This is a genomic window from Bacteroidota bacterium, assembly GCA_016713925.1.
Taxonomy (GTDB): domain Bacteria; phylum Bacteroidota; class Bacteroidia; order AKYH767-A; family OLB10; genus JAJTFW01.
This window is the reverse complement of the sequence record JADJOH010000002.1, coordinates 1,268,770-1,326,440: the sequence shown is the minus strand read 5'-3', so window position 1 is coordinate 1,326,440 and position 57,671 is coordinate 1,268,770. Positions and strand designations below refer to the sequence as shown.

Genomic DNA, 57,671 nt, shown 5'->3' with positions numbered 1-57,671 from the left:
GGAATATCGCCTGTCGAATAAATACTATCGTTGTTGGCATCTACAAAAACACGTCCGCTGATGGTAGGTAAATTGGGTAGCGTACTACCCAACGTGATCGTGTCAATTTCCATGCATCCATTGGCATCAGTTACAATTAACGTATAAATTCCTGCTGTAAGTCCGAAAAGGTTGGAGGTTACGGCTCCATTACTCCACAGATAGGTAAAAGGTGGTGTACCTCCGAATACCTGTGCCTGTATGATCCCGTCCGCACAATTCGGACAACTTGGATTTGTAATCCCGTAATTTACCATGACCGGATTCCCGACATTTCCAACAGTAACGTTTATCATTCCCGTACAAAGTACATTGTTTCCATCCGTCACGCTGATGGAATAAGAGCCGGGACAAACATTCGGAATGATTAATGGTGCCCGGAAATACTGCCTGTAGGTTGCCCGTTAAAATTAACCGCATAAGGCGGGACAGCTCCCGAAAAAGTGACCTCCACTACTCCATTGCATTGGCCACAGGTAGCATCCTGAGGGCTGGATATTGTAACAAAACACTGGGCAAAGCTCTGTATTGAACCACAGAAGAAGAGTAATAGCAGTAGCAATTTTTTCATAGGTCAGATTTTAACACATTAAAGATAATTAATTTTTCTAATCCACAAGCAATAAAAAAAGCCGTCCCTTTGAGGAGACGGCTTTTTTATGAAATGATAATAAATTACATTTTTACAATCTTACTTTGTCCGGCAACGCCATTCACCATTGCTTTCACGATATAAGTTCCGCCTGCAAAAGTAGAAGCATCAATGAAAATATGGTTTACGCCTTTGTAAACAGGACTGTTTAGACCGGTTACTTTACGGCCGCTGATATCAAAGATTTCAATAACCGCCATTCCACTGCGCTCACTGTTCACCTTCAGATCAATATTTTGTCCGTTGATGCTGGTGCTGATGCCTAAAGCTGAATTCACTTCGTTAATACCAACAGCACATGCCGGATCCAATGGGCCAAGTACATTAACCGGAATGGATGTTCCTGTTAATATGCATTGGGCATCTAAAACAAGATCATTTAGATAAAGCGGAGGATTACTGGCTGCAATGGCATTACCAAATACTAAAGGTGTCCAGTAATAAATACCGTAGGGTTTAGCAACACTACCATCAATCAGCGTATCATTATGTACAAAAAAACGTGTACTGGTAGCAGGAGCGGGGAAATTAAAAGTATAACTAGCGAATAAACTTGGCTCAAGTTGTGGATTCGCGCTACCACTAATTGAAGCAGTGGTAATCACCCAGCTGACACCGGCATAATCGCCTACTGTTGGGGCAAAAATTCCTGTAGCTGTAAAGTTGACAGTGTCACCTACGCATACTTGTGTTACACTGGCAGTAGTTGTTCCGGCAGAAATACTTGTGTCGGTACATTGAATAGTGGGCACAATAACATATTTGAAGATTCCATCACCGGTTAAGCTAGTAAATCCTCCGGCCCACATATGCGTTGAATCCACAATACCCAATGCCGTACGCTGAGCACCTACTTCGATGTCAGTCCAGTTCAATCCGCCATCATCACTATAAGAAGATCCGATAAATCCGGTTGCAGCACCTGTACTGATCAGTTTTGAAACGGTTCCCGGTACAGATTGCACATCTGAACCAAAGAAGTTACCAACCGGAGTGGCTACTGTCCAGGTGTCTCCACCATCAGCAGTTACACGCATGGTGTTCCCTCCTGTAGTACCATTGTATAAACGGGCTATTCCATTGGTGGATGAATAAAAGCAAATATCAATAGCGCTATTAGTGGGAACGGTAATACCTGTACTGGCAACTGTCCAGTTTAATCCACGATCCACAGAGCGGTATACACGTCCTTTGTTGGTGTCAAACCAAATGGTATCTCCTTGCACTTCATAGTGTCCAACAATACCAAATTCACCGGCTGTAGGAGCAGGAATGTTACCTGTCGGTACGCGGGTCCAGTTGCTTCCCCCGTCAGTAGTGGTATACAATTCATAAAATCCGCCTTCCGGATCTCCCATGGCAAAACCATTGTTGGCATCCCAGAAATGGACAACATTAGGGAAAGATTGGCTAAGATTATTATAAATAACCCCTGCGCCCTGCTGCGTCCATGTTGCACCACCATCGGTAGTTTTATAAATACCACCTGCAACTGCTGTTGAAGTGCTGTATAAAACCGACCATGCTGTATCGGCATTTAATCCGTAAATCATGGCCCAGTCATGTGTTGCAGGTGCACCGGTAATAGTTCCTGCCGCCCAGGTGGTACCTCCGTCAATTGTACGTGAGAAATCCTGGCGGTTTGCAGCACCACCGGAACCATCGTATGAACAGATCCAAACAATATTTGAATCCACTGTGCTGATGTGACGCACTCCGCTTGAAACAGGAGTGAAATTTGTAGCCTGACTTACCAACAAACCTTGTGCGTTGACGTTTGTTAGGTCAATAAGGATAAAGGCAAATAGTAATAGTTTTTTCATCTTGTGTTTTTATGTTTAATGGGTAAAAGTAGGGATTTTTATTTGAATTTGCCGTGCGGATCTCTTGCTTAAACCTTTGTTTTTCAATTAAAAAAGGATAATATCTGGTCTTTAATACCCTACAACTACTGTTTTTCTTCCCAAAAACGGCCATCCTTGTACCTGATTGGAAGAGAACCGGAGAGGTATGACCCGGACCAAAGACTAATTTTTATGGTAGATTCCGTAGCTAAGTGTTGGTAAGGAATTTCCATCCAAACCGTATTCCTTCCTTTCAGATGATAGGGGATTTGCAGTCGAAGTTCTGGCCCGTCAGGAATTAAAATCTGGAGATAGGAACTGTCATGGGTATAAAAAATACTCTTGTCCGCCAATGTGACTTCCAGGGCAAGAGCTGCAGTATAATGGTTTATTTTATCAGATTCAGTGAAGGTGAGTTTTGCGTTTTCTCTCGTAAAAATGCTGTTTTCATACAATGAAATGTACGGCCCCTTCTTTAAATGAAAGTACCGTTGATTTAAGTCTTTAACAGGTTGAATATTCTCTGCCCAAATCACCCATTGATCATCATTCAATATGCCTTTTTGCTCCCTGATGCGGTGGATATGATCCCGCTGCATGGCAATGGTCACACAGGAATCCGGACCATCTAAAGCCGAAATCCAAAGGCTCTCCATGGTGTAACTCCATCCGGTCATCGCAAACGTCGTTTGCTCCATCAATTCTTCTTTTACAATTCCTTTTTGTATGCCCAATTGCCGTGACGCTTGTATGACTGCAGTGATCTGCCGGATGCGTAATGTATAGGGAATGGAGGTGATCCTCAATAAATCAACGTGGAGCAGGAGTATCAAAACAAGTAGAATGTACGCAGCCAGTTTATGAATGAATTGCCGGGTTACCTTCACAATTCCTGCTATGGAGATGGCTACCATGAAAGGCAAGGGAAGCAACATCCGTTCAGAGTAATTGCTGATATCTCCAAAACGATGGGTGGCCAGGATCAAGAGTAAGTAAGCAGCCCATCCGCTGAAAAGCAACAGCCCCGGCTTCCATTTTTTTCGCAGGAATAGAAAAGTGAGTGTGGTGATGAAAAGTATACATAGAATGGAATAATGGGAAGCAATAACAGCAAGTAGTTCCAGTAAATTTGAAAGGTACATGGACTGCAGATATCCGTAATCGTTATACACCACCGGATAAAAGGTTTTACCATGATCGTAACTGTCCAGCAACAGCAATTTTAAACCCGTAAGAGCGACAAGGGAAATCCAAAGCAGAAGGAGTATACTGTGTCTGTCGTTGTTAGAGAACCGGGGTTGCTTTGCTGAAGTAAACATCCACCAGGCGAGGCAAAATGCCAATGGAATAAACAGAAGCGGATGAGAGAAAATGATAAGAGTGGCAAGAGCAAGGAGCAAGGGTGTGCGGAACCGGAAAGGTCGGTGGAGGATGCACATCCATACGGGGAGTAAAGCACCTGCCTGCAGGAGTTCAGTGACCGGACAAAAGAAACTGTACCTGACTGTTAACGATAAGATCAAAAGCAGACTGATAATGCCGCTTCTTGATTTAAACCGATAGGCCAGTAAAAGAAAGAGGAGGTAGTACCAGAGGATATCACCCACACTGTACAGTACAGCAATGGCCATCATGGGTAGTTTCAGCCAGATTCCAATCAACGGTAAAACCTGTGATACCATTCCAATCGGACGCTGGTGGGCCACAAAGAAAAATTCCCTGTCGATGATTTCGAAGAGATAATGCGCCGCATCAAATGCCTGTCGCTCCTTCCAGTAAAATAGAGAGAGAAAAAATAACCCGATGAAAAACAACTGTCCTGTGATTTGCAGTACAATTAAGTCGCGTTGTTTTTCAGGGTGCAGGCGGGTCAATTCGATGGTTTCTTTGTACGAATATAGGGGTATTCTTTGATATTTGTTTGGAAGATTATGTTAATGAATACTGTTCTTTTTAAGACGGCTTGGTTCATAAACACCAACCTCTTTTTCCAGGAGTTCACCCGGAGGAACTCTTGCGTTTTAAGGAGCGACGTAAAAGCTTTTTGTCATAGGTTGACAGCTTCCTTCCCGTTCAGCATCTGTTTCACCCCGTTCAGTCAACTTCAATTGCATCATAGTTGAAAAGGCGGTTCCTTTGATATGAACAAAAAATACAATCCACCTCAACCAACAATGAAAATGATAAAAATATTTACTGCTATTACGTTCACTTGTCTGCTACATTTAAATGGTATGGCACAGACATGGAATCTTCAAAACCAGTTTCAGAATATTGAACCGGGCGACATGCACTTTATTGATGATAATACCGGATTTATCATTGCTGATTCTACGCAGAACGGAACGTTTGTAACTACTGTTTGTATAACTACCCAAAATGGAGGTCAATCCTGGTCACATTTTCCGTTAAACAATGCAAAAGGAAATACATTTAAATGTTATTTTCTCAATGCCAATGAAGGTTTTATTGCCGGTCGTGGTGCAGGAGGGAATTCCGGCATGTTTATGAAAACGACGAATGGAGGAAGCACATGGTCAGCACCGGTGCTCTTTAATGAAAGAGTTAATAACGTTTTCTTCCTGAATGCAAGTACCGGATGGGTAATGGGGAAGAATGGATTATTGCAAAAAACGGTAGATGGCGGAGTAACCTGGTCACCTCAGTCACTTACCAATGAAGATGGTTTCAGTATGCGCTTCTATAATTCAACAACCGGATTGTTTGCCTGTGGAGGCGGTGAACTCTACCTCACCACGGATGGCGGGGTGTCCTGGCAGTCGGTGACTTCCGGTACGGGAGATAATTTAATGTCGATTTCCATTTCCGGTAATGATGCCTGGGTGTGTGGAGAAGGTGGCGCCGTGGTCTATTCTAATACTGCCGGCCAAACGTGGGTAGCTCAAACATCTAATACAACCGTTGATTTTAATGATGTAGCTTTTGTGAGTGCTACTGAAGGCTGGCTGGTGGGGCTGAGCGGAGAAATGAAGTACACTTCCGATGGGGGAACCACATGGGTTTCACAAACCAGTTCCTCTGGTGCTGATATTATGGCGATCGAGATGAGAAATTCCGGACTCGGTTGGTTCCTGGATTCTGATGGTGATCTGTATAAATATAGCTCTCCTGCCGGAATAGAAGATATTAAAAATGCAGTTCCCGTAAATGTTTACCCCAATCCGATAGAAGATGAAATTCATATTTTGAAATCCGATGTGAATTGGTCAAAAGCAGTGCTGATGGATGCCACCGGAAAAGTGCTTTATACTGAAGTGCTGCAAAGGAAAGCAGATCATCATTCTGTCAATATCTCACATCTTCAACTCTCTCCCGGTATCTATTTGCTTCGTTTGGAGAATGACGACCGGACAGGAGTACAAAAGCTTATTAAAAAATAAAAAAAATTATAAAAAATATATTGTATGAAAAAGTCTATGAAATGGTTTGCATTAGTACTGTTGCTGTCTGTGGGATTTGTTTCCTGTAAGAAAGATGATGATTCAGCAACCCCTTCTTCCTCTACCTCGGTTACGCAGGGGAAATGGCGGGTAACATTGTATAACGATAGCGGTAACGATGAAACCAATCATTTTAGCGGCTATGAATTTACCTTCAGTAGTGGAGGATCCGTCACGGCTTCTAAGTCCGGAGCAGCTACCGTTACAGGTACATGGTCCACCGGATTTGATGATAGCCAGAATAAACTCTACCTGACTTTTACAACAAATAATGACTTTATTGAAATCACTGACGACTGGCATATCCTGCAACAAACCTCAGCCAAAATTCAATTGGAAGATGTCAGCGGAGGAAACGGAGGGACCGATTTATTGACCTTTGAAAAAATCTAAGTAATATAAGTATACCACCCGTTGATGAGTATATCTAAGTGAAGCCCTGAACTATGGATACCCGGGAATTAATTTTCCCGGATTCCGGGGATTGAATTTTTTATCGATATAAATCACCTTTTCTTTTATTCGAAAGCGTAGAAAGGTCTCATCAGAAAAGAATTGCCTGAAATGATTCTTATCATAAGTAATTAATAAAATTAAATTGAACTTCCATCACGAAATAGAACATATATCTAGTATGAAAATGCATTTATATTTATCGGGCCTCTTACTCTTTATTTCCACCAACCTGTTTGCCTCTTATTCTGTCGACTGGCTCAAGACCGCGGATGGCAATCAAAAATCGGGGACTATGATTGCCAGAGATAAATCAGATAATCTTTTCGTCACCGGATACAGAACGACGCAAAATATTTATACGAGGAAGTACGATAAGTTTGGTACTTTACAATGGGAAAAAACCGATTCATCCGGCATTCACAGTATTTATCAGAAACCGGGTTGGATCAATTGTGATAAAAACAAGAATGTTTTTGTTGTGGGTTATCAGTATGCCATTAGCTCCGGTTGGGAATACCCCGGTGCACTGGTAGTTTTGAAATATAATACGGCCGGAGCATTACTTTGGAGACGAACTATCAATTTATCTTATGTAGTAGGAAGTTCGACCGGATATTCTTTCAATTTAAAAAGTGAAGTAGATGACAATGGAAATTTATTTATTGGTACCGCCGGAACTACTCCCGCCGGATTTATCCTGATAAAAATAAACCCGGCCGGAATCATACTGTTTAATACCACTTTGAATCTCGGAGGTATACACCAGTTTTCTTCCATGCGTCTCAAAGGGAATAAGGTTGTAGTGATTTCGGAGGACAGGAATATCCCACACGATTTACATTCGTATCCGGGAAATTAAGTATTATCGGCTATTGCTCTACCACCACCTATTTCGACTGGATTACTTTCCAGACGAATAGTAGTGGAACCTTGTTATGGGGAACAAAATACAATGGAACGCTTTCCAATGATGAAATCCCCTATGCGATTGCAGCAAAAGCGAATGGAGAAGTTTTTGTAACAGGAAAAGGTGGTCCCATGTTTACACAAGTGAACGGAAGTTCATATCTGCGCATGGTGACATTGAAGTATGGAAATACGGGTGCGATGCAATGGTTGGATACCTTAAACATTTACAATGGATGGGGCACTTCTTGTACGCTGGCCAGTGATAGCAGTTTATATGTAATGGGGGGCACGAATATGACAGCCATTCACTATCTCGATCATACAGGAACCGGCTCTTGTGGAATTCCATCAGGAATAAGTACAAGCAATGTAACGGATTCCAGCGCCAAATTTAGCTGGTCGCCTGTGCCGGGAGCCTATCTTTATCATTTGCGGTATAAAACTTCATCCGCCGCAGCCTGGACTACACTTTCAACCAATCAAACTTCTAAAACAGTAAAAACGCTTGTAGGGGGAACAGTATATAATTATGCAGTGGAAGCTGTTTGCAATAGCGGTCCTTCAGGCTATAGTACTACTATGACATTTTCTACCATCGGTACAGGATACTGTGCTACCGGAGGGTTGGGTACCGCACAAGAGTTTCTGAATCTCGTTTGGATTGGTGGAATTGTGAATCAAACATTAAGTAATAATGGATATGCCGATTTTACCAATTTAAGTACACCACTTCAGCAGGGAGCAACAATCAATGGATATCTTTCCGGAGCATCCACGCCTTGGGGTCTTCTCGAGAATTATAGTATTTGGATCGACTACAATCATGATTTTGATTTTACAGATGCAGGGGAGCAGGTGGTGAGTTTTTCATCGGATTTGGGTGGGTATATTGGTGTGAATTTCACGGTCCCCACGAATGCAGTTCTTGGCACAACACGCATGCGGGTTTCTATGAACTATGGAATCCCTGCCGGACCTTGTGGAATGTACACCGGTGGAGAAACGGAAGATTATACAGTGATTATTTCAACACCTCTTGTGGGTGCTCAGCCTTTCCGGAATGGAAACAATAGCGCTGCTGCTTCAATGTCCATTTATCCTAATCCCTCTTCAGAGGAAATACATTTCGCTACTGATGTAGCAATTGAAGGATTAGCCTGCATTCGTGTGTATGCTGCGTTAGGTAATCAAGTACTGGAAAAATTTACTGAAAGTGGATCGTTATATATTGGCGATCTGCCGGAAGGTTACTATATGGTCACACTTACACAATTGGATAAAGTGTACACATCGAAATTTGTTGTTAAAAGGTAATGCTGTAAATTTTCTATGAAGGATATTCTAATCCTATTCGTTGTGGTGTACTAATACGCTCAAAATAATAGGCATTTAATAAGGTAACAGCTGCCGTTTCTAATCAACCACACTGAGCCTTAAAAAAAAGATGTATACACTATCCGAGTAAATTAACCACTGCTCGGCGTCGCGAGTCTCGATCGGGCGCTCGCCCCTGCCGCAGACAGTTACGGTTTAATTAGCAGTATTTTTTTATTAAAAACTAATAGTATTTATGGTCGAAAAACTCCTCCCTGATGGTGATTACTTCTACGTGTTTTCAATAGCCGCCTCAAAAGCAAGGTGTTGTTCATTTGATGAAGTACAACTATTTGTTTGAAGTTTCTTTTCCGGATTGCCTATCGATGAATATTCAGGATACCCTTTACCTTTTCTGTCCCTACTTGTAGCAGATAGAAATAGAGGCCTTCAGGTAGTTCATTCCCTCCATCCGATTTCCCATCAAAGCAAATAGATGGTTGATTACTCTGAAAAACTTCACTGCCCCAGCGATTGAGAACGGTTAAAGAGTAACAACTACTGTATTGATCTGAGATATTTAAATTAAAACATTCATTTATACCATCTCCGTTAGGAGTAATGATATTGGGTATAGTATCGGGAATAAGTGTAGTCTCGCCGATGGTAATTTGTGTTGATAGCGTGTCCACACAATTACCATTATATGCAGTGAGTAGCAGGGTATACGTACCGGGCTGTGTGTATACATGCTCCACCGTATTTCCAATTCCTGAAATCCCATCACTACCTGTCCAGATTTCCTGCGTGACATTAGCAGTAGTGGATACAGCTTGCATTAAAACTCCTGAGCAACCGGATTGTAAGGTATAATTGAATGCAGCAACGGGAGTCGTATTGAATTGAATGATCACAGTATCGTGACTTATACAACCATTGACATCTGTTACCTCTAAACTATAAATTCCCGTCTGATTTACCGTTATGTTTTGATTATTATCGAAGGGAATTCCATCTCCACTCCAGGAATAATTTAATCCTCCCACCGGGCCAAAGAGAACAATGGAGTCGTTTGCACATAAAGTAGTATCCGGCCCCAATGAAAAGGCTTGTGGAGAGGGGATATTCAAAGCAATGTTTTGTATTAATGTATCACAGATCCCGGCATTGCAAACAATTTGTTGAATCAGATAATTGCCATCGTTCGTAAAGCAAAAGCTATTCGAAGTATCTGAAGAAACATACAGTCCGTTCACCAGCCAGATCATGGTATCTATATTTCCTGTAGCGGTACTGTTGACAAGAATACAGGCGGAATCACAATTGCCCAACGTGGTGAAGTTGAAACCGGCAATCGGACCGGTTGTTGGAGAAGTGCATAAATCGAATTTCCACTTTACGCCAGCCATATCCCAATCCGGTGTTTGTGAAGTAGGACTAAATGCAGTGGGCAAAGTAGGAAATCCTCCCGCAAAACTTTCTTCGGTGCAGACGCCTAAGTAGAGTGTAGCTTCTTCATCAAATTTAGAGGAACCGGCATCCGTATGTTCCCGGACAGCGCCTCCGAGATGTGATCCGTAAACCATCGCTGCAAAATCCGGTGCAAAAACCATTATGTGGAAATCCTGAGTCCCGTTATGAAGTGCCTGTTGTGCATTTGCAGTGACCGGAAATGCTGTAGGAGTCCCCAATACACTGGATGTAAATCCGGCGCAGTAAATCTGATTGCAAGGGTCGATATGAAATGCGATGGGTTGTACGTTTACCGTGTTGCTCCCATCTCCGTAAGAAGTACACAACAGTAAATTACTCAGTGAGGGATTAAATTTCAACACATAGTTTCCACTGTTCTGGTTGCTAAAAACGCCCGGCGAAACGGGTAATGTTCCTTCACTGTTTCCAAAAACATAAATATTATTCGAGCTGTCCACATCGGTTTTATACCCTTTGTCTTTTCCGTTGTTGTACCCGAAATAGGTGGAAGCGAGGAGTGAAGTTCCTGTTGAGTTGATTTTACTAATGAAGGAATCAAATTGAAATGAAAGTCCTCCACCGTACGTGGGCTGATAAGCACCTACGCTCACCGGGAAGTTGGAACTGTTGGTACCACCTGTAAGCACATAGTCTCCGTTTTTATCAATGCAGAATCCGTAGCAGGCTTCTTCGCCGGAACCACCTAAGTAGGTAGAGAAAATCATTCCGGTGAGTGCCGCATCCATCTTAAACAACACTGCATCTATACTTCCTCCATTCGTTGTCTGATAAGCACCGGTAGTCACCGGAAAATTTGTTGACTCTGATAAGGATCCTACAACAATATTTCCCTGGGCATCGAGATAAATTTCACCTTTATCCAGATCACCAAAGGAATGTACGTCCATAGAGAGATTCAGACTTCTACCCTCATCTTCGGTCCCGCCAACATAGGTGGAAGCAAGCAATTGTGAGCCGTCAGTGGAGAGCTTTGAAATAACCAGGTCGTTTAATCCGTTTGGACTGGTATCAAACGCTCCTGTTGTTACCGGATAGTTGTTGAAGGAATGACCAAATACAAATAATTCATCATTGTTGTTTGTGGCAAGATTTAAAACCACATCTTGCGAACTTCCACCAATATAGGTAGACCATAGTTGGTTACTGGCAGTACTGTCAAATTTTGTGATGCCCATATCGATAGCTCCTCCATACGTGAGATCATAGGCCCCCAGCGTATACGGCCAACCGGTGTCAAAAAGCAGGGCACCGATAATTAAATTTCCCTGATGATCATACGTTGCGGAGCTGCCATACGTGGTGCCGGAAGAACCACTGTAAGTAGAAGCTTGCAAGAGAGGATCAATGATTAAAGAATCAAAAGTGGAAAGGGGCGTATTCGCCGAATAGGAAATCAATTCGTTCGTGAGTGAATAGTTAATTTCTAAAGGCACTTTTTCTCCTGCACGGATGATGTACGACAATGGGATACTTTCCGTTATTTCTGAAAACGAAGTTTTGATATGAAGTTTCCTGTTGGCGATTTCATATCCTGAACTTCCCTCAATCATCATTTTTATATTTTTTATATCAGCGCCGGGCTTCAGGATAAAATCGTATTTGAGTTGATTGTTTTCACTCTTGATAACGAGATCCGTTGATGGATAAAAGTTATGCAAGGTGATGGTTTCGTATCCGGCAGCATGCCCCATCCATTTTTCAGGATCAGTGCCTTGGATAAAATTGTAATACTGCTGTTTTTTTCCTTCGGCAGTTACAGCCGTTGTACTGCTATTTTTAAATCTATAGCGAAAAGCATGCGCGGCTAATTTATCAGGGGTATTTGCAATGGTACCGGCGTCATGTTGATGATGTACTTTTTCTCCGTCGTATATATTGAAGACAAGGCCATCAGCAGTGATGAAAACTGAACCATTTGCTAAAAAGGCTTTATAGAGCGCTTCCCGGGGCCACTGACCCTTGTTCTCTATAAACACCAACTTCCCTGATCCGGAAGCAGTGGCTTTATGGATGATCAGCATTAACAGAAAGAGAAGGAAGAGAAAGGTTGATCTTTTCATTTGTTTAAAGCATAGAGATTAATAAACCATGATTTTTCCGGTGTATTCAATGGTATTGTCCGAATATCTTAACAGATACAATCCGGACGGTAGTTCGCCGCCCGAATACGTATCGTGGTTTGAATTTATTTTTGAAGAATGTGCGAGATGGCCCTGAGCATCATAAATGAATAATTCCCCTTTGTCAACCGCTTTCCCGTCTACCAATAGTTGAAAACGCCCGTGGTTCGGATTAGGATAAATGCGCAGGGCATGCTGTTCCTTTTTTTCCGGAAGACTACTTATCCCGGGCATGGCATATTTAATGGTAATGTAGTCATTGTTCCCGGCTGCTGAGGAAGCGGAGCCGGTAACATAGATATAACGGAGTGCATCCACATATACATCAGTGAAGATATCATCGCCGAAATAGGAGCCTGCATATTCGTCAGCATAAATCAGGTTACCGGTAATATCGTACACCAGGAGTACTGCATTTTTCCCGGAGCCTATTGTAGAAATGTACCCTGTGATATAGATGTTTCCATCTGCATCAGTTGTCATCGCTGTAGGAACAGCACCGGTCGAATCTCCGGCGTATTGCATCATCCATAATACAGTACCGGAGTCAATGACCATGGTCGTGATGACATCTCTCGATAAGCCGTTGATGAGCTCTTTTGTCCGGCCACATACCGCTGTGAGATTATTGGGCAATGAAGAAATGGCTATAGCGGAATCGTTCCCATTGGCATTGCCGTTATAGTTAACCGTCCATAAGCGTGTACCATATTGATTTTGTTTAAAAGCGACCATGCTGGTTGTAGTGCCGGTGTCAGCAGCTCCACATACCCATGTGTTGTAGTTGTTGTCACATTTTATGTCAATGGGAAAATCCTCGCTCTGACTGCTCTGACAATTATAATTGCTGATCCATTGTTGTGCTCCTGAAGAATCATAGTGCAAGGTTTGCATATCGTAAGTGGCACTTCCAAAAAAGTTAAAGGAACCGGTGAGGGAGAAACAATGGCCATTGTCGGTAACAGCAAGACCTTGCGCATAGTCATCTCCGCTGGCACTGGAGTAATCAACCGACCAGATATCATTTCCGGCACTGTCACATTTCAGGGTGTATAGATCGTACAGATTTCCTGAAAGTGAAGTGATCATGGCAACAGTATAAATGTTTCCGGCGGCATCGGTTTCCACTTGTCTTGCATAATCATAACTGGAATTAAACCAATACGGCTCCTTACTTTTTGCCCAAACACGTCCTGCACTGTTGAATTTCATAATGCAAAAATCGCCGTCATTGAAAGCCACGTCTCCTGTTACAATAACATTCCCGAAAGGGTCCAGGCAAAGGTCGATCCCTTCATTCATTGCTGTAACAATAACGCCTTTGTAATTGTCTGTCCAAACCATGTTACCCGCAGCATCGTATTTTACAGTTGTGATGGATCCGGTGGTGCTGTTCTGAAAACTCTGCCCGGTAACATATACATCACCGTTAGACGTGACCACGATGGCATTGGCATGATCCAAACCGGTCAGTGTTCCATTGTGGCTGTTTTCCCATAAACGTGTTAGTGATCCCTGCGCCGGAGATGGGGTACGGCAAAACAGGAGGAAGGATAAGAAGAGTATAAATTTACTTTTCATATTTGTTTATTATTTTTTAGAGTAAATCTTTAAAGATTTTAGTAAGATTAATCTTGTGCCGGACCTGATGACATTAATGCTCATGTTTGAATCGAGAGCTCGAAGTAGAAGCAAACAACATCCGGAAGGAATTATATCCGGATGAAAGGAGTGAATACGTGTGTAACGTACTTTAAACAGGTGATCTGATATTTTGCAGATAACTAATTGCTACCAGTTCCTGCGATTTGCAAGATCAAATAAAGGGAACCGGAAGTTGAAAGAAGAATGAAAAGTGCTGAATGGTAAAAAAGACCTGTTGATCGGGAATTATAAGACTATTTTCCAGCGACAACCACCACGATTTCACCTTTAACCGGCTTTGGTCATAAAGTGTTCTTTGATCTCTTTGAGTGTTCCCCGTCTCGTCTCTTCAAACATCTTTGATACTTCCCGCGATACAGACGCCTGTCTCTCTTCTCCAAAATGCAGCATACACTCCTCTAATAGTTTTAAGAGCCGGAAGGGAGATTCGTAAAAAATGATCGTACGCTCTTCTTCTTTCAACGCCAGCAAGCGCGTTTGTCTTCCCTTTTTTTGTGGTAAGAATCCTTCAAATACAAAGCGGTCGCAGGGAAGTCCACTCATGACCAGAGCCGGAACAAAAGCTGTAGCACCCGGTAAACAGCGTACTTCAATTTCTTCTTTGATGCATTCTCTGACCAGTAAAAAGCCGGGATCACTTATACCCGGTGTTCCGGCATCGCTGATCATGGCAATTTCCTGCCCTTCTTTCAGCATCCGGATAATTTCCTTAGTAGATTGATGTTCATTATGTTGATGATGTGAAAGCACCCGCTTTTCTATCCCGAAATGATGAAGTAATACCTTGCTGGTTCGGGTGTCTTCTGCAAGAATAACATCTGCCGCTTTCAATATCTCCAGACCCCGCAGAGTGATGTCCTGGAGATGGCCAATTGGAGTAGGGACGAGTGTCAGCATAGGGGGAATAGCACTGTTGTTTACAGGTCAAAGTTGAATATAAATTTTGATTTGCAGGTTGCTCTTCCAGATTTTTAAAGCTGCGTAATTGTTGATCAGTTGTAGTATAGATTTTTTTACCGCAGCTGTGTTAGAATTAAATGCCAATTCCTGTTTTTTTACTTGCAAAACCTGTTTGTGTTCCTTATTTTTGTTTGTATACTATCCTTGAACCGGAATAACCCTCCTTTACTTTTTCTCCGGACCTGGAATAGACTCAGTTAACCGATATTATCATCTTTATTCACCCCTCTGTATGAAACAAATCTACATAGCTATCCTTGTTCTGTTCTCCTCCGTTACTTCAGCGCAGCAGAACTATCCGTTGTATCTTCAAAGCGGAGTTACTACACCCGAATCAAATCTGAATACATTTCAGAATGCTCCTGAACCTACAGATGTATTTAACGGGTATTATTGTCGCTTTTTGCAGTTTACGGATCTCCCCAATAAGGAGCAACAGGATGCAATTCGTCGGAGTGGTCTCGTCCTGATGGATTATGTGCCAAAAAATGCATTTATGACGGCTATTCCTAAGGGGTATGATAAGTCGAAGTTGACCGCACTGGGTGTTCGTGCCGTTATCAGGCAAGAGCCTGCGCAGAAGATCAGCCGGACAATTAGCGGTGGATTTCAGGATTGGGCAGTCAATGCTCCGGGAACAGTGGATCTCGATGTGCAGTATTATGCTCATCTCAGCGAAACTTCAGTTCTTAACGCTGCTGCGAAATACGGACGTGTACTCGGACGTCTGGCAGAGAATCATGTCATCAGCATCCGAATTGCCGACAACGCCTTATGGACTTTAGCGGAAGAACCATGGGTCTTCTTTATTAATTCTATCGCTGCCCCTTCTGTTAAAGATGATACCAAGGGCCGAAGTCTGCACTGGTCCAATTCCATCAACACTGATTTCGTTACCGGTCGTCGTTACGATGGTACGGGTGTAACGGTAGCCATAGCCGACGATGGCTTTGTAGGTCCTCATATTGATTTTACAGGTCGTATGACCAACTTCGCTACGGGAACAGGTCAAACGCATGGTGACATGACCAGCGGTATTTGCGTGGGTGCGGGAAATCTTAATCCTGTCATCAGAGGGATGGCTACAGGGGCCTATCTCTATACCTATAATATTGGCGCATATCCTCAGGTTGTCAATGCGGTGGCCAATTACAATAACTATGGCATCGTTATATCCTCCACCTCTTATTCGCAAGGGTGTAATCAATATACTTCCGATACGCAGTTTGGAGATAATCTTCTTTACAATAATCCGCAAATACAGTTTGTTTTTTCCGGTGGGAATAGCGGCAGTACCAATTGTAATTATGGCGCCGGTACCGCCTGGGGAAATATTACAGGTGGATATAAGCAAGGGAAGAATGTGGTTGCCTGCGGGAATCTCGATGAACTGGAAGTACTGGATCCTTCCAGCAGCCGCGGACCTGCTTCCGATGGTCGTATTAAGCCGGATATCTGTGCCAACGGAAGAAATCAGCTGAGTACAAATGAGAACAATACCTATCAGGTGGGTGGAGGAACATCTGCCGCTTCTCCCGGAGTAGCCGGTGTCTTTGCTCAACTCTATCAGGCCTATAAACAACTGACCGGAGCAAGCAATCCACCTGCTGCACTCATAAAGGCCAGCTTACTGAATACTGCTGAAGACATTGGTAATGCCGGTCCGGATTTTATTTATGGCTGGGGTCGTATAAACGCGTTACGTGCGTTGCAAACACTGGAAGGCAATCGTTATCTCACGGATAGTGTCACGCAGGGAAATAATAAAACCCATGTCATCAATGTTCCTGCTGGTACAAGACAAATTCGGGTGATGGTGTATTGGTCAGATATCGGCGGCTCCACCGTTGCAGCTCCGGCATTGGTGAATAATCTGAATATGACACTTACAGATCCTGCTGCAGGAGTTTGGAATCCCTGGAAACTGGATCCGACACCTATCGCAGCGAATCTGAATACACCTGCGATTCGTGGTGTGGACAGTTTAAATAATATGGAGCAAGTCACACTCGATAATCCTGCCGCCGGTGCCTATACGGTAACGGTGAACGGTTATGCATTACCGTCAACCGGTCAAAGGTATTACCTGGTATGGGAATTCAGAACGGATGCAGTGACAATGACGTATCCGAATGGCGCGGAAGGATTTGTTCCCGGCGAAACAGAAGTGTTGAGATGGGATGGTCAGCGGAATCTGGGCACCTATGCTTTGGATTATACTGTTGACAATGGGGTAAATTGGATTCCTATCTCTGCATCAGTAGCACAAACCGTTCAACAGTTTAGTTGGCTGGTTCCGAATAATGTTTCAGGCGCTGTAAAAGTTCGCGTTACCCGTGGTGCTTTCAGTGATATGAGCGATACTTCATTAGCAATCATTGGCGTTCCTACAGGACTGGCGGTTTCCTGGGCTTGTCCCGATTCCCTTCGTCTGACATGGACCGCCGTGAGTGGTGCAGCCGGATATACGATTTATAAGCTCGGAAATAAATACATGGAACCCATTGGCACAACAACGGCTACCAATTTTGTTGTAACTGGCACCAACCCGGCTTTGGGATACTGGTTCAGTGTTTGTGCAAATACTCCTGCAGGAAATAAAGGACGAAGAGCTTACGCTATTTATAAAGCCCCGGGAACAAGCAATTGTCCCCTTCCATTTGATGTGAAACTAACGTCGGTGGCTAGCCCCGCAAGTGGTAATTTATCGGGTTGTCAGAATCTTTCCGCTATTCCGGTCACTGTTTTGCTGGAAAATGCAGGACAGAATGTGCTGACGAATATCCCTGTGAATTATCGTTTGAATGGTGGTGCGGTCGTATCTCAAACCTATGCCGGACCACTGAATCCCGGAGCTACCTATCTGTTTACTTTTTCTACGAATGTCAATTATTCCGCAGGGGGAAGTTATGCGTTACAAGCATACACCTCTTATGCGGGTGATCTGAATAAGTTCAATGACACGCTGGTCGTTAATTCCACGGTGTTTAGTGTGTATACAATGCCCGTGACAGAAGATTTTCAGGCAGCTTCCTTCCCACCAACGGCGTGGAGTATTCAAAGCGTGGGAGGAACTTATACCTGGCAGCAAGCTACAGGTATTCCCGGTGCTACCGGAACCACAACCACCTGTGCATTTATAGATAACTATAGTTATAACAATCCCGCTGCAGAAGATAAACTCGTTACCTATTCAGTTTCATTAGCAGGAGCAACTTCTGCCCGTATGACCTTCGACGTAGCTTATGCCCGTTACAGTACTGCTTATTCCGATTCCCTTCGTGTAGATGTTTCTGCAGATTGTGGTAGCACCTGGTTACCCACCGGGTATTTTAAAGGCGGATTATCTCTGGCAACGGTCGGAACGCAAACCGCATACTTTACGCCTGCTTCTGCTGCTCAGTGGAGAAAGGATACAGTAGATCTCACCACATGGGCCGGCTCGAATGTCATTTTGAGATTTGTAAACATCAACCGTTACGGGAATAGTTTGTATCTGGACAATGTCAATTTCACGGGAGCAACCGGCAACGCCACTTTAAATTTAAATGTACTCTTTGAAGGATTTCACAACGGTAGTGGAGGGATGACACCGGTATTGCTAAACACCGGTGCAGGATCCAATCCTTCCGAAACCGACTCCGTTATCGTGAAATTACGTACTGCAGTAGCGCCTTTTACTGCCGTTGCAACGGATACAACAGTAGTAAGCACAAGCGGACAGGCTACCTGCACATTCCCTCCAGCTGTGATAGGGAATAATTACTACATCGCGGTTTATCACCGGAACAGTGTGGAAACATGGAGTGCTGTTCCACAACCATTTCTCGCAACAACCGCATATAACTTTACTACGTCAGCATCACAAGCCTTTGGCGCTAATATGAAGCAATTGTTACCGGGAGTATTTGCCATCTACAGCGGAGACCTGTCTCCTCAGGATAATGTGATAGACATCACGGATCAGGGTGCTATTGATAATGATCTTTTTAACTTTATTGCCGGATATGTAGTGACAGACCTCAACGGAGATGGCGTAGTTGATATCGTTGATCAATCCATAATGAACAATAATATCTTTGGATTTATTTCCTCTGTTCACCCGTAAATCTTTCAAATTGGGCAAGGGAAAAACGATCCCGAAAGAGATGATAATGGTATTAAAATGGCTGTCTTTTGATGGCCATTTTAATACCGGTTTTTCCCCCTGCTGTTATTTTCTCTCCCCCGGTTTTTAAAATGGGTGAGCGGAATAGAAAAGCAACTCTTAGTCGTCCGTTTTCATTGCTCTGATTTGTAGCTTTTTACTAAAGAATAGGACTTTTCTATTAATTCTTCCCACTTAATTGCCTTTTAAGGTATATATATCACGTGTTTATGCCTATTTTCGTTTTCCGTCAGTGAACGATAAGAGAGTGAATTCAGCTTCAATTTCTGTACTTTAATGAATGGATAACTTAAATAGTGTATGTCACTCCGCTACGCTGCCGGGTTAACGAAAGAAATAAAAACACCATAAACATAAACCCATTAATGATTAAAATGAAAAAGTTGTACGTTTGGATCTTCGCCGCACTGGTACTGTTTTCCACTGCCGCATCCGCTCAACAGGACACCCGCATCTATTTACAGAGCGGCACCATTACTACAGAATCGAATCTGGAAGCATTCATAGCGTCACCCACACCGGCGGATGTATTTGGAGGTTACTATTATCGTTTTCTTCAGTTTAACACTGTTCCGGGAAAGGAACAACTGGACGCTATGCGCAATAGCGGTCTGGTAGTAATGGATTATATTCCGAAAAATACTTTTATGACGGCTATCCCTGTCCGTTATGACAGAACACGATTGGCAGCATTCGGTGTCAGAGCTGTTATTAAACAGGAGCAGAACCATAAGATCAGCCGGAATATCATCGGTGGTTTTCAGGACTGGGCGATAAAGGAAAAGGGTACCGTTGATCTGAATGTATAGTATCAGGGCAGTGTTTCATTGCCTGCTGCACTTGCTGCAATAGCAAAGCATGGAACTGTACTTGGTCATAATGCACAAAACAGAATCATCACCATTCGCGCCGGAGAGTTTTCATTGATGGCGTTGGCTGCAGAACCCTGGGTGTTCTTTATCAATACCATCGCTGCCCCATCTGTAAAGGATGATACTAAGGGTCGTAGTTTGCATCGCTCCAATGTAATCAATAGCGATTACGCCACCGGTCGTCACTATGACGGAGCAGGGGTTACGGTAGCTATTGCTGACGATGGCTTTGTAGGACCTCATATTGACTTCACAGGTCGCATTACCAATTTTGCAACAGGTTCCGGTTCAACGCATGGTGATATGACCAGTGGCATCTGTGCCGGTGCCGGCAACCTGAATCCTACCATTCGTGGTATGGCCAGCGGTGCTGATCTTTATACCTTCGATATCGGTTCGTACCCTCAGGTGGTAGATGCTGTGGCTAACTTTAACAATTACGGAATTGTGATCGCTTCCACCTCTTATTCACAGGGATGCAATGAATACACTTCCGACACTCAATTTGGCGATCAGTTGCTCTATGATAATCCACAGTTGCAATTTGTATTTTCAGGTGGTAATAATGGTAGTGGCAATTGCGGTTACGGTGCAGGTGGTAGTTGGGGTAATATTACGGGTGGCTACAAGCAAGGAAAGAATGTAGTAGCTTGTGGAAACCTCGATGCCCTTGAAGTACTGGATCCAAGCAGTAGCCGCGGTCCCGCATCGGATGGTCGTATCAAACCGGATATCTGTGCAAATGGTCGTGATCAAATGAGTACGGATGAAAATAATACCTATCAGGTAGGTGGAGGAACATCTGCAGCATCACCCGGTATAGCAGGTATTTTTGGTCAGCTGTATCAGGCCTACAAAGAATTGTTTTCTGCTTCTAATCCTCCCGCTGCACTGATTAAAGCTTCCATGCTGAATACTGCAGAAGATATCGGCAATCCGGGCCCTGATTTTATTTATGGCTGGGGTCGTGTGAATGCATTAAGAGCTTTGCGTACGCTGGAAGATAGCCGTTTCATTACCGATAGTATCGGACAAGGCGGAAATAATACGCATTCCATCACTGTTCCGGCAGGTACAGCAGAAGTACGTGTAATGGTGTATTGGTCAGATGTGGGTGGATCACCTGCTTCTGCCCCTTCTCTTGTGAATAACCTGAATATGACCGTTACAGATCCATCAAGTGCAGTTTGGAATCCATGGATTCTTGACCCAACACCATTAGTAGCCAGTTTGAGTGCTCCTGCGGTACGTGGGGTGGATAGTTTGAACAATATGGAGCAAGTTACCCTGAGCAATCCTGCTGCGGGAACGTATACTGTAACTATTAACGGTAACGCCATACCGTCAATCGGTCAACGGTATTACCTCGTGTGGGAGTTCCGTACAGAGGAAGTAACAATGACTTACCCGAGTGGTGGAGAAGGACTGGTGCCCGGTGAAACAGAAGTGTTGAGATGGGATGGTCAACGTGATCTGGGGAGTTATGCGCTCGATTATACCACCGACAACGGAGCCACCTGGAATGTTATCGCTTCAACAGTACCACAAACATTGCAACAATTCAATTGGGTGGTGCCAAATACCGTTTCCGGAGATGTAAAAGTGAGAGTTAGCCGCAATGGTTTCACCGATGAAAGTGATACGTCTTTAGCCATTATCGGTTTACCTACCGGTATTACTGTTGATTGGGCTTGTCCGGACTCTATTCGTCTCATATGGAACCCGGTGAATGGTGCTGTAGGTTATACGGCGTATCAACTGGGAGCAAAATTTATGGAGCCTGTGGGTACGAGTACCACAAACAGCATTGTCATTAGCGGCACCAATCCAAACCTTGCCTATTGGTTTAGCGTGAGTGCCATTACGCCTGAAGGAAACAATGGTCGCAGAGCCAATGCCATTTATAAAGCACCCGGAACGTTTTCTTGCCCCCTTGCTATCGATGCGCAACTAACGTCATTGGCTAGCCCCGGTAATGGTTCCTTACTGGATTGTCATGATAATTCTACCGTTCCTGTTGGTGTATTGATCGAGAACCGCGGGCAAACACCCGTCTCTAATATCCCTGTGAACTTTTCTCTGAATGGAGGAGCAACGGTTACGGAAACCTTTACCGGAACATTAGCACCTGCGGCTTCACAGCTGTTTACCTTTACGGCAACACTTGATTTATCACTTGCCGGGACCTATACATTGCAAACATGGTTGAGCCTGACAGGAGATATGAATGTGTACAATGATACCGCCAGATCAGTAGTAAATGTCATTGGCGGCACATTGCAATCATTGCCATTTACGGAGGATTTTGAATTGGCATCCCTATGTGCTACTACCAGCAATTGTGAAGTGACGGTTTGTAATATTGGCAATGGATGGATAAATGAACTCAACAACGATCAGGATGATATTGATTTCCGTGTGAGCGAAGGCCCAACGCCTTCCGCAGGCACAGGACCGGATGTAGACCATACCCTCGGGACGGGTGCAGGAAATTATGTTTACCTCGAAGCTTCCGGATGTTATAACAAAAGTTCTAATCTGATATCTCCATGTATTGATCTTACCAACGCTACTACTCCGCAAATGACCTTCTGGTATCATATGTTTGGTGGTGATATAGGTGAATTACACATTGATATTTTTACACAAGGTGGCTGGCTGAATGATGCTATTCCTGCTCTAATTGGAAGCCAGGGAAATCTCTGGGAGCAAGCCGTGGTGAATTTACAACCCTGGGCAGGCGATATCATCAATGTTCGTTTCCGCGCAGAGACCGGTGGCAATTTTGAATCAGATATTGCCCTCGATGATATCAATATTATAGAATCTTCTGCACCTCCAATTCCTGCTTTCGCGGTAAATGCTACAACCGGATGTGCAGGAAAGGTATTTACATTTACTGATCAGAGTCTGAATGCTCCAAGCAGCTGGCTCTGGACATTTACTCCGGCATCTGTATCTTTCGTGAATGGAACAACAGCATCCTCTCAAAACCCTCAGGTTGTTTTCAATGCTATAGGAACGTATGATGTAGAGTTAACTGCTACCAATGGTTTTGGTGGAGGTACCGTGAATCAAACTGCGTTCATCAGCATACTTCAAAGTGCATCAGCTCCGGTGATCGAAGATTTCCAAAGCGGGGTTTTCCCTCCTGTTGCCTGGAGTATTGACGATGCCGGTGGAGCAATTACATGGGCAGAAGCAGTGGGTGTAACAGGTGCGGATGGCAATCCTACTTCATGCCCCTTTGTTGATAATTTCGATTATAATAATGTAGGCGCTGAAGACGGACTTACCACATTTGAAGTATCGCTTGCGAACGCTACTACTGCGGTGATGACTTTTGATGTGGCCTATGCTCAATATAGTGCTGCCTACTCAGACACTTTGCGTGTGGATATCTCCACAGATTGCGGAGCTACCTGGTCACCATCCGGTTATCTGAAGGGGGGACTTGACCTGGCTACTATAGGAGCAAGTACGGCAGAATTTTCTCCCGCGAATGCAACCGACTGGAGAAAGGATACTGTTGACATGAGTAACTGGATCGGATCTTCTGTACTGGTGAAATTTGTGAATATTAATCGCTATGGAAATAACCTCTACCTCGACAATGTAAATATTGATGCGGTAGTAGGCTTGGAACAACCCGATAAACTGGGAAATGTTGCCGTATATCCGAATCCTTCTGCAGGACTCTTTAACCTTGAATTACGCGGTGTGGAAGCGAGAAATGTTTCCTATATGCTGACTGATATCGAAGGTCGTGTGTTGATAAATCAGGTGGTGAATGCCGGCAATAATTTCCGTGGATTGATCGATTTGCGTCAATCCCCTCAAGGTGTTTATCTCCTTCGTCTGGTGACAGAATCCGGTAGCCGTACCATTAAACTCGTTCGCCTCTAAGCCCGGGAGAACAACTCACCCTTATTTTTATAAAACCACCCGTGCACATCTGTACGGGTGGTTTTTTTATTGCACTATCCGTTGTTGTATTCGTTCCGGATGGATGGAACCCGGAAACACCAACAGCTACACTTGATTTTTCGTAACTTTGTCACATGGATTCAGTGCGGCAACAGAAATATGCAAAACTCATTCAAAAAGAATTGGGGGAGTTGTTTCAAAGAGAAGGGCGAGGATGGTATGGTCCTCATTTTGTGACGGTGACAGGTGTCAAAATCACTCCGGATCTGGGACTTGCCCGCGTTCACCTGAGCGTTTTTAAGGCACCTAAGCCTCTGGAAATCCTCAAGAGCCTGAAGAAACATAAAACCGAAGTCCGACTCGAACTCGGTCGCCGTATCGGGAAACAAGCCCGAATTATCCCTGAACTCGAATTTTTTATCGATGATAGCCTTGACTATGCAGAGAAGATGGAGGCCATTTTTAAAAACCTGCATATCCCTCCCCCGGAAACGGAGCCGGAAGAGTAATCAGCTAGATCTCTTCTAAATTCTGACTTTCAGGTACATATAAAGGTTTTTCAGTTAACGGAGAATGCCATATATCCGCGTCTGCCCCCTTTTTATTACTTTCGCCCCCTATGCAATACGACCCTATTAAGCGAAGTCTGGGCAATGTTTTTAATAAATCTCCCTTCCTGCGTAAGCTCTTCTACCGTCTCCTTGATTTGCTGCTGCTTCGGGCATGGCATGTACATAAGGAATTGAAGGGATGGATGCGCAATGCTCCTGCCAACCCTCAAATTCTGGATGCAGGCGCGGGATATGGTCAGTATTCCTTCTGGATGAATCGTCGCATGCGGCAGGCAGATATCCTTGCGGTGGATGTGAAGGAAGAACAAGTGGAGGATTGTAACCGGTTCTTTACAGCGATTGGTTCAGGAAAAAAAGTGAATTTTATTGTAGGAGATCTGACGAAGTTCGTACAGCCGGACCGTTATGACCTTGCTATTTCTGTGGATGTGATGGAACATATACTGGAAGATGTGGAGGTGTTTAAAAATATTCATGCTTCATTGAAAAAAGGTGGGATGCTGTTGATTTCTACTCCCAGCGATCAGGGAGGTTCCGATGTGCACGATGATAGTGGTAGTTCATTTATTGAAGAACATGTGCGGGATGGCTACAACATTGTAGAAATTCAGGATAAACTCCGCCTCGCCGGCTTTGATAAAATTGAAGCCAGATACAATTACGGTTCCCCCGGAAAAATCTCCTGGAGGCTGTCGATGAAATATCCTATTCTAATGCTTGGTGCTTCAAAAGTGTTTTTTATCATTCTCCCTTTCTATTATCTGATCGCCTATCCGATCGCTTATGTGCTGAACTGGATGGATGTTTCAACACATCACCCTACCGGCACCGGACTCGTTGTGAAAGCCTGGAAATAATTCACATGAACCTGGCCTGGAAGATTGCCCGGCGATATCTTTTCGCAAAAAAATCACATCACCTGATCAATATTATCAGCTGGGTAAGTGTCCTCGGAGTGGCTGTAGGCACCTTTGGCCTTGTGGTCGTCCTCTCGGTTTTTAATGGTTTCGGTAACCTGGTGATGTCACTCTATAATTCCTTCGATCCGGATATTAAAATTACTCCGGCCTATGGAAAAACTTTTCCGGTTTCGGATAGCCTTCTCCGTGAGTTACACCAACGTCCTGAAATTGCCGGCATGACCTTCGTCCTGGAAGATAATGCTTTGTTAAAATATATGGATCGCCAGTATGTAGTAACGGTAAAGGGGGTGAGCGAATCCTTTTTACAGACCAGCGAAATCAGCAGTAAGTTGCTGGATGGCGAAGCCGTGCTCGAGAGTGGTGATCGTGATTTTATGATCGCAGGCGCTCAAATTGCCTACGCGCTCGGAGCTCGTCCCAATGATCCGTTACACAGTGTGCAGGTATTTATGCCACAGAAAGGAATTGATCCCGGACTCGCCTCCATAGATCCTTCTTCCGCCTTCGCACAACGGTCTATTTTAATCAGTGGTGTATTTGGTGTGCAACAGGATTTTGATGCTAAGTATGTGTTGGTCCCTCTGCGTTTTATTCAGGAGATGACAGGAGATTCAACCGGGCTCTCGGCAATGGAAATTAAATTGAAAGAAGGCGTGGATGCAGAGGAAGCCAGAGAAAATCTGGAAACGTTTTTTGGAAAATCTTTTGTGGTGAAAGACAGGCTCATGCAACACGACTTCCTGTATAAGATTATTAAGTCGGAGAAAGTAGCGGTCTATATCATTCTTGGATTTATTCTGCTCATCGCCGCCTTTAATCTTTTTGGCACATTGACAATGCTCATACTCGATAAGCGCGATGACCTGCAAACGCTGTTTTATATGGGTGCAGATTTGAAAATGGCACGACAGATATTTCTCCTCGAAGGTTTGCTGATTTCGGTGGGAGGAGCAATGGTGGGGATGATAGCCGGTGGAATAATCTGCGCCATTCAACAATATTTTGGTGTGATTAAGATTGGTGGAGGAGAAGGCTTTGTGGTGGAAGCGTATCCTGTGGCGATGCAGGCCGGAGACTTTGCCCTCGTCATGCTCATCGTATTTTCCATCGGCTTTGCTGCCGCCTTCTATACTTCGGGAGTTATTGTTACCCGGTTGTCAGATGTAAGACTTAAAAATAAATGAAATTCTATTTATTACGTAGTATCTAATGGCCGGCTGGAAACCCTTTGCTGCCTTGATTGCTATTTGTTTCCTCTGGGGAACGACGTATCTGGCTATTAAAATCGGAATGGATGATCATTTCCCGCCATTTTTATTTTCAGGGTTACGCTTCGTGATATCAGGTATCATCATCCTCCTGTTCTATTTGCCACGAAAAGAAAAAATGCTTCCTTCAAAGCAGGATTTCAAACGAATGTTGATCAGCGGTATTTTTATTTTCATGGGAGGGAATCTGCTATTGGTGCTGGCAGAACAATCTGTTCCAAGTGGTTTGGCAGCATTGGTGAATACAGCTTTTCCCCTGTGGATTGTCATTATCACCCGCCTCTGGAATCCCGGCGAGAAAACACCCCGAATGGTACTGGCCGGAATATTAATCGGATTATTAGGACAATGGTTGATTTTCTATGATCATATCTTCCTGCTCGGAAATACGGTTTATACCGGCGGCTTGCTCTTGTTGATTTGGGGTGTGATCAATGGTGCGCTTGGTAGCGTGCACATGAAAAAGTACCCGATTCATTCCAATCCTGTCCTTACCGGCGGATGGCAAATGCTGATCTGTGGAAGCATTACCACCGTTATAGGAATTTATTTGGAAGAATGGCCGCAGTTGCCCGGGGAAATGAGCGGCTGGTGGTCGATGATGTATTTGATCGTAGCGGGATCTGTTCTTGGCTACAGTCTTTTCGTATATGCCCTCCGTTATCTTCCGGCCCAACAGGTTTCCGTGTATGCATACGTCAATCCCATCGTAGCAGTTTTCCTAGGATGGCTCCTTCTACAGGAAACGATCAACGAAAAATCGATCCTCGCCATGGGCATCACCATCACCGGGGTGTTTCTTGTCAATAGAGGTATGCAGAGGTCGTAGTGACAGGTCGTGACCTGTCATCTGTCCCATCGATATGACAGGTCGCGACCTGTCATCACACACGTATCACGTGTCCCATCACACACGTCTCACGTGTCCCATCATCATGACAGGTCACGACCTGTCACTACGATTCCAAACTTCTTTTCGCTTCCCAAAAATATTTCATCGGTACAAGGAGCATTCCGAAGCATTCGCCTTCCTCTTTACCGAGATGTTTGTGGTGTACTTTATGTGCCTTCCGCAGCGCACGCATGTAGATATTGTTTGTTCTGCGAAAAAGACGAAATCGCTGATGAATAAAAATATCGTGAACGAGAAAATAGGCGAGACCATATGCCGCTATGCCAATGCCAATAAATAATCGCACATCAAAGCCATTCATTACACCCAGAAACATCAGGATGGCACTTGGAATAGCAAAAATCAAAAAGAACGCATCATTTTTTTCAAAGAATCCGGGCTCCGGCTGATGATGGTCTTTGTGCAGCACCCATAATAATCCATGCATAACATATTTATGCGTGAACCAGGCAACAAACTCCATGATGAAGAAGGTGGCTACCAAAGCGAGAATATTTACCATCGATGTCATTCTAATTTATTTTATTAATTATTTTATTAAGTACAGGAGTGAGTAGTAATTCCGATAGAACAAATGTAGGAAGGATTTGTTTAATTTAAGACCCCGAATATTGAATTCCTCCTTTGGTCACCACGCATTTCAGTGGTTTATTAATTAAAATGAATTCGTTAGACCAGGCCTCAGCGGTTTGGGCTAATTGCACCAAAAATTAAAAATCAACTATAGCCGCCAATCGTGAACAAAAGTTCCCATCCTAATAGACGTTGTCATTAATAAAACCGCTTAACTTAGAAAGGTTATTTCCCGAAAAGACCTTTCACAGAATTTAAGAGGTCGTCTGCTTTTCCCCCTCCTAATGATGAAAGAATTCCATCCATATTAAAACTACTGTCGTTGGGATCATTTGTTTTTTTAACGAGGCGCTGCATCACTATTGGTATCATCTGCTGCACCATTTGAGCGGCTTGCGGAGAGGAAACATTGAATTTAGTGACTAATTGTTGTTGAACCACACTGCTGATTTGTCCGACGATCGGATTGTTTTCTCCGGTATTTTTAAACATTCCTGATAACGCATCCGCATTCCCACCTGAAAATTGACCTTTCAGGACTTCAAAAATACCACCGGCTGTTTCAGAGATTGCGGCCTCGTTTTTTTCATTGGGAATGGCTGGATTATTTATGATCGCCTCCCCGGCATGTTCTTTTACGAGTAAAATGAGTTGGTCCAGCATGATTTTATTGGTGCTTTTTTATGTTATTCGGCAAGTTTTTTCTCTACATTTTTCAACCAGTCTGTTCGTTGGTTCTTCCAGCTTTCCATAAAAGCTTCAGGTAATAAATTGCTTTCAAAATATTTCAATTGCTGAACAAATGTATTTTTATCCTTACAGGAAGATAAAATTTTATGCCATTCCGGCGAATTGGCAGTCCACTCCGGTTTAAAGTACTTAGAAGGGAGGTGATTTGCTATCATGCTTAGTAATAAAGTCGATTGTTTAAAAGTGTTTTTGTTTTCACCATTATTCAACCATGAATTATATGCACCTGACCAAGCTGTGGTATAAGATTTAGAAGAAATATTTTGAAGCAGATCATTTAATAATTTTACATAAGTCAACTGGCCTTCTGTGGATAATTCCATTGGAATAGCTTCCCCTTCCACTTGGGCAAAAGAAGGAGTTATACAGGAGATTACTATGGCAACTAAGAGAAGCTGTTTTTTCATATTCAGGTATTTTCTACCTCAATAATACTGATTTTACACTTGTTTAGCAAATATTTCAGCTGTTTTAATAATGATGAATACTTTTTCCGAAATTTGTCGTTATGACTATAAAATTTATAAGAATGCAAAAGATATTGAGTTTCATAGCGATAGTTTCCATGTTTTCCCTTTTCTCCTCCTGTAAAAACAATGCACAAAAGCCTTTTGGGAAAGATCCTGCACTGGAAGGGAAACGCTGGGTGATGACAGCTATGAATGGAGTCGCACTAACATTGCCTGCCGACAGTAAGGCCATTGACCTCGTTTATGATGGTAATAGCAATACATTTGGTGGATATGCAGGTTGCAATCAAATGAACGGAATGTACACCACCGGGGAAGAGAATATGATCCGCCTGCATAAAATGGCAGTAACAGAAATGGCTTGTCCCGATATGACCTTTGAACAAAAATACCTGGAGATGATCGATAAAACCACCAACTACAAGTTAACCCGCAAAAAGCAAGGTAAAGAAACCCTCGAATTTCTCTACCTGTACATCGATAAAACCGAGGTCGCCACCTACAAAGCCGAACCGTTGAAATAGGTCACTTGATTTTTCTTACCACCTTTTTCCATCTTCATTCCAATCAGATCATTCGTTTATTTCGCTTTTCGCAATTCTCGTACCTTTTCGTATCTTGCCTTTCGCTCTCCCCTTTATAAACTTCAGGCGATGCATATACTATTTTTAAATACATTAATATTTTTTAAGGAACGCAGATGACGCTGATTTTTTAGGATTTTCGCGGAATTGATTACGGAAGTTCAAACAACTTTCATATCCTCTCGTACCTGCCTGCCGGCAGGCAGGTTTCCCCTTTCGCAATTTTCGTATTTCGCCTTTCGTAACTTTTCGTATTTCGCTCTCCCTACAAATCCTTTAAAAGGTTATCAACTTCACTCTCCGTACTTCTCAACTTCTCCCTGCAAAGTCGTATCAGTTCTGACGCGCGTTTTACATGTTTTGCCAGTGTATCCACACCCGTTTCGCCGCGTTCAAGTTCTTCGAGGATTTCTTCGAGTTCGGCTTTTGCTTTTTCGTAGCTGAATTTTTCCGCCATGGTTATTTTTTATTTACAATAGATTGAAGTTCTCCCTGCTGAAGAACAGTAGTGATCCTGTCGCCATCCTTTACATCTTCCGGATTACTGATGGCTTTGCCGTTGTATAAAGTATAACTATACCCTCTGCGTAATACTTCTGCCGGATCCAGCAGGCGTACCGTCGCTTCGTTATTTATTAATTCCTGTTCGTTGCTTTGTAAGAAGGAGGTGATACCATTTTTTAAGCGTGATGTTATTTCTTCAAGTGCAGCAGTCTCTAAATGTCGAAAAAGCAGCAATTCCTTTTTCAGGTTTTGGTGAAACTGTTCGACCGTATGTTGTTCGTGAATGAGTCGACCCTGTAGTAAATGTTTTAAGGAAAATGCGGATTGATCCAGTGTTCGTCCTGCCTTCGAAAGATCAAGCCGGACGCTGCTGCTGAGGCGATGCGTCGAAGTAGCGACATATTCCTGCTCGTAGCGAAGTATCTCTTCCGCCATTTCACGTATCTGTTGCCAATAGGACTCAGTTGTTCCTTCGAAAGCAGATTGATGCTCAATGAGGAAATTAGCTACATCGGTGGGCGTCATGCGGTCGGTATGTGCCACTTCATCTACCACGCTTTTATTGGCCTGATGTCCGATACCCGTGATAACAGGCAAGGGAAATCTGGCGATGCCCGCTGCCAGCAGGTAATTATTAAAACATTCCAGACTGGATGCACCGCCACCACCGCGGACAATGACCACCGCATCAAAATCCTTTACCGGCAATTCGGTTTTAATATGACTGAGTTTCGTCAGGATATCTCCCGCAGCCAAATCGCCCTGCAATAAAGAAGTGTATAGGGTAAGATGAAACGTATATCCGTAAACGTTAGTATTTAGCCGTGTTACAAAATCTTCATATCCTTTAGAATCTTCTGCAGAAATAACGGCTATCCGTTGCAGTGATACCGGTAAATCGAGCGATTTATTCCGTTCAAGTAATCCTTCTTTCCGTAATCGTTCTATGGTCTGACGGCGCTCCATCTCCAATTGCCCCAGCGTAAAAGCCGGATCAATATCCTGGACCACCAGACTCATTCCAAACCGTTCGTGGTATTGCACCTCCACTTGCAGCAACACTTGCATCTGTTCCCGCAAAGGAGTGCCGGTAGTCTTCACAAAGCGTGGATGAATCCTGTCATAAGTACCGGCCCAAATGATCCCGCGGAATTCCGCTTTGGGTGTACTCCCCATCTCATCCTTCTCCACCAATTGCAGGTAACAATGTCCCCTGCTGATTTTAAGCCCCACAATCTCCGCCGTCACCCAATACCGCTCCCCGCTAAAATGCATTCTGAAAATCCCGGCTACGATGGCGGAGAGTTCAGAGAGTTTGAGGATATTAGGGGTGGTATTCACTCTGCGAAGATAATATTCCTTCGGGTAATTTCTAATACAAGCCGGTATGATGTCGCCGGAGTGAATGTGAATGAATTTATCTTTTAAGATATAGTGGATTTTTGCATCTTTGTTAATTGAATGTAGTTTATGGAAAATCTTTCGGGGAAAATGCACTTCCCAATAAGATTATTTCTAAGAATACAAGTACATTTAAATGATAAACCATGAAATGGTATCAACAAATATTAATCGGAATTTATAGTCTTGCAGCAATCTATTTCCTCTATCAGGGTATCTTGCATTTGATAGCGTATGTTTTGAATAAATCCAACGGGCAACAGGATTCATTTTTTGAAACAGGCAGGTTGCTCACTGTCGGTGGTGTTCTATCCTTCTTTGCAGTAGGGGCTTATTATTTTGTAAAGAACCCTTCTGAAGGAACAGTTGGTTCATTCCTCCTTTACTTTCCTTTGGTAATACTTTTGGTTTTTGTAATTTGGACGATCATTCTGATGATTTCCTCCGGAGGACGATGGAATTGATCCCTCTTGATTTAGATTCTAAACACTAATTGAAAAGAAAGAAAATATGTTTATCGCAAAAATGTTATTCTATGGAATGTTTGGAATTTGTTGTCTGCTGTCGTTGTATTTTTTCCTGAGTCCGGTTAATAATATATTATACCACCCCTTTGTCAGAACATCAGAAAATGTAATATTTTTAATTGCGGCATTGGTGCTTTCCGGTGGCTTGTATTGGTCTTATCAAATCGTTCAGGGAGCAGAAAAATACTGGAATGGTTTCGGAGTAATGGTGCTGGGATTAATCATTTCTATTTTAATAATTTTAATTGGATTATTGTTTTTCAATGGCCCTCTAAAATGGAATTGAAATGAGTTTTATAATAAAATTACTGTATTATTTTCTACTGTTCATGACAAGCGTGCTTTCAGTCTTCTACTTGTACACAGCTATTTTTAAGCGACATGTAGGCGAAAATCCCTACTTCCTTAAGGAATTTATGGGGGTGGCTTCATTAGCCGTACTATGGTTTTTATATAAAGCCTATCAAATGGGGGAGCTCAATGAAAAATATTATCAGGGATTAGGATGTATATTGAGTTCCTGGTTGTGCTGGGTTGTGGTGATCGGAATTGCATTACTCATACACTACGTGCGCTTCCGGTAACTCATCACCGCCCAGCCATTCAACACTACCGCGAAGATCCCGATGATGCCCAGATGTCTGGCGATATCATTTAATCCACTACCCTTCAGCACCACCATCCGCATCACTTCAATAAAGTAGGTGACCGGATTAAACCAGGTAACTACTTGCGCCCATTTTGGCATGCTGTCGATGGAAGTATACAATCCCCCCATGAGGATAAATATCATCATAAGAAAGAAAGCAATGAGCATAGCTTGTTGTTGTGTTTGTGCAATGGTAGAGATGAGCAAGCCCAGACCCAGCACTGCCAGGAGGAAAACGGAGGCAAACAGATAGATCAATCCTATGTTTCCAACGGGGATAATGCCATAAAAAATCCGGGAGATGATTAATCCCAAAGTGAGTACGATCATGCCCATGACCCAAAAAGGAATCAGCTTGCCGAGGATAAAGTGATGTTTGCGTATAGGCGTAACGTTTATCTGTTCAATCGTACCCACTTCTTTTTCTTTCACGATGTTTAAAGCAGTAAGGAATGCACCGATCATGGTGAGTAATACCACCAGTATGCCCGGCACCATGAAGAGTTTATAATTCATGTGGAGGTTGTACCAGTTTCTGGGCATGACTTCTACACGGGGAATCTCATCGAATTTCGGAAACCGGATCCATTGTGTTCGCACCTCCTGATTGTAATCGCGCAAAATAGTATTCAGATAAGCCGCTCCCAAATTGGCCCGCATCCCGTTGATGGCATTCACCGCAACAAATAGCTTCGCTTCATTTTCCCGTACCAGGGTTCTTTCAAAACCGGCAGGAATTTCCAGAATGATATCGCTTCGATCATGCTCTACATCTTCCAGCGCTGCTTTGTAATTGTCGTGATAGCCACTTAGCAAAAATGAGCCTGAAGAAGTTATTTTTCGAATCATCTCCCTCGAATACGTGGAATGATCCTGATCAATGACAGTAATGTTTACATTTCTGATTTCATAATCGGCCACCTGTGGTAAAATGATAAGTTGTATCACGGGCATTATAAACATCATGCGCAAGATGGCCGGGTTCCGGAAAATCTGCCGGAATTCTTTCTGCAATAAAAACCGAAGGCTGCGCATTTCAGGTAGTGGCTAATCGAATGTTATATTTTTTAATACTCAAAGTCAGATAAGCAATGGTCATCACAAGGAGCACCACCACTTCTTTCCAGATGATGCTGATGCCAACACCTTTTATCATCACCGCTTTGACAATGTAATAGTACCATTTTGCTGGCACCAGGTTCGACATAAACTGCAGCGGTGGAGGCATGTTTTCAATGGGAAACATAAATCCACTTAACATGAGTGTGGGGAGAAATAATCCCATAAGTGAAATGAGCATCGCCGTTTGCTGACTCGCAGTGATGGAGGAGATGAGCATGCCCAGAGATAGACTGGTGACCGTGAAAAGTAAACTCAGCAAGACCAATAGCACGATACTACCGGTTATGGGTAACCCCAAAACAAAAACACTCAACAAGAGAATGCTGGCAATATTGATGGCCGAGAGCAGCAGGTAAGGAGTACTCTTGGCAAGAATCACGAGAACGGGTTGTAACGGGGAAACCAGTAACACTTCCATCGTACCGGTTTCTTTTTCTCTGACTATTGCAATGGATGTCATCAGCGTACATACCAACATCAATACCATAGCCATGACTCCCGGTACAAAATTGTAAGCCCCTTTTAGCTGTGGATTATATAGCATGCGGATTTCAGGAATAATCGTATAGGGCAGTTTTTTTCCTTCATTGATGTCGTTTTGGAAGTCGCCGGTAATAGCCTGAATGTAGTTGGTTAATGTAGTGCCCGTGTTGGGATCAGAAGCATCGGCAATGATTTGTACTTGTACTTTATTCTGATGTTTAATATTCTCGCCAAAGTTTTCCGGAATGACTACCACCAGTTTAATGAGACCTCGCTTGAATGCAGCATCTGCCTGATCAGCGCCACTTAGTTGCTCTTCAATATCAAAATAGCGACTCGCTTCAATACGCTGAATGAGCGATTGGGAAGATGCATCACGACTCAGGTCGACGATGGCGATGCGGGAATTTTTAATTTCATTGGTGAGCGCAAATCCGAAAATGAAAATTTGTACAATAGGCAATCCGAATAAGATGAAGAGCGTTTTCTTATCTCTCCAGATATGAAACCATTCTTTTTTGACGAAGGCAAGGAATTGTTCTTTCATATCAGTCGGCTTGTCGGGTGGCGTTGCGGGCGAGTTGCAGGAAGACATCGTTCATTGTGGGTGCAGTGAACTGTTGCTTAAGCGCAGAAGGTGTTCCCAATGCAGCAATACTTCCATCAACCATAATGGATACCCTATCACAGTATTCTGCTTCATCCATATAATGGGTGGTGACAAAGATGGTTGTTCCCTTTCTTGCAGAAGCATAAATCATCTCCCAGAATTCCCTGCGTGTGAGCGGATCTACACCACCGGTAGGCTCATCCAGAAATACTACTTTGGGCTCATGGATGATGGCAATACTAAACGATAGTTTTTGTTTCCAACCCAACGGCAGCGATTTAACCAGCTTTTTCTTTTCATGCTCCATTTTAAGTTCTTGAAGTAATGAAGCACTTTTGTCCCTGATCTCCTGATTGCTCAATCCATAAATACCGGCATAGAAGGTAATATTTTCCATAACAGTCAGGTCTTCGTACAAAGAAAATTTCTGGCTCATATATCCAATATTTTTCTTGATAGCTTCCGGTTGATGAGACACATCGTAACCTGCAACACTTGCACTGCCGGAGCTGGGCTTACTCAACCCGCAAAGCATGCGCATAGCAGTCGTCTTGCCTGCACCATTCGCTCCGAGAAATCCGAAAATCTCCCCGCGACTTACCGTGAAGCTGATTTGATCTACTGCAGTGAATGCGCCAAACGTCTTCGTGAGCTGCTCAGCGGTGATGGCATATTCCTGATTGTTTCCTTTTTCCAAAGCGTGTTCGATCTTTTTTACCGTTTTAAATTATACTTGCATTTCATAGATAAAGCAATCTTCAATATCCGCGTTCACTCTTTTTATTTCAGTGTTCAGTGGTGCTTGCAAAGCAGTCCGTAATAAATCCTCTGTCATTGTTTCATCTTGCGCAACTACATGATGATATTCGCCGAATGGATATGCATTTTGTATGCCCCGTGTTTCTTTTAACAAGTGAAGCAGGCTATACATGTCCTCTCCCTTTACAGCATATAGCGGTCGGTTGAAATTTTGGATGATATTTTCTGGCGTATCAATTTTTAAAAACCGACCTTCCTGCATTAAGGCTACCCGGTCACAGAGTGAAGCTTCGTCCATATAGGGTGTAGAAACAAGGATGGTGATGCCCTGCTCTTTTAATCGCTTTAACATTTCCCAGAATTCTTTTCGGGATACCGCATCGACACCGGTGGTAGGCTCATCCAGAAAGAGTACGGAGGGTTTATGGATGAGTGCACAACAAAGCGCCAGCTTTTGTTTCATCCCACCAGATAGTTTTCCTGCCGGTCGATCCGCGAAAGGAGCCAGTTGTTCGTAGATATCTTTAATCAGGTGATAATTTTCTTTAACGGTTGTTCGGAAAATAGTCGCGAAAAAATTCAGATTTTCTTCTACGGATAAATCGTGGTAGAGCGAGAACCTGCCGGGCATGTATCCGACGCGTTGCCGGATCTTTTGATAATCTTTAACTACATCGCAGCCATCTACACTTGCCGTTCCTTCATCTGCAAGAAGCAAGGTCACAAGGATCCTGAACAAAGTGGTTTTTCCAGCACCATCCGGACCAATAAAGCCAAATAACTCTCCTTTATCAACAGAGAAAGAGAGAGGCTGGAGGGCTTCCACTACCTCCTTCCCGTTTTTATAGGATTTTCGGATATTCGTTGCTGTTATGGCTTTCATTTTATTTGGCGAATTGTCGTATCATTTTAATCACTGAAACTTTACCTCTCCGTACATTTCAATTTTGATAGTCCCGTCATTTTTTACCTTTATCCTTGTGGCATATACCAGATGCGCCCGCTCTTCCTTGGTTTGAATGGTTTTGGGAGTGAATTCCGCTTTATCGCTGATCCAGGTGATCGTACCTTCCGACTCTTTGTATCCATCGTTTCCGTTGTCAACTAATACTTTTACTTTTTGTCCGATTTTAACCAGGGGTAGTTGATCTCCACTTAAATATGCCCGAAGAGTCAGCGTGGAGATATCCGCAATTTTGTAAAGGGCTTTACCCGGTGCTGTGGTTTCTCCCGCTTCTGCATAGTTCGTTAATACAGTGCCGGTAGTTGGATTCAGGATTCGGGCTTTGTTTAACTGATCCTCCAGTTGGGCTTTTCTTTTTTCCAGCGGCAACTCTTCGCTGAGAATACCACGATTTTGTGTGTTGATGCTGGTCTTTTGTTGCTCGAGTTGTCGTTCGGTGAGCAGTAGTTGTTGCCGTGCTAAGGAAACTTGGGTTTCCAGATCATCCAATTGTTTGATGGTAGCGGCATCTTCTTTTACGAGAAGGGCTATTCTGTTTTTTTCCCGTTCTGCTGCCTGTAATTGCGTACGCTGCACTTCCATTTGCTGCTCGAGTGTCCGGAGATAAGGCTGAATGTCGGATGTTTTCTGTTGCAAAGCTCCGATGCTTGCTTCCACCTGTTCCCTTTGTAATTTTAATGCTGTTGTGTCGATGATGGCCGCTAATTGTCCCTGTTGCAGGAGGCTGCCTTCAGTAGCGTTCATGACCAGAATGCGTCCGGAAGTTTCCGAAGAGACGATGATTTCATCCGCCTCAAAGGTACCTGAAGCATCAAAATCGCCATTGCTGTTGTTGCAGCTGTTCAGCAGAATTCCGGAGAGAAGGAGATAGATATATTTTTTCATGGTTAGAAGAATCAGGGATGTTCAATGTAATCGTTATAATCGAGTTGTACCTGGAGTAATTGTAAGTTATGCAGGAGTTGCATCTGCCTCGCCTGATCTGCTGCATTCACTTCGCGCAGGTAATCAGAGGAAGTGATGACACCATTGTCCAGTTGGGCCTTAGAAGCTTTCATAATCTCTTCGCGTAATGAAATTATTGCTGCATCATCTTTCAACAGCAACCGGTATTTTTGGATATCATTTCGGTATTGCTCAACCGTTATATTGGCGTTGAGAAGATACATCTCCTTCTGCACCTGGATAGAACTGCGTTGGAGGGTGTTTACCTTTCTTTCCGCTCCCAAACTATAGAGGGCACCCAGGTTCCAGTTCAGTCGTGCACCTGCTATGTAGAACCATTCGAAGCTGTTCTGCAACATATTTAGTCCCGGCCGGCCATAACCGCCTTGAGCAAACAAACTCAAACGGGGAAGACTTTTACTTCCTAGTAGTTTCTTTTGTGATTCGGCCAAACTATCTTGTGCCATAAATAGTCCTAATTCCGGTCGCTGAATCGTAAATGAAAGTGGGTTAGTGGTAATTACTTCCGGACGAATAAATTGCACGCGCTCTTCATACGTCTTTCCGGTAAAAAGGGAAAGTGATTTTAAAAGTGCAATTCTGGTACTTTTTAGCTCATTGCGGCGTTGATTATTTTTCAGTTCTTCCGCTTGCAATTGCGCAAGTTGTGAACGAAAGGCGGTTCCATTTCTTACTGCGGCATCCATACGTTTAATGCCTGCCTGCAGATCTGATTCCACGAGATCGGTTTGACGAATTTGCTCATCCATCATCAGTACACCAAGGTAAAATTGTCGCACCCGTTCCCGCATCTTTTGCATCTCTACATTGATCTTTCCCTGTTCCACCTGCGCACTCGCCCGTTGAATCTGCTTTTGGTTGTTGATATTTCCGCCATCGTATAGGATCTGACTTACGTCTGCAACAATTTTATATTGGTCCTTGTCAAGAGGTTTAATCGATACGCCGGGTAGAGGTAGGGTGAATGGCAATGAAGTCACCTCCGACTGATAACTCGCCTGACCATTGATATTTAGTTGCGGGAGGTAGGCTCTGTTCAGCGCGGCGAGACTAAAATGCCGGCTTTCTTCAATAAGATTCCGTTGACTGACCAGTGGATAGTGCGCCATAGCTTCTTGCAAAATAGTTTCCAGTGGAACAGTCTCCTGCGCAGGGAGTCCTGTGGTATACAGGCAAAGGAGAAACAAGAGTTTTTTCATCGTGTTAATTATTTACCGGGATTTCAATAGCGAGTTTTATAAATAGCATTATACTTTGTTTACGTTGAGACATCAGTTCCTGGAATTCACGGTCAGCCATCAACGTTAGACGTTGCAGCATGGGTCGTGAAGCGAAAGGAAAGACAGTCATACTCATCACGTTCATCCATAATTCCCGTGGATTCATGGTGCGGATTTTACCTTCGCGCATTTCATTGGCAATTTGTTGCAGGAAGCGGGCGAAGGGAGGTTCTCCGGGTAGTTTATTCATGAATTTTTCAAAAAACCGTTCGGGATCGCGGTGAATTTCAGTCAGGACAAACAGGGGAAGATCCGGCTTCTCCATCAGCAGGGAAAGATGTGCCTCCACATACTGCTCTGTTTTTTCTAATACGCTGCCTTCACCGGAAAAGATGGAATGCAGTTTAGGAATAAATTCAGCGAAAGCATCATTGAACACCAACTCAAACAAAGACTCTTTGTTCTTATAGTAATAGTGCAACAAGGCTTTATTCATCCCGGCGGCATCGGCAATACTTTGCATCCTTGCTCCATTGAAGCCACCACGAATAAATTCGCTCCTCGCAGCGGCCAGAATTTTATCACGACTTTTAATATCAGGTTCTTTCTTATCCAAGTGGTTTAACCGTTTGGTTAACAAAGGTAGTGTATCGTTGGTAATGGATTTCAGTTTTTGAGCAATATATTTGTAAATAATTGAAATTCAATAATATTAATTTAACCGTTTGGTTAATTATGAATCACTATATGCTCTTATTGGAGAAAATTTTCAATATTATTTTTAAAAATCTCATGAAAGAATTGATGGACTTTCAGGGGAAAAGAAAAGCCCTCTCTAAGTACAGAAGTTGGTGGAATAATAACCAATAAGCCTATTTATAAAAATGAGAACTTAAGATCGGGAATAAAAAAGCCGTTCCACAAAGGAAACGGCCCAACTACTTTTTTAGAGGTAGTACTATTTTCTATATGCATTAACAAACTTATAAGTTGAGCCCACCTTTTCCCAAATGATGGTAGCAACTTCCAAATTAGCTTGATTCCAGGTAGAAGGGATAGCCATTTTAAACGTTTGATCAAAGGTACTTCCCGCAGTATTTCCAGAAGTAATCTCCGTTCCCCATGTAGTAGAAGAAGCACTGCCTCTCAATACATGATGATGTGCTACTGTTCCGGTTTGACCGGTTTGAACAGACATAACCCCATCTTCAATTACATAAGCACCGATATAATATTTGCTCGTAGCAGGCATATCCTGGAAGAATTGAACTTTAGCTGTAATTGTTAAAGTGTCATTTTCAATCTTCGTATTATAACCGGAGTTTACCATTACTGTGGCATTGACATGACGATTGATTTCAGCAACAACAGAATCTTTAGTTAGGCTTGTATAAATACCACCTGTACCGGAGAATTGTGTTTTTTGTTTGCCATTGGCACAGAAGTCAGGCCACCCGGAAGATGGCGAGAAAGCAGTCTTTAAAGCACCGGCAGTAGCATTATACATACCTGATGAAGTAGAAGCATAAGTTCCCATTAAAACGGCATTGGTTTCAATAAGAGCAATGATGTCCGTATTCAATGTCCAACCCCATTGACCACAAGGGCCACACCATGTTGCAGTGAGTTTGTTATATAAGCCCATGTTCTTTTCAACTACAGTTACACCGGTCGTACCACCGCCACCACCACCACCGGTAGGAGTTCCACTGTTGTCGTCATCTTTTTTACAGCCCATAAATGAGATAGCCACTATTGCTGCGAATGCTAATAATTTTTTCATAATTAAGTTATTGATAGGGTTTGAAGATACTAAGATAAACATTTTTTAATAACACCTTAGCAAATTCAAAAATATTTGAGGGAATTTGGTCAAATTGTACAATGAAGTGGTACTTTTTACCACTTTTTGACGATAATTTAGCCGAATGGAACCTCCTAAATGGATAGATATTACTACCGGGATTCAAGAATCCACCCCCGTTTGGCCGGGAGATCCTGCTCCTATTATCACTCTGTTGGCATCACATGAAGCAGGAGATGATTACCAGCTTTCAGAAGCCTTTTTTGGCCTCCATACCGGGACGCATATTGATGCCCCCTTGCATTTTATACCCGGGGCCAAGGACATTACATCACTTTCCATAGAGAAGATGCTGGGCAAAGTACGTGTACTGGACGCCACAGACTGCAAGATCATCACAGCAGAATGGCTCAGCAATAAAGAAATTCAGCAGGGAGAACGTCTTATTTTTAAAACCCTGCATTATCCGCTGAAAACAGCTGTGAATTACAAGGAGAAGTTTACTGCTCTGGAGTTGTCGGCAGCCCTCTTTCTCGCAGGACTGCGTATTCAATTGGTTGGGATTGATGGCTTATCGATTGCCGTCAGTCAATACCTGCGAGAGGTACATGTCGCTCTTTTAGGGAATGAAATTATTATCGTGGAGAACCTGAATCTGGAAGAAATTGAAGCAGGCAGATATGAAATGATTTGCCTTCCCATCAAAATTTCAGGTGCTGAAGCTGCACCGGCAAGGGTGTTGCTCAGGAGAATTCCCTGATAAGTGGTTCAATTTTACCGGGATGGGACCCGAACAACAATTTTTCGAACTCGAATTTATAATCTGCTTCTCAGCCAATTCGGAACGAGTTTCACTGCAAAGCCGACGATCCACCAGCGCGGTTTAACATATGCGATACCTTTTTTATGGAGAATCGCTTTATAAATTAATTGAGCTGCATGATGGGTGGAGGTGCTCCAGAATTTCTTCTTGTCACTGGTCATTTCTGTGTCCACAAATCCGGGTCTGATGTCTGTTACATAGAGGGGAAGTTTGGAACGGTGGGCCTTTTGTCTTAACGCTTCCAGATAGTTAATCTGATAACCCTTCGCTGCCGTATAAGCAGGAGTAGTTCTGAATCCAAATAACCCGGCCACCGAACTGATCCCAACTAAATGCCCGCTTCCTTGCTTGAAAAAATATCGATATCCCCAGTCCACCACCTCAGTACAACCAAGCACATTTACTTTGTTTGCGGGATTCTCCACGGTATATCCTATATCCTTGTTCAGATGACCAATCCCGGCACTGAAAACCAATAGATCCATTCCGCCTAATTCGTTCACCAAATTGTTTATTTCACCGGAACAGTTTTCCTTGCCACAGTCGATAAACCTGATAATAAGATGTTGAGGATTTTTATCTTTCAGCGAGGAGAGATCATCTCTCTCAATTCCCGACAACCCCACCTTATAATTTTGCTCAAGAAGAAGTTCAACAAGGGCCTTACCAATTCCGGAAGTTCCTCCAACTACAATGGCTTTTTTCATAGATAATATTCTGCAAAAAAACCTCAGTTTAAAGGAATTCTGGTTTTTGCAGTTGACTTGGCAGTACCCGCATTCAGTGGTGGTCTCACCAGGAATCTCTGCCTTCGCCGAGGCTACGGCAGACAAGCCTGCCTGCCGGCAGGCAGGGAACCTGGATCTAGTGGTCTCACCAGGAATCGAACCTGGATCTAGAGTTTAGGAAACGCCTATTCTATCCGTTGAACTATGAGACCAAATTTTTAAGAACTATTTAACTTTCAAAGAAGACATTTAAACTCACCAATCCAAAAAGGAGGGCCTCGCCCTCCGTAGCTTTAGCGTTGGAGGGCCTCGTCCACCGAAGCTTTAGCGTAGGTGGTCAAAAATAATCATTCTAACCCAATCCCATAATCACTCTATTTAGTACTGACTGCCCAAAAGAGCTAAGAAAATGCTATGATTTATGGTGCCATTGTTTGCCTATGTAACTTAAATTGCAATCCGGTATAGCTTTAGACCCGATATTTGCAACGAAGCATGAGCATGAACAGAGTAGTAGCCCCCCATAGTTTAGGCCTTAAAGCGAACCGGCATCAGTTTTTACTGCTGGTGCTGATCAATGCTTTTGTTGGTGGGATGGTGGGACTGGAGCGGACTATTCTTCCGCAGATAGCCGAACAGGAGTTTCAAATTGCAGCCAAATCAGCCATTTTTTCTTTTATCGTTGTGTTCGGAATCGTAAAAGCTTTCGGAAATTATTTATCAGGATATTTTTCTGAACGAATTGGTAAGAAGAATCTGTTAATCATCGGCTGGATATTTGGCTTGCCCGTTCCATTTATTCTGATGATGGCCGACAACTGGAACTGGATCGTGGCGGCTAATGTTTTTCTGGGGATCAATCAGGGTTTGGCCTGGTCCACAACGGTGATGATGAAAATTGATCTGGTGGGAGAGAAGAATCGCGGTCTTGCGATGGGTTTAAATGAATTTGCAGGTTATCTCGCAGTGTCTGTCGCTGCATTTCTAACAGGGTGGATAGCCGCAAATTACGGATTACGTCCGGCACCATTTTATATGGGAGTTGGCTTTGCCGTTGCAGGACTCTTGCTCACTGTATTTTTTGTTAAAGATACGCGTCATCATGTAGCAGCGGAAGCACAGGTAAATACCACAGAGCGACTCAAAAACGTGTTTATGGATACCACTTTTCGTTATAAAAATCTGAGTTCAATTACTCAAGCGGGACTGATCAATAACCTCAACGATGGAATGGTGTGGGGGATGTTGCCGGTCTTGCTTTTTACAAAAGAATTCTCGCTCGCAGATATTGGTTTAATCGTTGCCGTTTACCCTGCAGTATGGGGAATTGGACAGCTGCTAACAGGAAAGATGGCGGATTTTTTTTGTAAGAAGAGTATGCTTTCCTGGGGGATGATGCTCCAGGGGCTTGCTTTATTGATGTTGGTATTTATCAGCACTAAAGGTGGATTTATATTTTTAATGGCGCTCTTAGGATGGGGTACAGCGATGGTCTATCCTTCCTTCCTCGCTACCGTGGCGGATAATACGCATCCTAAAGATCGCGCAAAAAGTATGGGCATCTTTCGGTTATGGAGAGATCTCGGCTATGCAATCGGTGCGATTCTTACCGGTTTTTTAGCAGATGCTTTTGGAATAGATAGTTCGATACTTGCTGTAGCATTCCTTACACTTGCTTCCGGATATGTAATTGAAAAGCGAATGTCCTGTAAAACCGAGTCGATGAAAATTACGCCATGGATTTTATCTCTCTTTAATAGAAGCAGGAAAAAGGGCAATTCCCGGCACTCTTGTGTTTCTACCGCTACCTGAATTGATTTTATAGCCCTGATTAATAACATTTTAATAAAAATTTAGAAAAATTATTTGCTTTTGCATTTATATATATCGTAATATTGCGATCAATATAATAAAACAATGGGCGTTTCTAAATCAGATGAATTTACCTTAAAGGATAACCGCATTGCGACTTTTGCGAAAGCGCTGGCGCATCCGGCACGAGTGGCGATTCTGCAGTTGCTTATAAAACGTCAGGCCTGTATTTGCGGAGATATCGTGGAGGAATTGCCCCTCTCTCAGTCGACAGTATCCCAACACCTCAAGGAACTGAAGGCAGCAGGTTTGATCAAGGGCGATATAGAAGGCACTAAAATATGTTATTGTATTGATGAAGAACAGTTCGAAAAGGCGGTGAAGGAAATGAGTGGATTACTGGAAAGTTATCGTACTTCAAAAATAAAATGTTGCTAAAAAAATTTAAGTTTAACCATCGTAAAAATACGATATAAAAAAGAGAAAAGATGAGAACAAACGAAGAAGTAAAAGAAATGGTGAAGCAAAAATACAGTGAGATTGCATTGCAGGATAAAGAATCCAATGCTTCTTCCTGCTGCGGTGCCACTTCTTCCTGCTGTGGTGATGAAGTGTATTCGATTATGTCGGATGATTATTCAGCATTGAAAGGGTATAATCCGGAGGCGGATCTGGCTTTAGGCTGTGGACTACCCACCCAGTCTGCAAAGATTAAGAAGGGAGATACCGTCATTGATCTGGGTAGTGGTGCAGGAAATGATTGCTTCATTGCACGATATGAATGCGGCGCAGAAGGGAAAGTAATTGGTATCGATTTCACTGACGCCATGATTAATAAGGCTCGGGAAAACACAGAAAAACTGGGATTTAATAATGTAGAATTTCGTCTGGGAGATATTGAGAAATTACCTGTGGGTGGGAATAAGGCAGATGTCATTGTAAGTAATTGTGTGTTGAATCTTGTTCCTGACAAGGAAAAAGTATTTAAGGAAATGATCAGAGTGCTGAAGCCGAAAGGGCATTTCTCGGTTTCTGATATTGTGCTGGTAGGAGAGTTACCCGATAAATGGAAGGAGACCGCTGAAATGTATGCCGGCTGTGTTTCGGGAGCTATACAGAAAACGGACTATATCGGTTTTGCAAAGCAGGCGGGATTTAAAAACCTGACCATTCAGAAAGAAAAAATCATCACGATACCGGAAGATATACTGGGGAGATATTTCAGCAAGGAAGAAATTGCGAATTATAAAAACTCCGGTACAGGCATCTACAGCATAACCCTCTACGGTGAAAAACCGGAAACCTGCTGCGAACCGGGATGCTGTGATTAATAAATTTGTATTAAAGGCAAATAACTACCGGCTTCTGGCTGCTTGCCTTTTTTCAAGCAGAGTCGAAATCTATAACTTTATAGACTATATCGTCAGTAAAATGGCCTATTGAAAAACGGAACCCTGAAGGGGTTCAACATCACAAACCCCGGATCTTATCCGGGGTTTAACGACCCACCCACCCCCAACCCTGAAGGGGTTGAATATTGAAATATCATGCATAGAAAAAATTAGCTGGAATGGAAAATCAATTCACTCTCATCTGCGATGCTTTGAATCTGACGAGATCTCCTGAAGCAGAATCGCGAAAGGCGATACCTTGAACCTTAAACTTTGAACCTTAAACCTTTCCCGTTAGCACAAATCCCGATAGCTATCGGGAGACGGGATCACATCGCCTGCGTGCGCAGAGCGAGTGAAAACTTTGAACCTTAAACTTTAAACCTTCAAAATGCAGATAAAGCTAAAATTCCTCGATCGTTATCTTACTTTATGGATTTTTCTCGCCATGGCACTTGGTGTGGGAATCGGTTATTTTTTTCCGGGGTTCTCCGCAGTGATTAACTCTTTCTCCTCAGGGTCAACAAATATTCCGCTGGCAATGGGTTTGATTTTAATGATGTATCCTCCCCTTGCTAAAGTGGATTATTCATTGTTGCCCATGGCTTTTAAAGATAAGAAGTTGATGTCATTGTCGCTGCTGTTGAATTGGGTGATAGGACCGGTGTTGATGTTTGTCTTGGCGATTGTCTTTCTCAGAGATGAACCCGATTATATGGTTGGATTAATTTTAATCGGACTTGCCCGATGTATTGCGATGGTGATTGTTTGGAATGATCTGGCCGGTGGGAGTAAGGAGTATGGTGCACTTCTGGTGGCCTTGAACAGCATCTTTCAGGTGATTACCTATAGCTTTTACGCCTGGCTTTTTATTAATGTAATGCCGGCCTATTTAGGTTTAGGCAATTTTAATATTTCAGTGCCGATGGATCAGGTGGCAGAGAGCGTTTTTATTTACCTGGGGATTCCTTTTTTAGCAGGATATCTGAGTAGAAGATGGCTGGTGAAAATAAAAGGCATCGACTGGTATAACCGAAAGTTTATTCCACGTATCTCTCCCATTACCCTCTACGCCCTCTTGTTTACCATTGTGTTGATGTTTAGTTTGAAAGGAGATAAAATTCTCGAACTTCCGTTTGATGTGCTAAAGATCGCTATCCCCTTGCTTATTTACTTTGTGCTCATGTTCTTTATTAGTTTTTTCATTGCCAAATCCATGGGTGTTTCCTACGAAAGGAATGCTGCGGTATCCTTTACAGCGACAGGAAATAATTTTGAACTCGCCATCGCTGTGGCTATTGCCGTGTTCGGTTTACATTCCCCTCAGGCATTTGCTGGAGTAATTGGTCCGCTCGTAGAGGTGCCGGCATTGATACTTCTTGTAAAAGCTTCCCTATATCTTAAAAAGAAATACTACTTATGAAAAATATTCTTGTTCTATGTACGGGCAACAGTTGCCGCAGTCAGATCGCAGAAGGTTATCTTCGACATTTCGTCGGCGATAAAGCTAACGTTTACAGTGCGGGCATTGAAACACATGGTGTAAATCCCCGCGCCATCGCTATTATGAAAGAAGATGGAATCGATATCTCCACACATACTTCCAATCATGTAGATGAATACATGAATATTGAATTTGATCTCATCCTAACGGTATGCGATAACGCAAAAGAAAATTGTCCGTACTTTCCATCGAAAGCGAAACGGTTTCATTACAATTTTCCGGATCCTGCGAAAGCCATTGGAAGTGAAGAGGAGATCATGGCTGAATTCAGAAAGGTGAGAGAGATGATAAAAAATTATTGCAGGGAATTTATTGCAACCCATCTTTAATGGCACTTTTCTCTTATAAAAGTGATTTTTTTCAGGCTTTTGAATATTATTTCATTAATTGTTGTGCCATTATTGTAAAAGCCTTTGTTCATCTGGAATATTATGCGTAGGTTTCGGTAAGATTTCAAACACGTAAACATATCTTTTGAATGCATTATTACCGCTATTTGATTTTACTTGCTTTGCACCTGCTTATCTATCCCTGTCTGGCCGGTACGCTGATTCCTAAAACTGCGCGCTGGAAGTTTAAGGCAGATGGGACTGATCAGGGAATGGCATGGTCTGCTGCCTCCTTTAATGACAGTGTATTGGCATCTGGTAAGGCAGAGCTGGGGTTTGGAGACAGTCCGACGACTACTTTGCAAGCCGGTTACATCACTTCCTATTTCAGGAAAAGTTTCAACATCGTGAATCCATCCCGCTTTAGTCACTTTACGGTTAACCTTCGCCGTGATGATGGAATCATCGTTTACGTAAATGGCATAGAAGTTTACCGGAATAATATGCCGGGTGGCACAGTGGATTATATAACTCCCGCTTCATCGGTTTGTTCCGACGATGGGAGCACCGTTTTCACTTTCAACCTTCCAACCTCCTCCTTTGTAGCAGGAAATAATGTCATTGCAGCTGAAGTGCATAATGTTACCGCTTCAAATGTTGATTTGACTTTTGAATTGGAATTGATCTCTAATCCAAAACTTGTTCCGGTGATTACAAGAGGTCCATACCTGCAATCGGTCAATTCGGGAAGTGCAGTTGTGAGGTGGAGGACAGATATTCCCTCCAACTCAAAAGTAAGATGGGGCAAAACCTTGTCCTATGGCAAGAATTTGACAGATACTAATTTGGTGACAGAACACCAGCTCCAATTGAATAACCTTACTGCTGACACAAAGTATTTTTATACGATAGGTACAAACACGCGATTACTACAAGGCGACTCATCTAATTTTTTGAGAACCGCTCCTCTTATCACTACCGTGAAAAAAGTTCGCATCTGGGCACTTGGTGATTTTGGAAATGGATCTGCTGATCAACAAACAGTTTTAAATTCGTACCTGAATTATCTGGGTCCGGAAAAGAATGATATGTGGATCTGGCTTGGTGACAATGCCTATGAGAATGGTACCGATTCAGAATACCAGAACTATGTTTTCAATGTATATGGAAATCTTTTCAAATCCTGGAATTTTATCCTGCACTTGGAAATCACGACTATGGTCAGGTTGGTTATCTCTCTTCAGCCGCCCTCGGAACAAATTTCCCTTATTTCAATATGTTCACCTTACCGGCTTCAGCGCAAAGTGGAGGTGTAGCATCAGGGACAGAGAAATATTATTCCTATAATTGGTCGAACATTCACTTTATTGCACTGGATAGTTATGGCGCCTTGAATCATATCGGCAGTGATATGTATAACTGGTTGCAGAATGATCTGGCTTCAAATACCCAACGATGGACCATTGTGTATTTTCACCATCCCCCCTATAGTAAAGGGACACATAATTCCGATACAGAAATTGAGATGGTAGATATGCGTCAAAATATAGTTCCTCTTTTGGAAACGTATGGTGTGGATCTGGTCTTGACCGGACATTCGCACACGTATGAACGCAGTTATTTTATGCATGGACATTATGGTAATGAAAGCAGTTTTAATTCTTCGATGATTGTTCAATCCGGTGATGGTATTTCATCTCCTTATTTGAAGGATTCCTTACACAACGGGACTATATATGCAGTTTGTGGTGTGGGTGGCAAGAATTCAACTTCAACAACAAGTGGCTATCCTCATAATGCGAAAATTAGTTCATTTGCAGGATTCGGTGGTTCTCTGGCGATTGAAATATTTGGTGATACAATGAACTATAAATTTCTGAAGATGGATGGGTCCATCCCTGATCAGTTTACAATGATAAAAGGCGCTACTCCTCGTTTTTCTTCGATTGAAGTAGACAAAAAGGAACTCGTTATTTATCCCAACCCATCCGGAAATAGTATTCATGTGTTTTCTGAAAAATCCGGGCAGGCGGAGCTGAGAATATTTAATAGTTCCGGAGAGTTGATATTGACGGAATTGATTTTTGAAGATAAAATCATCGACGTATCTGATTTTACAGCGGGGGTATATATGGTTATAGTGAACGGTAATGGAAAATCTGTTTCACAGAAATTGGTGATTAATAAGTAATCTGTTTAGAAACAAGCGGTTAATAAGTCTGTTTTTAAATGGAAAAATTCTGTTTCATTTTCAAAGAAGAACCATCGTATCTTTGTAACTCAGAAAAAACCATGAAAAAATTACTCTCCAGTTTAACACTGGTCTTGGCGTTCATCATCGCATCCTGTCAGCAACCGGCCGGAAATACCAATCCTGTTCATCAAACCATTCCTGTTGAACAATTTGAAAAACTGATTGCAGAAAAATCGAATGCGCAAATACTGGATGTCCGTACTCCCGCTGAATTCAATTCCGGACATATTACCGGTGCCGTCAATCTGGATATTTACGACAAAGGATTTAAAGAGGCACTCAGTAAGCTGGACAAAGCAAGACCGGTGATGGTGTATTGTAAATCAGGAGGCAGAAGCGGTGAAGCAGCTACAATGATGAAAGAAATGGGATTTACAGAGGTATATAATATGCAGGGTGGAATGCTCGCATGGTCCAATGCAGGAATGCCGGTGGATAACAGTGGCGTCTCTCCGAAAAGTAGTGGTTTGACGCAGGAAGATTATCAGAAGCAAGTCAGTGCAAATCCCTTAGTGCTCGTGGATTTTAATGCTACCTGGTGTATGCCCTGTAAAAAATTAGCACCAATTTTGGATGAGTTGGTGAAGAAGGAAGCCGGAAAATTGACATTACTGAAAATTGATGCGGATGCCAACCCTGAACTCATGCAGGCAAAGCAAATTCAGGGAATTCCTTATCTCGAATTGTATAAAGACGGGAAAATGATCTGGAGCAATATGGGAATGACCGATGAGGCGACTATTGCAGCTCAGTTGAAATAAAAGATTTAGTTTAATAGAAAAGGCGGATCTGATGCAGGTCCGCCTTTTTTAGTTGTGGATTTATGATTTCGCTTTCCCTATTCCCAACATAGCTGCGGCAATGCCTGCCATAATAGCGCCCATAATGGTTGTTACCAGTGCATCAACACAAAGATACATCCCGTCATTCATATTCATGAAGGCATAGTAAAACAGATCAATGCTGACAGCGATTAACAACGAAATTAAAAATCCGGATGAGAATCCTGAACCAAAAGATTGAATACCTCCCCATCTGTTGAAGATATGTGCATACAGAATCCCCCATGCCGTATTGCTGAGAAAAATCGCCCATAATACAGGAGGTTCTTTCATTAAACCTTCGTATTTGATAGTGTGTTCAGCCGTGAAATCAGCGAGTAACATACCATACACTACCCATCCCAAAAGGAATCCGGTTATTCCCGATACTAATCCGGCTAGAAGTACTTTTGTGCTCATGATATATGTTTTTAGGTTAATGGATTAAAAGTATATCAGGAAGAATATAGAGAACACCTTTTAAAACTTTTAAATGATAGCTTTTCTTAGTATTATCCTCTTTTCAGAAAATTGGATTGATGTAATTGAATGTGATGGGGGAACGAATAATTGGTAGACTTGAATTTGGTTATACCGGAAAAGGTATTGCTGTATGTTATTTTTTAATACAGTTTGCGCAATCACTCGTTTTTCAATTCGTTGATATTTTTCTCCATTTGTTTTAAGTATCTTCCATAAAAAATACGGAACAACAATCGGGTAATAATAAAACAAAGAGGTGTCAGAAATGCAATAGATAGTGCATATGCTATTACTATATAAGGTAGTGACATGAATTGCTCAACCGGAAGTCCCGACCCGACCCAACCTCCCAACAGAAAACCGCTTGTTAGGGCAATAGGATAAGTAAATACTCCTGTTAATTCACTGACTCTGATCCATTTTTTTATGGTAGTATAACTAACAGATAGTGTCCCCAATAAATTGGATTCCGTGACGAGGTGTTCAGGTATGGAGCGATATATTTTATAGGTATCATACAACGACCAACAGTTAAATAGTATCAATATCGACAATCCAATTTGAGAGGGCCATAAGGGGTATTCGATAATGACATAGAGATAAGCAAAACTACTCACCACTGCTGTAGGCATGAAGTAGAGCAGGTTCTTCTTGATTTTTTTCAAAGGATAATCATGTCCTCCTTTTTTCCAACGGGAATTTTTAAGAAGTTCCGTAATCTCCCCGGAGGTATTTTCATTCTGCTTCCAGAGGTCTTCGAGGTTCATGGCTTACTTTAGTTTTTGTGAGAGTTCACTTTTTATCCGATGCAATTTCACACCAACATTGTTCGCTTTAATACCGGTGATGTCTGCAATTTCACTATTGCCATAACCATCCAGATGCAATGAAATGATCGCGCGATCGGTTTCTGAAAGCTGACGTATGGCTTTGTATAAATATTCACTTTGCAGGCGGTTGCTGGCAGATTCATCTACGATAGGATGATCATAAGTGGATGGATCTTTATAGTCCACCAGGTTTTTCTTTCTCTTTATACTAAATATGGTATTCAAGGCAAGCCGGTACAACCAGGTACTGAATTTTGCATCACCACGAAAGCTATCGATCCCTTTCCATGCCTGATAGATGACCTCCTGACAAAGATCTTTCAGGTCTTCCGGATCACTGGCATATAGTCCTGCCAGCTTACGGATCAACCCCTGATTTGATTTTATCTGCTGTATAAATTCAGCTTCTTTCAAATTTTTGTTTTACTGATTTCAGAGCACAAACATGATGAAAAATCCTGTTACAGTAAGTCCAACAATTAACAGTAACCAAAGTTTCTGAAAAAGTGGACGTTCTTGCCATTTCTTCTCCTGATCGAAGGGGTCGAAGGCCAAAGAGATCCCTAAATTGGTGGTGGCGGAATCTACATCGTTTCTAAGGAAAAGATAATAGAGCGACAATAACACAAATGCAATGTGCAGGTAGCGGGAATAATTCCGGAAGGTGGAGATGGTTTCCATATGCTGAGTTTCACCATTAGAAGTGGATCGCTATTCATTTATTACACCTCCCGGAAAATATTTTTAGGAAAAACATTTAAATCACTGAATATAAATGAATTATTCTACAACTTTAACCCAGGGAGCATGAAATAATTTCCCGTTTTCTTCCCATTCCAATACATAGAAACCGGCATTTTCTATCGCACTGATATTGAAACAAGGCCACTCCGAAATGGAAAGGGATCGAATAATTCTTCCTGAAAGGTCGAGTACTCTGGCGGCAGCAATCGGTTTGTTTTCAGCGATGCAAATTCGTTCAGATGCAGGATTTGGATATAGCGTTAAGCCATTACCGTTACCCATCTCCGCAATTCCCTGCAAGGAGAGCTGAGCTTTGATGGGCACAGATACATTGGCGAGTAATCCTGTTCCCTGTGCGGTAAAATTCAGAATGCCGTTAAATGATCCGGGAGGCGCCATGGCCAGTTCAATTTCAATAGCCCGTGCTTCACCGGCAGGAATAGTAGCATTTGATCCGGTATTATTGAAAAAGTAAAATCCCGGCGTCGGGCTCAATGATAAACCCGAAATTGTAAGGGGCATATTCCCATCATTCGCAATCCAGAAAGTATAATAGTTAGCTCCCACCGCATTTACCAGCCCAAAGTCAATGGTGTCTTCCGGAAAATCAGTAGATGCGGCCTGGTTGCCTACTGAAGTATTGCTGAAAGATGTAATACGTTCGGCGAATTGCGGATAGTCAACAAAAGGATTTCTGTTTAGCTGTAAAGTGGCGATGTCATTGCAACGTTTTACCTCGATGCTGTCGGGAGGAAACTGCTGATGCCATTGCCGGAGAATGCCTTCCTGACTGGTCATGAAGTTGCTGTAATTCTGATAACGTGTGACGAAGTAAAGCATCGCCCTGGCGGCTTGCCCTTTGTGAGCATCACGCGGTTCAAACGTACTGTTGTTTCCCTTGCTTCCGCCCTGCTGCCAGGAAGGATTACTCACTGTTCCAAAAGGCAAACTGCCCCTTGCATTGTTGGCCAGATCATCCGTTGGATACAAATGAAAGAGATCAGCACGCATCGGCTCCAGGGAATTGAAAAAATTCTGGGGAAAAATGTGTTCGGTATTGAAAGAATAGTTGGTCTGGCAATCGGTGCGATCAAAGTATCCGACAGCATTTCTTCCGGTGTAAACACATTCGATGGTATTCTGAGCAGCCCCCTGACCGTTTACTTTTTTATTGTCGTAAATCATGAACATCGCATCGCGGGCTGTATTATAACCGGCGTTAAAATAATTCCTTCCGGTGATGGCTTTGAGCGTGTCTTTTAAAATTTCCTCCGCCAGATTCTGCGAGTTGTTATAATAGCTGTTACTGTATCGTCCCTGTCCCAGCAAATCTACACGCAGCGCTCCTCTATGGCTATCGTTTAAAATAAAAAGTTCGGTATTGTGATATACATTATGCCGCGGACTAAACTTTATCCAGATGGTCTGACTTCCTCCAGCAGAAATTGTAAAACTTCCGGCCGATGCACTGAAAGCCGTTGAACCGTAAATATCATAAAAGCGGTAACCCGTTACTGTTATATCAAAGGAGGTACTGTTGGTAATCGTCACTTGCTGACTATCAGGACTCGTTTCCGTCACCACACCAAAATTTAGCTGTGATGGAGAAACAGTAAAAGTCTGCGCGGTCAGTAGGGTCGATAGAAGTAAGAAGGCAAGATGCAGTACGGGTGTGAATGCTTTCATGTATTGCCAAAGGTAAGTATATTCAATATGACTAAAACTATTTTTATTAATGAAAGAATACGGTCAACTAAGCTTCTCACTTGAATACCATTAATTTAATGTCACCAAGCTAAAGTTGTCCGTAATTAAGTCCTTCATTACAAATCCTTAGTGATCTATGTGGCCTTAGTGCCTATGTGGTTACCCCTGATGGTTTCTATCGGAAGTAAAAGTTTATTTTATTAAGTGGTTACAGGTGAACGTAGAAAACCGATGAAACTCCGTGTACCGTGTAGAGTAGGGTTTTTAGTTTTAAAATTACTATGCAATCGTACTTCCTTCCTTTGTCGCCCTTGCAGGTTGAACAAAGACCAACTTCCCGTCCGCATCTTCCGCCATTAATATCATACCGTTGGATTCAATCCCTTTTATTTTACGAGGTGCCAGATTCGCGAGTAAGGTGACTTGCTTTCCGATAATTTCTTCCGGACTAAAATGCAAGGCAATACCGGAAACCACGGTGCGTTGATCGATGCCGGTGTCGAGGGTTAACTTTCAGCAGCTTGTCGGCCTTCTCCACTTTTTCCGCAGCGATGATAGTCGCCACCCTTAAGTCCATCTTACTGAAATCATCGTAAGTGGTCACTTCTTTGATCGGAGATATTGATTTTTCCGGAGTAGTTTCTGCAGAGACAGGTAAATTATTTTCTTTGCTGGCTTCCAATTTCTTCAGTTGTTGTTGTATGGCTTCGTCTTCTATTTTCTCGTATAACAGCCAGGCCTCACCGAGAATATGCCCTGCGGCTAATGTCGTATGTTGAAACGCATCTTCCCAGCTACGCGTTGGAATGTTCAGCATCTTGCGCAGCTTCCCGGCAGTGAAGGGCAGAAAGGGTTCGCAGAGATAAGCCAACGCAGTTGTTATTTCCAGCGCAACATTTAAAACCGTCCCTACATAAACAGGATTGGTTTTATAATGCTTCCAGGGTTCTGTATCGGCCAAATATTTGTTGCCTGCTCTCGCCAGATCCATCATATGCGATAGCGCTTCACGGAACCGGTATTTTTCAATGCTGTCTCTTACTAATTTGGGAGCAGCAGCCAATGCCTCCAAACAAACTTTCTCCGCTTCCAGCAATTCTCCTCTTGCCGGCACCTTACTTTCAAAATATTTAGAAGTAAGAACGAGTGTGCGGTTCACAAAATTACCGAGTACAGCCACCAGTTCATTGTTGTTCCGGTCCTGAAAATCTTTCCAGGTAAAATCATTGTCCTTGGTTTCGGGAGCGGTAGCGCAAAGTGCATAGCGCAATACGTCCTGCTTATTAGGGAAATCTTCGAGATACTCATGCAGCCAAACCGCCCAATTGCGGGAAGTGGAGATTTTATCTCCTTCCAGATTGAGGAATTCATTGGCGGGAACATTCTCCGGTAACACGTAATCACCATGCGCTTTCAGCATCGCAGGAAAGATAATGCAGTGAAATACGATGTTATCCTTGCCGATGAAATGAATCAGTTTGGTGTCTTTGTCTTTCCAGTATTGTTCCCAATTACTAGTGAGTGCTTTCGTGGCGGAGATGTATCCGATAGGAGCGTCAAACCAAACGTACAATACTTTTCCTTCATTGCCGGGTAACGGAACCGGAACACCCCAGTCGAGGTCGCGGGTGACGGCACGGGGCTGCAAACCCTGATCCAGCCAGCTCTTGCACTGCCCGAACACATTCTTCTTCCAGCTATCTTCCTTGCTCAGTATCCATTCCTGCAGCCATTCTTCCTGCATCTTGTCGAGGGGAAGATACCAATGCTTCGTGTTTCGTAACACCGGTGCCTTACCGCTGAGTTGGGAATGCGGGTTAATCAACTCCCGCGGACTCAGCGAACTGCCGCATTTCTCGCATTGGTCGCCATAGGCATTCGGGTTCCCGCATTTCGGACATGTGCCGGTGATGTAACGGTCGGCGAGAAACATATTGGCTTCCTCATCAAAATACTGTTCACTTTCCTCTTCCGCGAAAACACCTTTTTCATACAGGGTCTTAAAAAACCGGATGCTGTTTCATGATGCACGGGATCGGAAGTACGGTGATAGATATCGAAGGAAATGCCAAACTCCTTAAAGCTATCGCGCATCATGGCGTGGTACTTATCCACCACCTGCTGGGGAGTTATACCTTCTTTTCGCGCCCTCAAAGTGATCGGCACCCCATGCTCATCGGATCCGCAAATGAATTTCACATCACGACCCATCAGCCGCTGATACCGCACAAAAATATCCGACGGGAGGTAACAGCCGGCAATATGACCGATATGTAAGGGACCGTTAGCGTAAGGCAGAGCGGCAGTGACGAGGTAACGCATAAAGAAATTTCTTTTATCCTGATAATTTTCGATGCAAAGTTAGTCTATTTGATAATGATGTAATTTGAAGATGGGTCAATTTGAAGATTTGAAAATTTGATCGCGAAGCCTCCTGATGGGATGATTTGATGAACCGTAGTGACAGGTCGCGACCTGTCATTGTTTTGGTCGCGACCCGTTATCGTTTTGTCCCAATGTAGCCGCGTTACATGTAACGCGGCACGTTACCACGGTACGACCCCCGTCATTTGACCCAGGAACGTTGACCCAATTTCGTATAATGTCGTAGTGACAGGTCACGACCCTTCACCATTTTGTCCATCGGGCCGTTGACACGAATGGACGGTGACAATTAAAGGTGGTGCGTGAAATAATCGTAGTGACAGGTCGCGACCTGTCACCAACATGGCACGACCTGTCACTACTACGATTATCTTTGCGAGCATATGAACCACCCCCTCCATTTAACCCCCGGAAGTATCATCAGTATCACCGCCCCTGCCCGTAAAGTGACACGTGAAGAAATGGCGCCCGGCATATCGTTGCTGGAGTCGTGGGGATATAAGGTAAAGTTGTCAACTAATTTATTTGGGGAGTTTAACCAGTATTCAGGGACAGATGAGGAAAGAGTCGCCGACTTTCAGGCAGCGCTCGATGATCCGGAATCAGATGCCATTATCGTTGCCAGGGGTGGATATGGCTGCGTGCGGATCATTGACAGACTGGATTTTTCGGCATTTACCCGGCGCCCAAAACTTATTATCGGATTCAGCGATGTAACCGTTTTTCACAACCATGTACATACCCATTGCGGAGTACCGACACTGCATGCGCCCATGATTTTTAGTATGCAACCTGAAAAATCTACCCCCGAAGCATTGGAAAGCATGCGAAAAGTATTGAAGGGAGAAAATGTACAGTATAACGTTACCGCACATCCGCTGAACAGAAAGGGAAATGCGGAAGGTATTCTGGTAGGA

Annotated in this window: 50 protein-coding genes, 1 tRNA gene and 2 pseudogenes (2 of these 53 only partly in view); 25 read left to right on the top strand and 28 right to left on the bottom strand. The window is 43.1% G+C overall.

Annotated features, from left to right (window positions below):
* The 4 genes from IPJ86_05210 to IPJ86_05195 form a co-directional block, all read right to left on the bottom strand.
* Positions 1–335, bottom strand: the 5' end (the start) of a protein-coding gene (locus IPJ86_05210) for a hypothetical protein (GenBank protein ID MBK7886710.1). It extends 1,048 nt beyond the left edge of the window; the window shows 335 of its 1,383 coding nt (coding positions 1–335); its start codon is at positions 333–335; the stop codon falls past the left edge of the window.
* Positions 336–406: 71 nt separating this feature from the next.
* Entirely contained in the window at positions 407–610 is a 204-nt protein-coding gene (locus IPJ86_05205) for a hypothetical protein (GenBank protein MBK7886709.1), read from the bottom strand.
* 104 nt (positions 611–714) lie between these two features.
* Positions 715–2,514 carry a hypothetical protein gene (locus IPJ86_05200; protein MBK7886708.1) on the bottom strand — a complete coding sequence of 600 codons (1,800 nt, stop codon included), beginning with the start codon at positions 2,512–2,514 and terminating at the stop codon, positions 715–717.
* A gap of 125 nt (positions 2,515–2,639) precedes the next feature.
* Positions 2,640–4,409: a hypothetical protein gene (locus tag IPJ86_05195; GenBank protein ID MBK7886707.1), complete on the bottom strand. Its 1,770-nt coding sequence runs from the start codon at positions 4,407–4,409 to the stop codon at positions 2,640–2,642.
* A gap of 306 nt (positions 4,410–4,715) precedes the next feature.
* Here IPJ86_05195 and IPJ86_05190 point away from each other — a divergent pair, with 306 nt between their 5' ends.
* The 4 genes from IPJ86_05190 (at position 4,716) to IPJ86_05175 (ending at position 8,675) form a co-directional block, all read left to right on the top strand.
* On the top strand, positions 4,716–5,936 hold the full coding sequence (locus IPJ86_05190) for a T9SS type A sorting domain-containing protein (GenBank protein ID MBK7886706.1): 1,221 nt from the start codon (positions 4,716–4,718) through the stop codon (positions 5,934–5,936).
* Between the two features lie 24 nt (positions 5,937–5,960).
* Positions 5,961–6,389, top strand: a complete 429-nt coding sequence (locus tag IPJ86_05185) for a hypothetical protein (protein ID MBK7886705.1) — start codon at positions 5,961–5,963, stop codon at positions 6,387–6,389.
* Between the two features lie 241 nt (positions 6,390–6,630).
* Entirely contained in the window at positions 6,631–7,311 is a 681-nt protein-coding gene (locus IPJ86_05180; protein ID MBK7886704.1) for a hypothetical protein, read from the top strand.
* Between the two features lie 71 nt (positions 7,312–7,382).
* Positions 7,383–8,675, top strand: coding sequence for a T9SS type A sorting domain-containing protein (locus IPJ86_05175; GenBank protein ID MBK7886703.1), 1,293 nt, complete (start codon positions 7,383–7,385; stop codon positions 8,673–8,675).
* A gap of 380 nt (positions 8,676–9,055) precedes the next feature.
* Here the strand turns inward: IPJ86_05175 and IPJ86_05170 are convergent, their stop codons facing one another.
* The 3 genes and pseudogenes from IPJ86_05170 to rsmI form a co-directional block, all read right to left on the bottom strand.
* A complete protein-coding gene (locus tag IPJ86_05170; GenBank protein MBK7886702.1) occupies positions 9,056–12,229 on the bottom strand; it encodes a gliding motility-associated C-terminal domain-containing protein in 3,174 nt (1,057 codons plus the stop codon).
* Between the two features lie 18 nt (positions 12,230–12,247).
* Entirely contained in the window at positions 12,248–13,870 is a 1,623-nt protein-coding gene (locus IPJ86_05165) for a T9SS type A sorting domain-containing protein (protein MBK7886701.1), read from the bottom strand.
* A gap of 317 nt (positions 13,871–14,187) precedes the next feature.
* A pseudogene (gene rsmI / locus IPJ86_05160) lies at positions 14,188–14,851 on the bottom strand (16S rRNA (cytidine(1402)-2'-O)-methyltransferase).
* 295 nt (positions 14,852–15,146) lie between these two features.
* On the opposite strand from rsmI, the gene IPJ86_05155 reads away from it, so the two are divergent.
* From IPJ86_05155 to IPJ86_05125, 7 genes are all read left to right on the top strand, one after another.
* On the top strand, positions 15,147–19,022 hold the full coding sequence (locus tag IPJ86_05155) for a S8 family serine peptidase (protein MBK7886700.1): 3,876 nt from the start codon (positions 15,147–15,149) through the stop codon (positions 19,020–19,022).
* Positions 19,023–19,456: 434 nt separating this feature from the next.
* Positions 19,457–19,891 carry a hypothetical protein gene (locus IPJ86_05150; protein ID MBK7886699.1) on the top strand — a complete coding sequence of 145 codons (435 nt, stop codon included), beginning with the start codon at positions 19,457–19,459 and terminating at the stop codon, positions 19,889–19,891.
* 18 nt (positions 19,892–19,909) lie between these two features.
* Entirely contained in the window at positions 19,910–23,860 is a 3,951-nt protein-coding gene (locus IPJ86_05145) for a S8 family serine peptidase (GenBank protein ID MBK7886698.1), read from the top strand.
* 155 nt (positions 23,861–24,015) lie between these two features.
* Positions 24,016–24,390, top strand: a complete 375-nt coding sequence (rbfA, locus tag IPJ86_05140; GenBank protein MBK7886697.1) for a 30S ribosome-binding factor RbfA — start codon at positions 24,016–24,018, stop codon at positions 24,388–24,390.
* A gap of 110 nt (positions 24,391–24,500) precedes the next feature.
* Positions 24,501–25,310 (top strand): class I SAM-dependent methyltransferase, encoded by an 810-nt coding sequence (locus IPJ86_05135; protein MBK7886696.1) that lies wholly within the window; start codon positions 24,501–24,503, stop codon positions 25,308–25,310.
* A 5-nt stretch (positions 25,311–25,315) separates the two neighbouring features.
* Positions 25,316–26,560 carry an ABC transporter permease gene (locus tag IPJ86_05130; protein MBK7886695.1) on the top strand — a complete coding sequence of 415 codons (1,245 nt, stop codon included), beginning with the start codon at positions 25,316–25,318 and terminating at the stop codon, positions 26,558–26,560.
* 25 nt (positions 26,561–26,585) lie between these two features.
* Positions 26,586–27,473, top strand: coding sequence for an EamA family transporter (locus IPJ86_05125; protein ID MBK7886694.1), 888 nt, complete (start codon positions 26,586–26,588; stop codon positions 27,471–27,473).
* Between the two features lie 127 nt (positions 27,474–27,600).
* On the opposite strand, the gene IPJ86_05120 is transcribed toward IPJ86_05125, so the two are convergent.
* From IPJ86_05120 to IPJ86_05110, 3 genes are all read right to left on the bottom strand, one after another.
* Positions 27,601–28,068: a sterol desaturase family protein gene (locus IPJ86_05120; GenBank protein MBK7886693.1), complete on the bottom strand. Its 468-nt coding sequence runs from the start codon at positions 28,066–28,068 to the stop codon at positions 27,601–27,603.
* 287 nt (positions 28,069–28,355) lie between these two features.
* On the bottom strand, positions 28,356–28,793 hold the full coding sequence (locus IPJ86_05115) for a hypothetical protein (GenBank protein ID MBK7886692.1): 438 nt from the start codon (positions 28,791–28,793) through the stop codon (positions 28,356–28,358).
* A gap of 23 nt (positions 28,794–28,816) precedes the next feature.
* Positions 28,817–29,287 (bottom strand): hypothetical protein, encoded by a 471-nt coding sequence (locus IPJ86_05110; GenBank protein MBK7886691.1) that lies wholly within the window; start codon positions 29,285–29,287, stop codon positions 28,817–28,819.
* 122 nt (positions 29,288–29,409) lie between these two features.
* Here IPJ86_05110 and IPJ86_05105 point away from each other — a divergent pair, with 122 nt between their 5' ends.
* Positions 29,410–29,874 carry an META domain-containing protein gene (locus IPJ86_05105; GenBank protein MBK7886690.1) on the top strand — a complete coding sequence of 155 codons (465 nt, stop codon included), beginning with the start codon at positions 29,410–29,412 and terminating at the stop codon, positions 29,872–29,874.
* 325 nt (positions 29,875–30,199) lie between these two features.
* On the opposite strand, the gene xseB is transcribed toward IPJ86_05105, so the two are convergent.
* Both xseB and xseA read right to left on the bottom strand, forming a co-directional pair.
* Entirely contained in the window at positions 30,200–30,391 is a 192-nt protein-coding gene (xseB, locus tag IPJ86_05100; GenBank protein MBK7886689.1) for an exodeoxyribonuclease VII small subunit, read from the bottom strand.
* A 2-nt stretch (positions 30,392–30,393) separates the two neighbouring features.
* Positions 30,394–31,779 (bottom strand): exodeoxyribonuclease VII large subunit, encoded by a 1,386-nt coding sequence (xseA, locus tag IPJ86_05095; protein ID MBK7886688.1) that lies wholly within the window; start codon positions 31,777–31,779, stop codon positions 30,394–30,396.
* A 206-nt stretch (positions 31,780–31,985) separates the two neighbouring features.
* Here xseA and IPJ86_05090 point away from each other — a divergent pair, with 206 nt between their 5' ends.
* Genes IPJ86_05090 through IPJ86_05080 form a run of 3 tightly spaced genes read left to right on the top strand, consistent with a single transcriptional unit; the run spans position 31,986 to position 32,950 of the window.
* Entirely contained in the window at positions 31,986–32,303 is a 318-nt protein-coding gene (locus tag IPJ86_05090; GenBank protein ID MBK7886687.1) for a hypothetical protein, read from the top strand.
* Positions 32,304–32,349: 46 nt separating this feature from the next.
* Positions 32,350–32,652 carry a hypothetical protein gene (locus tag IPJ86_05085; GenBank protein ID MBK7886686.1) on the top strand — a complete coding sequence of 101 codons (303 nt, stop codon included), beginning with the start codon at positions 32,350–32,352 and terminating at the stop codon, positions 32,650–32,652.
* 1 nt (position 32,653) lies between these two features.
* Complete coding sequence (locus IPJ86_05080) at positions 32,654–32,950, top strand: hypothetical protein (GenBank protein ID MBK7886685.1); 297 nt, start codon at positions 32,654–32,656, stop codon at positions 32,948–32,950.
* On the opposite strand, the gene IPJ86_05075 is transcribed toward IPJ86_05080, so the two are convergent.
* The 8 genes from IPJ86_05075 to IPJ86_05040 all read right to left on the bottom strand — a co-directional run bounded on the left by IPJ86_05075 (position 32,932) and on the right by IPJ86_05040 (position 40,922).
* Complete coding sequence (locus IPJ86_05075) at positions 32,932–34,050, bottom strand: ABC transporter permease (protein MBK7886684.1); 1,119 nt, start codon at positions 34,048–34,050, stop codon at positions 32,932–32,934. The two genes, IPJ86_05080 and IPJ86_05075, sit on opposite strands and share 19 nt — an antisense overlap.
* A gap of 1 nt (position 34,051) precedes the next feature.
* The gene (locus IPJ86_05070; GenBank protein ID MBK7886683.1) at positions 34,052–35,167 is read right to left on the bottom strand and encodes an ABC transporter permease; all 1,116 of its coding nucleotides are present in this window, start codon (positions 35,165–35,167) and stop codon (positions 34,052–34,054) included.
* Between the two features lies 1 nt (position 35,168).
* Complete coding sequence (locus IPJ86_05065; GenBank protein ID MBK7886682.1) at positions 35,169–35,939, bottom strand: ABC transporter ATP-binding protein; 771 nt, start codon at positions 35,937–35,939, stop codon at positions 35,169–35,171.
* 18 nt (positions 35,940–35,957) lie between these two features.
* Positions 35,958–36,872 (bottom strand): ABC transporter ATP-binding protein, encoded by a 915-nt coding sequence (locus IPJ86_05060; protein MBK7886681.1) that lies wholly within the window; start codon positions 36,870–36,872, stop codon positions 35,958–35,960.
* Between the two features lie 30 nt (positions 36,873–36,902).
* Entirely contained in the window at positions 36,903–37,838 is a 936-nt protein-coding gene (locus tag IPJ86_05055) for an HlyD family efflux transporter periplasmic adaptor subunit (protein ID MBK7886680.1), read from the bottom strand.
* Between the two features lie 11 nt (positions 37,839–37,849).
* On the bottom strand, positions 37,850–39,118 hold the full coding sequence (locus IPJ86_05050; GenBank protein ID MBK7886679.1) for a TolC family protein: 1,269 nt from the start codon (positions 39,116–39,118) through the stop codon (positions 37,850–37,852).
* 4 nt (positions 39,119–39,122) lie between these two features.
* Positions 39,123–39,755 carry a TetR/AcrR family transcriptional regulator gene (locus IPJ86_05045; protein ID MBK7886678.1) on the bottom strand — a complete coding sequence of 211 codons (633 nt, stop codon included), beginning with the start codon at positions 39,753–39,755 and terminating at the stop codon, positions 39,123–39,125.
* A 342-nt stretch (positions 39,756–40,097) separates the two neighbouring features.
* A complete protein-coding gene (locus IPJ86_05040; protein MBK7886677.1) occupies positions 40,098–40,922 on the bottom strand; it encodes an Omp28-related outer membrane protein in 825 nt (274 codons plus the stop codon).
* Positions 40,923–41,067: 145 nt separating this feature from the next.
* Between IPJ86_05040 and IPJ86_05035 the strand changes: the two genes are divergently transcribed.
* Positions 41,068–41,703 (top strand): cyclase family protein, encoded by a 636-nt coding sequence (locus IPJ86_05035; protein ID MBK7886676.1) that lies wholly within the window; start codon positions 41,068–41,070, stop codon positions 41,701–41,703.
* 56 nt (positions 41,704–41,759) lie between these two features.
* On the opposite strand, the gene IPJ86_05030 is transcribed toward IPJ86_05035, so the two are convergent.
* On the bottom strand, positions 41,760–42,473 hold the full coding sequence (locus IPJ86_05030; GenBank protein MBK7886675.1) for an SDR family NAD(P)-dependent oxidoreductase: 714 nt from the start codon (positions 42,471–42,473) through the stop codon (positions 41,760–41,762).
* 161 nt (positions 42,474–42,634) lie between these two features.
* Positions 42,635–42,706 (bottom strand) — tRNA-Arg (locus IPJ86_05025).
* A gap of 289 nt (positions 42,707–42,995) precedes the next feature.
* Here IPJ86_05025 and IPJ86_05020 point away from each other — a divergent pair.
* The 8 genes from IPJ86_05020 (at position 42,996) to IPJ86_04985 (ending at position 50,545) form a co-directional block, all read left to right on the top strand.
* Positions 42,996–44,306 (top strand): MFS transporter, encoded by a 1,311-nt coding sequence (locus tag IPJ86_05020; protein MBK7886674.1) that lies wholly within the window; start codon positions 42,996–42,998, stop codon positions 44,304–44,306.
* 105 nt (positions 44,307–44,411) lie between these two features.
* Positions 44,412–44,744, top strand: a complete 333-nt coding sequence (locus IPJ86_05015) for a winged helix-turn-helix transcriptional regulator (protein ID MBK7886673.1) — start codon at positions 44,412–44,414, stop codon at positions 44,742–44,744.
* A gap of 50 nt (positions 44,745–44,794) precedes the next feature.
* On the top strand, positions 44,795–45,637 hold the full coding sequence (locus tag IPJ86_05010) for an arsenite methyltransferase (GenBank protein MBK7886672.1): 843 nt from the start codon (positions 44,795–44,797) through the stop codon (positions 45,635–45,637).
* 451 nt (positions 45,638–46,088) lie between these two features.
* Complete coding sequence (gene arsB, locus IPJ86_05005; protein MBK7886671.1) at positions 46,089–47,120, top strand: ACR3 family arsenite efflux transporter; 1,032 nt, start codon at positions 46,089–46,091, stop codon at positions 47,118–47,120.
* The gene (locus IPJ86_05000) at positions 47,117–47,530 is read left to right on the top strand and encodes an arsenate reductase ArsC (GenBank protein MBK7886670.1); all 414 of its coding nucleotides are present in this window, start codon (positions 47,117–47,119) and stop codon (positions 47,528–47,530) included. Before arsB ends, IPJ86_05000 begins: the two co-directional genes overlap by 4 nt.
* 149 nt (positions 47,531–47,679) lie before the next feature.
* Positions 47,680–48,846: a fibronectin type III domain-containing protein gene (locus IPJ86_04995; GenBank protein ID MBK7886669.1), complete on the top strand. Its 1,167-nt coding sequence runs from the start codon at positions 47,680–47,682 to the stop codon at positions 48,844–48,846.
* Positions 48,807–49,721: a T9SS type A sorting domain-containing protein gene (locus tag IPJ86_04990; protein MBK7886668.1), complete on the top strand. Its 915-nt coding sequence runs from the start codon at positions 48,807–48,809 to the stop codon at positions 49,719–49,721. Before IPJ86_04995 ends, IPJ86_04990 begins: the two co-directional genes overlap by 40 nt.
* A gap of 101 nt (positions 49,722–49,822) precedes the next feature.
* On the top strand, positions 49,823–50,545 hold the full coding sequence (locus tag IPJ86_04985; GenBank protein MBK7886667.1) for a thioredoxin: 723 nt from the start codon (positions 49,823–49,825) through the stop codon (positions 50,543–50,545).
* Positions 50,546–50,605: 60 nt separating this feature from the next.
* Here the strand turns inward: IPJ86_04985 and IPJ86_04980 are convergent, their stop codons facing one another.
* The 6 genes and pseudogenes from IPJ86_04980 to metG all read right to left on the bottom strand — a co-directional run bounded on the left by IPJ86_04980 (position 50,606) and on the right by metG (position 56,691).
* Positions 50,606–51,025, bottom strand: coding sequence for a hypothetical protein (locus tag IPJ86_04980; protein MBK7886666.1), 420 nt, complete (start codon positions 51,023–51,025; stop codon positions 50,606–50,608).
* 221 nt (positions 51,026–51,246) lie between these two features.
* Positions 51,247–51,855 carry a hypothetical protein gene (locus IPJ86_04975; protein ID MBK7886665.1) on the bottom strand — a complete coding sequence of 203 codons (609 nt, stop codon included), beginning with the start codon at positions 51,853–51,855 and terminating at the stop codon, positions 51,247–51,249.
* A gap of 3 nt (positions 51,856–51,858) precedes the next feature.
* Complete coding sequence (locus IPJ86_04970; GenBank protein MBK7886664.1) at positions 51,859–52,332, bottom strand: sigma-70 family RNA polymerase sigma factor; 474 nt, start codon at positions 52,330–52,332, stop codon at positions 51,859–51,861.
* An 18-nt stretch (positions 52,333–52,350) separates the two neighbouring features.
* Positions 52,351–52,599 (bottom strand): hypothetical protein, encoded by a 249-nt coding sequence (locus IPJ86_04965; protein MBK7886663.1) that lies wholly within the window; start codon positions 52,597–52,599, stop codon positions 52,351–52,353.
* A gap of 99 nt (positions 52,600–52,698) precedes the next feature.
* On the bottom strand, positions 52,699–54,348 hold the full coding sequence (locus tag IPJ86_04960) for an endonuclease (protein ID MBK7886662.1): 1,650 nt from the start codon (positions 54,346–54,348) through the stop codon (positions 52,699–52,701).
* Positions 54,349–54,648: 300 nt separating this feature from the next.
* Positions 54,649–56,691: pseudogene (gene metG, locus IPJ86_04955) on the bottom strand (methionine--tRNA ligase).
* A 446-nt stretch (positions 56,692–57,137) separates the two neighbouring features.
* On the opposite strand from metG, the gene IPJ86_04950 reads away from it, so the two are divergent.
* Positions 57,138–57,671, top strand: partial view of an LD-carboxypeptidase gene (locus tag IPJ86_04950; GenBank protein ID MBK7886661.1) — the 5' portion only. Its footprint extends 378 nt past the window's final position; 534 of the gene's 912 nt are visible here — the first part of the coding sequence; it begins with the start codon at positions 57,138–57,140; its stop codon lies off the right edge, out of view.

Bases quoted from the DNA above. Each gene is read 5' to 3' on its own strand.
- IPJ86_05070 (MBK7886683.1), bottom strand. From the start codon at position 35,167: ATGAAAGAACAATTCCTTGCCTTCGTCAAAAAAGAATGGTTTCATATC.
- IPJ86_05050 (MBK7886679.1), bottom strand. From the start codon at position 39,118: ATGAAAAAACTCTTGTTTCTCCTTTGCCTGTATACCACAGGACTCCCT.
- IPJ86_05125 (MBK7886694.1), top strand. From the start codon at position 26,586: ATGGCCGGCTGGAAACCCTTTGCTGCCTTGATTGCTATTTGTTTCCTC.
- IPJ86_04975 (MBK7886665.1), bottom strand. From the start codon at position 51,855: ATGAACCTCGAAGACCTCTGGAAGCAGAATGAAAATACCTCCGGGGAG.
- IPJ86_04985 (MBK7886667.1), top strand. From the start codon at position 49,823: ATGAAAAAATTACTCTCCAGTTTAACACTGGTCTTGGCGTTCATCATC.
- IPJ86_05165 (MBK7886701.1), bottom strand. From the start codon at position 13,870: ATGAAAAGTAAATTTATACTCTTCTTATCCTTCCTCCTGTTTTGCCGT.
- IPJ86_05030 (MBK7886675.1), bottom strand. From the start codon at position 42,473: ATGAAAAAAGCCATTGTAGTTGGAGGAACTTCCGGAATTGGTAAGGCC.
- IPJ86_04995 (MBK7886669.1), top strand. From the start codon at position 47,680: ATGCATTATTACCGCTATTTGATTTTACTTGCTTTGCACCTGCTTATC.
- IPJ86_05120 (MBK7886693.1), bottom strand. From the start codon at position 28,068: ATGACATCGATGGTAAATATTCTCGCTTTGGTAGCCACCTTCTTCATC.
- IPJ86_05020 (MBK7886674.1), top strand. From the start codon at position 42,996: ATGAACAGAGTAGTAGCCCCCCATAGTTTAGGCCTTAAAGCGAACCGG.
- rbfA (MBK7886697.1), top strand. From the start codon at position 24,016: ATGGATTCAGTGCGGCAACAGAAATATGCAAAACTCATTCAAAAAGAA.
- IPJ86_05010 (MBK7886672.1), top strand. From the start codon at position 44,795: ATGAGAACAAACGAAGAAGTAAAAGAAATGGTGAAGCAAAAATACAGT.
- IPJ86_04965 (MBK7886663.1), bottom strand. From the start codon at position 52,599: ATGGAAACCATCTCCACCTTCCGGAATTATTCCCGCTACCTGCACATT.
- IPJ86_05150 (MBK7886699.1), top strand. From the start codon at position 19,457: ATGAAAAAGTTGTACGTTTGGATCTTCGCCGCACTGGTACTGTTTTCC.
- IPJ86_05115 (MBK7886692.1), bottom strand. From the start codon at position 28,793: ATGCTGGACCAACTCATTTTACTCGTAAAAGAACATGCCGGGGAGGCG.
- IPJ86_05060 (MBK7886681.1), bottom strand. From the start codon at position 36,872: ATGAAAGCCATAACAGCAACGAATATCCGAAAATCCTATAAAAACGGG.
- IPJ86_05180 (MBK7886704.1), top strand. From the start codon at position 6,631: ATGAAAATGCATTTATATTTATCGGGCCTCTTACTCTTTATTTCCACC.
- IPJ86_05075 (MBK7886684.1), bottom strand. From the start codon at position 34,050: ATGCGCAGCCTTCGGTTTTTATTGCAGAAAGAATTCCGGCAGATTTTC.
- IPJ86_05015 (MBK7886673.1), top strand. From the start codon at position 44,412: ATGGGCGTTTCTAAATCAGATGAATTTACCTTAAAGGATAACCGCATT.
- IPJ86_05135 (MBK7886696.1), top strand. From the start codon at position 24,501: ATGCAATACGACCCTATTAAGCGAAGTCTGGGCAATGTTTTTAATAAA.
- xseB (MBK7886689.1), bottom strand. From the start codon at position 30,391: ATGGCGGAAAAATTCAGCTACGAAAAAGCAAAAGCCGAACTCGAAGAA.
- IPJ86_05170 (MBK7886702.1), bottom strand. From the start codon at position 12,229: ATGAAAAGATCAACCTTTCTCTTCCTTCTCTTTCTGTTAATGCTGATC.
- IPJ86_05035 (MBK7886676.1), top strand. From the start codon at position 41,068: ATGGAACCTCCTAAATGGATAGATATTACTACCGGGATTCAAGAATCC.
- IPJ86_05200 (MBK7886708.1), bottom strand. From the start codon at position 2,514: ATGAAAAAACTATTACTATTTGCCTTTATCCTTATTGACCTAACAAAC.
- IPJ86_05130 (MBK7886695.1), top strand. From the start codon at position 25,316: ATGAACCTGGCCTGGAAGATTGCCCGGCGATATCTTTTCGCAAAAAAA.
- IPJ86_04960 (MBK7886662.1), bottom strand. From the start codon at position 54,348: ATGAAAGCATTCACACCCGTACTGCATCTTGCCTTCTTACTTCTATCG.
- IPJ86_05090 (MBK7886687.1), top strand. From the start codon at position 31,986: ATGAAATGGTATCAACAAATATTAATCGGAATTTATAGTCTTGCAGCA.
- IPJ86_05080 (MBK7886685.1), top strand. From the start codon at position 32,654: ATGAGTTTTATAATAAAATTACTGTATTATTTTCTACTGTTCATGACA.
- IPJ86_04980 (MBK7886666.1), bottom strand. From the start codon at position 51,025: ATGAGCACAAAAGTACTTCTAGCCGGATTAGTATCGGGAATAACCGGA.
- IPJ86_05205 (MBK7886709.1), bottom strand. From the start codon at position 610: ATGAAAAAATTGCTACTGCTATTACTCTTCTTCTGTGGTTCAATACAG.
- IPJ86_05000 (MBK7886670.1), top strand. From the start codon at position 47,117: ATGAAAAATATTCTTGTTCTATGTACGGGCAACAGTTGCCGCAGTCAG.
- IPJ86_05055 (MBK7886680.1), bottom strand. From the start codon at position 37,838: ATGAAAAAATATATCTATCTCCTTCTCTCCGGAATTCTGCTGAACAGC.
- IPJ86_05155 (MBK7886700.1), top strand. From the start codon at position 15,147: ATGAAACAAATCTACATAGCTATCCTTGTTCTGTTCTCCTCCGTTACT.
- IPJ86_05040 (MBK7886677.1), bottom strand. From the start codon at position 40,922: ATGAAAAAATTATTAGCATTCGCAGCAATAGTGGCTATCTCATTTATG.
- IPJ86_05105 (MBK7886690.1), top strand. From the start codon at position 29,410: ATGCAAAAGATATTGAGTTTCATAGCGATAGTTTCCATGTTTTCCCTT.
- IPJ86_05190 (MBK7886706.1), top strand. From the start codon at position 4,716: ATGATAAAAATATTTACTGCTATTACGTTCACTTGTCTGCTACATTTA.
- IPJ86_05085 (MBK7886686.1), top strand. From the start codon at position 32,350: ATGTTTATCGCAAAAATGTTATTCTATGGAATGTTTGGAATTTGTTGT.
- IPJ86_05110 (MBK7886691.1), bottom strand. From the start codon at position 29,287: ATGAAAAAACAGCTTCTCTTAGTTGCCATAGTAATCTCCTGTATAACT.
- IPJ86_05185 (MBK7886705.1), top strand. From the start codon at position 5,961: ATGAAAAAGTCTATGAAATGGTTTGCATTAGTACTGTTGCTGTCTGTG.
- arsB (MBK7886671.1), top strand. From the start codon at position 46,089: ATGCAGATAAAGCTAAAATTCCTCGATCGTTATCTTACTTTATGGATT.
- IPJ86_04990 (MBK7886668.1), top strand. From the start codon at position 48,807: ATGTTCACCTTACCGGCTTCAGCGCAAAGTGGAGGTGTAGCATCAGGG.